At 66.9% G+C, this 54,474-nt stretch carries 51 protein-coding genes and 1 pseudogene; 16 read left to right on the top strand and 36 right to left on the bottom strand.

Translation table 11 applies throughout. The features are described from left to right. Window positions 1-57: 57 nt before the first annotated feature. The 3 genes from lipA to ACM0PK_RS18905 are packed head-to-tail and all read right to left on the bottom strand — an operon-like array spanning window position 58 to window position 2,063. Complete coding sequence (gene lipA, locus ACM0PK_RS18915; protein ID WP_072167187.1) at window positions 58-1,068, bottom strand: lipoyl synthase; 1,011 nt, start codon at window positions 1,066-1,068, stop codon at window positions 58-60. An 18-nt stretch (window positions 1,069-1,086) separates the two neighbouring features. Next, window positions 1,087-1,797, bottom strand: coding sequence for a lipoyl(octanoyl) transferase LipB (gene lipB, locus ACM0PK_RS18910; protein ID WP_072167188.1), 711 nt, complete (start codon window positions 1,795-1,797; stop codon window positions 1,087-1,089). Next, window positions 1,785-2,063 (bottom strand): YbeD family protein, encoded by a 279-nt coding sequence (locus ACM0PK_RS18905; protein WP_065196483.1) that lies wholly within the window; start codon window positions 2,061-2,063, stop codon window positions 1,785-1,787. Before ACM0PK_RS18905 ends, lipB begins: the two co-directional genes overlap by 13 nt. Before the next feature lie 351 nt (window positions 2,064-2,414). Here ACM0PK_RS18905 and ACM0PK_RS18900 point away from each other — a divergent pair, with 351 nt between their 5' ends. Next, window positions 2,415-3,473 (top strand): lipid A deacylase LpxR family protein, encoded by a 1,059-nt coding sequence (locus ACM0PK_RS18900; protein WP_080376906.1) that lies wholly within the window; start codon window positions 2,415-2,417, stop codon window positions 3,471-3,473. A gap of 244 nt (window positions 3,474-3,717) precedes the next feature. Here the strand turns inward: ACM0PK_RS18900 and ACM0PK_RS18895 are convergent, their stop codons facing one another. The 9 genes from ACM0PK_RS18895 to ACM0PK_RS18855 all read right to left on the bottom strand — a co-directional run bounded on the left by ACM0PK_RS18895 (window position 3,718) and on the right by ACM0PK_RS18855 (window position 15,637). After that, window positions 3,718-4,938, bottom strand: a complete 1,221-nt coding sequence (locus ACM0PK_RS18895) for a D-alanyl-D-alanine carboxypeptidase family protein (protein ID WP_061479685.1) — start codon at window positions 4,936-4,938, stop codon at window positions 3,718-3,720. Window positions 4,939-5,038: 100 nt separating this feature from the next. Next, window positions 5,039-6,310, bottom strand: a complete 1,272-nt coding sequence (locus ACM0PK_RS18890; protein ID WP_053498246.1) for a septal ring lytic transglycosylase RlpA family protein — start codon at window positions 6,308-6,310, stop codon at window positions 5,039-5,041. Continuing rightward, entirely contained in the window at window positions 6,307-7,452 is a 1,146-nt protein-coding gene (mltB, locus tag ACM0PK_RS18885) for a lytic murein transglycosylase B (RefSeq protein ID WP_414607750.1), read from the bottom strand. The genes ACM0PK_RS18890 and mltB overlap by 4 nt, the downstream gene beginning before the upstream one ends. A gap of 1,091 nt (window positions 7,453-8,543) precedes the next feature. Further along, window positions 8,544-9,638, bottom strand: a complete 1,095-nt coding sequence (gene rodA, locus ACM0PK_RS18880) for a rod shape-determining protein RodA (RefSeq protein ID WP_414607749.1) — start codon at window positions 9,636-9,638, stop codon at window positions 8,544-8,546. A gap of 69 nt (window positions 9,639-9,707) precedes the next feature. Continuing rightward, window positions 9,708-10,820, bottom strand: a complete 1,113-nt coding sequence (gene rodA, locus ACM0PK_RS18875) for a rod shape-determining protein RodA (RefSeq protein WP_005419392.1) — start codon at window positions 10,818-10,820, stop codon at window positions 9,708-9,710. Further along, the gene (gene mrdA, locus ACM0PK_RS18870; RefSeq protein ID WP_414607748.1) at window positions 10,817-12,889 is read right to left on the bottom strand and encodes a penicillin-binding protein 2; all 2,073 of its coding nucleotides are present in this window, start codon (window positions 12,887-12,889) and stop codon (window positions 10,817-10,819) included. The genes rodA (ACM0PK_RS18875) and mrdA overlap by 4 nt, the downstream gene beginning before the upstream one ends. A gap of 3 nt (window positions 12,890-12,892) precedes the next feature. Beyond that, complete coding sequence (gene mreD, locus ACM0PK_RS18865; RefSeq protein ID WP_005419400.1) at window positions 12,893-13,378, bottom strand: rod shape-determining protein MreD; 486 nt, start codon at window positions 13,376-13,378, stop codon at window positions 12,893-12,895. After that, window positions 13,375-14,469, bottom strand: coding sequence for a rod shape-determining protein MreC (gene mreC, locus ACM0PK_RS18860; protein WP_414607747.1), 1,095 nt, complete (start codon window positions 14,467-14,469; stop codon window positions 13,375-13,377). Before mreC ends, mreD begins: the two co-directional genes overlap by 4 nt. A gap of 121 nt (window positions 14,470-14,590) precedes the next feature. Beyond that, the gene (locus ACM0PK_RS18855) at window positions 14,591-15,637 is read right to left on the bottom strand and encodes a rod shape-determining protein (RefSeq protein ID WP_005419402.1); all 1,047 of its coding nucleotides are present in this window, start codon (window positions 15,635-15,637) and stop codon (window positions 14,591-14,593) included. A 283-nt stretch (window positions 15,638-15,920) separates the two neighbouring features. Here ACM0PK_RS18855 and ACM0PK_RS18850 point away from each other — a divergent pair, with 283 nt between their 5' ends. Continuing rightward, window positions 15,921-16,859, top strand: coding sequence for a carbohydrate kinase family protein (locus ACM0PK_RS18850; protein ID WP_005419403.1), 939 nt, complete (start codon window positions 15,921-15,923; stop codon window positions 16,857-16,859). Between the two features lie 216 nt (window positions 16,860-17,075). On the opposite strand, the gene ACM0PK_RS18845 is transcribed toward ACM0PK_RS18850, so the two are convergent. The 4 genes from ACM0PK_RS18845 to ubiE all read right to left on the bottom strand — a co-directional run bounded on the left by ACM0PK_RS18845 (window position 17,076) and on the right by ubiE (window position 21,428). Then, window positions 17,076-17,708 carry an HAD family hydrolase gene (locus ACM0PK_RS18845; protein WP_414607746.1) on the bottom strand — a complete coding sequence of 211 codons (633 nt, stop codon included), beginning with the start codon at window positions 17,706-17,708 and terminating at the stop codon, window positions 17,076-17,078. Continuing rightward, a complete protein-coding gene (locus ACM0PK_RS18840; RefSeq protein WP_088496534.1) occupies window positions 17,696-18,427 on the bottom strand; it encodes a hypothetical protein in 732 nt (243 codons plus the stop codon). Before ACM0PK_RS18840 ends, ACM0PK_RS18845 begins: the two co-directional genes overlap by 13 nt. A 127-nt stretch (window positions 18,428-18,554) precedes the next feature. After that, on the bottom strand, window positions 18,555-20,483 hold the full coding sequence (locus ACM0PK_RS18835) for a M1 family metallopeptidase (RefSeq protein WP_414607745.1): 1,929 nt from the start codon (window positions 20,481-20,483) through the stop codon (window positions 18,555-18,557). A gap of 183 nt (window positions 20,484-20,666) precedes the next feature. Next, window positions 20,667-21,428 (bottom strand): bifunctional demethylmenaquinone methyltransferase/2-methoxy-6-polyprenyl-1,4-benzoquinol methylase UbiE, encoded by a 762-nt coding sequence (gene ubiE, locus ACM0PK_RS18830; protein WP_005419407.1) that lies wholly within the window; start codon window positions 21,426-21,428, stop codon window positions 20,667-20,669. A gap of 81 nt (window positions 21,429-21,509) precedes the next feature. Between ubiE and ACM0PK_RS18825 the strand changes: the two genes are divergently transcribed. From ACM0PK_RS18825 to ACM0PK_RS18810, 4 genes are all read left to right on the top strand, one after another. Then, window positions 21,510-21,962: a nucleoside deaminase gene (locus ACM0PK_RS18825; RefSeq protein ID WP_049399252.1), complete on the top strand. Its 453-nt coding sequence runs from the start codon at window positions 21,510-21,512 to the stop codon at window positions 21,960-21,962. 198 nt (window positions 21,963-22,160) lie between these two features. Further along, window positions 22,161-22,421, top strand: coding sequence for a hypothetical protein (locus ACM0PK_RS18820; RefSeq protein ID WP_414607744.1), 261 nt, complete (start codon window positions 22,161-22,163; stop codon window positions 22,419-22,421). A 75-nt stretch (window positions 22,422-22,496) separates the two neighbouring features. Next, the gene (locus ACM0PK_RS18815; RefSeq protein ID WP_005411085.1) at window positions 22,497-22,832 is read left to right on the top strand and encodes a hypothetical protein; all 336 of its coding nucleotides are present in this window, start codon (window positions 22,497-22,499) and stop codon (window positions 22,830-22,832) included. Window positions 22,833-22,902: 70 nt separating this feature from the next. Further along, complete coding sequence (locus tag ACM0PK_RS18810; RefSeq protein ID WP_065186225.1) at window positions 22,903-23,325, top strand: low affinity iron permease family protein; 423 nt, start codon at window positions 22,903-22,905, stop codon at window positions 23,323-23,325. An 83-nt stretch (window positions 23,326-23,408) separates the two neighbouring features. On the opposite strand, the gene smeF is transcribed toward ACM0PK_RS18810, so the two are convergent. The 3 genes from smeF to smeD are packed head-to-tail and all read right to left on the bottom strand — an operon-like array spanning window position 23,409 to window position 29,186. Continuing rightward, entirely contained in the window at window positions 23,409-24,809 is a 1,401-nt protein-coding gene (gene smeF, locus ACM0PK_RS18805) for a multidrug efflux RND transporter outer membrane subunit SmeF (RefSeq protein WP_414607743.1), read from the bottom strand. Window positions 24,810-24,866: 57 nt separating this feature from the next. Then, window positions 24,867-27,989, bottom strand: coding sequence for a multidrug efflux RND transporter permease subunit SmeE (gene smeE, locus ACM0PK_RS18800; protein ID WP_414607742.1), 3,123 nt, complete (start codon window positions 27,987-27,989; stop codon window positions 24,867-24,869). 12 nt (window positions 27,990-28,001) lie between these two features. Continuing rightward, window positions 28,002-29,186: a multidrug efflux RND transporter periplasmic adaptor subunit SmeD gene (gene smeD, locus ACM0PK_RS18795; protein WP_134968362.1), complete on the bottom strand. Its 1,185-nt coding sequence runs from the start codon at window positions 29,184-29,186 to the stop codon at window positions 28,002-28,004. 207 nt (window positions 29,187-29,393) lie between these two features. On the opposite strand from smeD, the gene smeT reads away from it, so the two are divergent. Beyond that, the gene (smeT, locus tag ACM0PK_RS18790) at window positions 29,394-30,053 is read left to right on the top strand and encodes an efflux transporter SmeDEF transcriptional repressor SmeT (protein WP_414607741.1); all 660 of its coding nucleotides are present in this window, start codon (window positions 29,394-29,396) and stop codon (window positions 30,051-30,053) included. 45 nt (window positions 30,054-30,098) lie between these two features. After that, on the top strand, window positions 30,099-31,091 hold the full coding sequence (locus tag ACM0PK_RS18785; protein WP_414607740.1) for a Gfo/Idh/MocA family protein: 993 nt from the start codon (window positions 30,099-30,101) through the stop codon (window positions 31,089-31,091). A 96-nt stretch (window positions 31,092-31,187) separates the two neighbouring features. On the opposite strand, the gene hslU is transcribed toward ACM0PK_RS18785, so the two are convergent. The 8 genes from hslU to ACM0PK_RS18745 form a co-directional block, all read right to left on the bottom strand. Further along, complete coding sequence (gene hslU, locus ACM0PK_RS18780; protein ID WP_026347094.1) at window positions 31,188-32,561, bottom strand: ATP-dependent protease ATPase subunit HslU; 1,374 nt, start codon at window positions 32,559-32,561, stop codon at window positions 31,188-31,190. Window positions 32,562-32,663: 102 nt separating this feature from the next. Next, window positions 32,664-33,215 (bottom strand): ATP-dependent protease subunit HslV, encoded by a 552-nt coding sequence (hslV, locus tag ACM0PK_RS18775; protein ID WP_414607739.1) that lies wholly within the window; start codon window positions 33,213-33,215, stop codon window positions 32,664-32,666. A gap of 85 nt (window positions 33,216-33,300) precedes the next feature. Further along, on the bottom strand, window positions 33,301-34,197 hold the full coding sequence (gene xerC / locus ACM0PK_RS18770) for a tyrosine recombinase XerC (protein WP_414607738.1): 897 nt from the start codon (window positions 34,195-34,197) through the stop codon (window positions 33,301-33,303). A 16-nt stretch (window positions 34,198-34,213) separates the two neighbouring features. Continuing rightward, complete coding sequence (locus tag ACM0PK_RS18765) at window positions 34,214-34,888, bottom strand: DUF484 family protein (protein WP_005419445.1); 675 nt, start codon at window positions 34,886-34,888, stop codon at window positions 34,214-34,216. Beyond that, window positions 34,885-35,736 (bottom strand): diaminopimelate epimerase, encoded by an 852-nt coding sequence (dapF, locus tag ACM0PK_RS18760; protein ID WP_414607737.1) that lies wholly within the window; start codon window positions 35,734-35,736, stop codon window positions 34,885-34,887. Before dapF ends, ACM0PK_RS18765 begins: the two co-directional genes overlap by 4 nt. Then, window positions 35,729-36,001 carry an LPS translocon maturation chaperone LptM gene (gene lptM, locus ACM0PK_RS18755; RefSeq protein ID WP_414607736.1) on the bottom strand — a complete coding sequence of 91 codons (273 nt, stop codon included), beginning with the start codon at window positions 35,999-36,001 and terminating at the stop codon, window positions 35,729-35,731. Before lptM ends, dapF begins: the two co-directional genes overlap by 8 nt. A gap of 82 nt (window positions 36,002-36,083) precedes the next feature. Next, window positions 36,084-36,509: a YbaN family protein gene (locus tag ACM0PK_RS18750; protein ID WP_414607735.1), complete on the bottom strand. Its 426-nt coding sequence runs from the start codon at window positions 36,507-36,509 to the stop codon at window positions 36,084-36,086. A gap of 54 nt (window positions 36,510-36,563) precedes the next feature. After that, on the bottom strand, window positions 36,564-38,675 hold the full coding sequence (locus ACM0PK_RS18745) for a S9 family peptidase (protein ID WP_414607734.1): 2,112 nt from the start codon (window positions 38,673-38,675) through the stop codon (window positions 36,564-36,566). Between the two features lie 143 nt (window positions 38,676-38,818). Between ACM0PK_RS18745 and ACM0PK_RS18740 the strand changes: the two genes are divergently transcribed. Next, entirely contained in the window at window positions 38,819-40,012 is a 1,194-nt protein-coding gene (locus tag ACM0PK_RS18740) for a pyridoxal phosphate-dependent aminotransferase (protein WP_414607733.1), read from the top strand. A 119-nt stretch (window positions 40,013-40,131) separates the two neighbouring features. On the opposite strand, the gene ACM0PK_RS18735 is transcribed toward ACM0PK_RS18740, so the two are convergent. Both ACM0PK_RS18735 and ACM0PK_RS18730 read right to left on the bottom strand, forming a co-directional pair. Then, on the bottom strand, window positions 40,132-42,228 hold the full coding sequence (locus ACM0PK_RS18735) for a prolyl oligopeptidase family serine peptidase (protein WP_414607732.1): 2,097 nt from the start codon (window positions 42,226-42,228) through the stop codon (window positions 40,132-40,134). A gap of 69 nt (window positions 42,229-42,297) precedes the next feature. Continuing rightward, entirely contained in the window at window positions 42,298-42,597 is a 300-nt protein-coding gene (locus ACM0PK_RS18730; RefSeq protein ID WP_180885248.1) for a hypothetical protein, read from the bottom strand. A 128-nt stretch (window positions 42,598-42,725) separates the two neighbouring features. Between ACM0PK_RS18730 and ACM0PK_RS18725 the strand changes: the two genes are divergently transcribed. Then, a complete protein-coding gene (locus ACM0PK_RS18725; RefSeq protein ID WP_049438993.1) occupies window positions 42,726-43,325 on the top strand; it encodes a lipocalin family protein in 600 nt (199 codons plus the stop codon). A gap of 93 nt (window positions 43,326-43,418) precedes the next feature. Here ACM0PK_RS18725 and ACM0PK_RS18720 read toward each other — a convergent pair whose 3' ends face one another. The 3 genes from ACM0PK_RS18720 to ACM0PK_RS18710 form a co-directional block, all read right to left on the bottom strand. Beyond that, window positions 43,419-44,108 (bottom strand): methionine ABC transporter permease, encoded by a 690-nt coding sequence (locus tag ACM0PK_RS18720; RefSeq protein WP_065196496.1) that lies wholly within the window; start codon window positions 44,106-44,108, stop codon window positions 43,419-43,421. Beyond that, window positions 44,105-45,112, bottom strand: a complete 1,008-nt coding sequence (locus ACM0PK_RS18715) for a methionine ABC transporter ATP-binding protein (protein ID WP_005419464.1) — start codon at window positions 45,110-45,112, stop codon at window positions 44,105-44,107. The genes ACM0PK_RS18720 and ACM0PK_RS18715 overlap by 4 nt, the downstream gene beginning before the upstream one ends. A 192-nt stretch (window positions 45,113-45,304) precedes the next feature. Next, window positions 45,305-46,201 carry a DMT family transporter gene (locus ACM0PK_RS18710; protein ID WP_134972096.1) on the bottom strand — a complete coding sequence of 299 codons (897 nt, stop codon included), beginning with the start codon at window positions 46,199-46,201 and terminating at the stop codon, window positions 45,305-45,307. 151 nt (window positions 46,202-46,352) lie between these two features. Here ACM0PK_RS18710 and ACM0PK_RS18705 point away from each other — a divergent pair, with 151 nt between their 5' ends. From ACM0PK_RS18705 to ACM0PK_RS18695, 3 genes are all read left to right on the top strand, one after another. Then, window positions 46,353-46,835 (top strand): YajQ family cyclic di-GMP-binding protein, encoded by a 483-nt coding sequence (locus ACM0PK_RS18705; protein ID WP_005419468.1) that lies wholly within the window; start codon window positions 46,353-46,355, stop codon window positions 46,833-46,835. A 99-nt stretch (window positions 46,836-46,934) separates the two neighbouring features. After that, complete coding sequence (locus tag ACM0PK_RS18700) at window positions 46,935-47,501, top strand: DUF1415 domain-containing protein (protein ID WP_414607731.1); 567 nt, start codon at window positions 46,935-46,937, stop codon at window positions 47,499-47,501. Beyond that, window positions 47,498-48,301: an SDR family oxidoreductase gene (locus ACM0PK_RS18695; protein WP_180885246.1), complete on the top strand. Its 804-nt coding sequence runs from the start codon at window positions 47,498-47,500 to the stop codon at window positions 48,299-48,301. Before ACM0PK_RS18700 ends, ACM0PK_RS18695 begins: the two co-directional genes overlap by 4 nt. A 102-nt stretch (window positions 48,302-48,403) precedes the next feature. Here ACM0PK_RS18695 and ACM0PK_RS18690 read toward each other — a convergent pair whose 3' ends face one another. After that, window positions 48,404-50,434, bottom strand: coding sequence for a M3 family metallopeptidase (locus ACM0PK_RS18690; protein ID WP_414607730.1), 2,031 nt, complete (start codon window positions 50,432-50,434; stop codon window positions 48,404-48,406). A gap of 165 nt (window positions 50,435-50,599) precedes the next feature. Here ACM0PK_RS18690 and ACM0PK_RS18685 point away from each other — a divergent pair, with 165 nt between their 5' ends. After that, window positions 50,600-51,004: a hypothetical protein gene (locus tag ACM0PK_RS18685; protein WP_134972094.1), complete on the top strand. Its 405-nt coding sequence runs from the start codon at window positions 50,600-50,602 to the stop codon at window positions 51,002-51,004. Between the two features lie 47 nt (window positions 51,005-51,051). On the opposite strand, the gene ACM0PK_RS18680 is transcribed toward ACM0PK_RS18685, so the two are convergent. Then, window positions 51,052-52,164 carry a PLP-dependent cysteine synthase family protein gene (locus ACM0PK_RS18680; protein ID WP_065178017.1) on the bottom strand — a complete coding sequence of 371 codons (1,113 nt, stop codon included), beginning with the start codon at window positions 52,162-52,164 and terminating at the stop codon, window positions 51,052-51,054. Window positions 52,165-52,290: 126 nt separating this feature from the next. Between ACM0PK_RS18680 and gloA the strand changes: the two genes are divergently transcribed. Then, window positions 52,291-52,809 (top strand): lactoylglutathione lyase, encoded by a 519-nt coding sequence (gloA, locus tag ACM0PK_RS18675; protein WP_019660718.1) that lies wholly within the window; start codon window positions 52,291-52,293, stop codon window positions 52,807-52,809. Between the two features lie 95 nt (window positions 52,810-52,904). Further along, on the top strand, window positions 52,905-53,333 hold the full coding sequence (locus tag ACM0PK_RS18670; RefSeq protein ID WP_019660719.1) for a VOC family protein: 429 nt from the start codon (window positions 52,905-52,907) through the stop codon (window positions 53,331-53,333). Window positions 53,334-53,400: 67 nt separating this feature from the next. Here ACM0PK_RS18670 and ACM0PK_RS18665 read toward each other — a convergent pair whose 3' ends face one another. Both ACM0PK_RS18665 and ACM0PK_RS18660 read right to left on the bottom strand, forming a co-directional pair. Continuing rightward, on the bottom strand, window positions 53,401-53,832 hold the full coding sequence (locus tag ACM0PK_RS18665; RefSeq protein WP_005411115.1) for a CBS domain-containing protein: 432 nt from the start codon (window positions 53,830-53,832) through the stop codon (window positions 53,401-53,403). A 447-nt stretch (window positions 53,833-54,279) separates the two neighbouring features. Beyond that, window positions 54,280-54,474, bottom strand: a pseudogene (locus ACM0PK_RS18660) (glutamine--fructose-6-phosphate transaminase (isomerizing)); the annotation flags it as partial.

Genomic DNA, 54,474 nt, shown 5'->3' with positions numbered 1-54,474 from the left:
GTGCGGACCAACGGTCCGCACCCACAGGAGAAGCAGCTCCCACCCACCGGGAGGGTGTCAGGAAACCCCTGCGCCCTTGGCCTGCACGTCGGCGTGGTACGAGGAGCGCACCATCGGGCCGGACGCCACATGGCTGAAGCCCAGCTCGTAACCGTAGTCTTCCAGCGCCTTGTAGTCCTCGGGGGTCCAGTACTTCAGCACCGGGTGGTGGTGCGCGGTCGGCTGCAGGTACTGGCCGATGGTGATCATGTCCACGTCGTGCGCGCGCAGGTCACGCATCGTGGCCTTGATCTGTTCGAAGTCCTCGCCCAGGCCCAGCATGATGCCGCTCTTGGTCGGCACGTCCGGGTGCTGCGCCTTGAAGTTCTTCAGCAGGTTCAGCGACCACTGGTAGTCCGCACCCGGGCGCACGTTGCGGTACAGGTCCGGCACGGTCTCGATGTTGTGGTTGAACACATCCGGCGGGTTCTGCGCCAGGATCTCCAGCGCACGTTCCATGCGGCCCTTGCCGCGGAAGTCCGGGGTCAGCACCTCGATGCGGGTACCCGGCGACTTCTCGCGGATGGCGGTGATGCAGTCAACGAAGTGCTGGGCACCCCCGTCGCGCAGGTCATCGCGGTCGACGCTGGTCACCACCACGTACTTCAGGCCCATGTCGGCCACGGTCTGGCCGAGGCTGGCCGGCTCGTTGGCATCCGGCGGCTTCGGGCGACCATGGGCCACGTCGCAGAACGAGCAGCGCCGGGTGCAGACCTCACCGAGGATCATGAAGGTGGCGGTGCCATGACCGAAGCACTCGTGGATGTTCGGGCAGCTGGCTTCCTCGCATACCGTCACCAGGCGGTTCTCGCGCAGCTTGGCCTTCAGGTTCTGCACGGCATTGCCCGAAGGAATGCGCACGCGGATCCAGGACGGCTTGCGCAGTACCGGCGCGTCGGCGAACTGCACCGGCGAACGGTTGATCTTGTCACCGCCCAGCTGCTTGACCCCGGCCTGCAACGGCGCGGTGGACGGAGAATCGCCCTGCACGATCTGCAGGGGAATGGAACGGGCGGTGGTTTCAGTCATGGCAGTTCCGGGGGGCGGTCAGGCGGCCGCAGAAAGATCGGGCCGTTCGGGCGTGTGCTGCAGCAGCAGGCCAAACTGGCGGGCCAGGTGGTCCAGCAGCACTGGCTTGACGGCGTCCATCCCGGAGGGGCCGCCCAAGTCCAGCACCGAGGTCACCTGCAACCCCTGATAGCCACAGGGATTGATGCGGTGGAAGGGTTCCAGGTCCATGGCCACGTTGAAGGCCAGCCCATGGAAGGTGCAGCCGCGGCGCACGCGGATGCCGAGTGCGGCAATCTTGGCACCACCGACGTAGACGCCCGGGGCGCCCTCGCGGCGTTCGGCGCCGATGTTCCACTCGGCCAGGGTATCGATGAGCGCCTGCTCGATGCGGCACACGTAATCGCGTACACCGATGCCCAGCCGTGGCAGGCGCAGCAACGGATAGATCACGATCTGGCCGGGACCGTGATAGGTCACCTGGCCGCCGCGGTCCACGTGCAGCACGGGGATGTCGCCCGGCGCCAGCACATGCTCGTCCTTGCCGGCCTGGCCCAGGGTGAACACCGGATCGTGCTCGACCACCCACAGCTCGTCGGCATCGGCGTCGCTTCGCTGGTCGGTGAAGCGCTGCATGGCGCGCCACACCGGTTCATACGGCTGGCGGCCGAGGTCACGGACCAGCGCCGGACGCGGCGCACGGTCCTCCGGGGCGGCTTCGGCCGGGCAGGAGTCGGCTACAGCGTCCACTTCACTTCCGGGTGGTCACGCAGCGCCTGGTGCGCCAGGTCGTACTGTTCGCGGCTCCCGGCCTTGAACACGATGCGGACGGACACGTACTTGCCGTTGGAGGAGTGCTTCCAGCTGATGCGTTCGTTCACCACATCGATGCCGGCGGCCAGCAACAGGCGGGGAAGCTCATGCTCCAGGCCGCGGTTGGCCGGGCCCATGGCGCTGAGCTCGAACTGGCCGGGGAACTGGAAGCCGTGGTCGGGGTTGTCGGACTTGATTTCCATGGCCCCATTATCGGGCCGCAGGGCGACAAACCCAAGAGTATTCATCAACGCCAGGACCGCACCGGCGGTCTGCTGCGTTGCAGGCGGCCCAAAGGGACGGGCCTGAGGCCCAACGGCAGCTGACTGCAATCTCCTGACCGTCACCAGCGCGAACATCGTACGGGCGGCCCGCGACCGCCTTCACGCCAGGCCCGCGGCGCGTGCGCGGGTAACAAATTGTGCCCGCCGGACAATGTTGTTTTCGGAACAGACAAGTGATCCGGACGTGCTCGTTCCGACGCGCGGGCACGAGTACCGTAGCGTTGCAGAAAACGACTGAAAACCGCCCCCTTCCCCATGAGCATTCCATCCATGCGTAGTGTCGCAGCTCTCGGGCTCGCCGGCCTGCTGGCCTCTGCCCTCCCCCTTGCCGCCCAGGCGGCCGAACAATGTGGCCCGGACGCCATGCGCGACCACCCGCCGCAGGTCAATTTCCGCGTCGACAACGACCTGTTCGGCGGCCGCCACCAGGACCAGGGCTATACCAACGGTGCGCTGTTGACCCTGGTCTCCCCCAATCTGGTCGATTACACCGACGACCCCTGCCTGCCGCGCATGGCGCGCTGGGTGAACCGGTACCTGGAAGGGCTGCATCCGGGCAAGTTCGAACAGCAGAACATGATCTTCAGCATCGGCCAGGGGATCTTCACCCCGACCGATTTCACTCGCAGGGACCTGATCGAGGACGACCGCCCTTACGCCGGCGTGCTGATCGCGAACTTCGGTTTCAATGCGCGCAGCGGCGACCGCCTGCAGACCACCCAGCTGACACTGGGCGTGGTCGGTCCGTGGGCACAGGGCAAGCAGGTGCAGAATGCCGTGCACGACGTGCTGGGCGACGAAAAATTCAAGGGTTGGGACAACCAGCTGCACAACGAACCACTGTTCATGCTGACCCATGAGCGCATGCGCCGCTGGCCGGGCGATGCCAGCGTCAATGCCGACGGTTGGGGTTGGGACGCGATCAGCCACTACGGCGGGTCGATCGGCAACCTGGAAACCAAGGCCAATTTCGGCGGTGAAGTGCGCTTTGGCTGGAAGCTGCCAGACGACTTCGGCAGCACGCCGCTGCGCCCGGCCGGCGAGAACACCGCGCCGACCCGCCGCGGCCGCCCCAGTGGGTGGTCCTGGCACCTGTTCGCGACCTCGGACGCTGCCTGGGTGATCCGCGATATCACCCTCGATGGCAACACCTTCCGCAACAGTCACAGCGTGGACAAGCGCCATGTGGTGGCCTACGGCGGGTACGGCGTGGCGGTGATGTACGGCCGCTGGAAGTTCGCCGCCGCGCGCTACCACAGCACGCGCGAGTTCAACGGCCAGCGCGAGGCGCCGGTGTTCGGCAGCTTCACCATCAGCCGGTCGCTGTAGGCGAGGGGCTGATGGTGAAGCGGGTAGGTGCCGACCGTTGGTCGGCACACCGGTTACTGCATCGCTCGCTGTAAGCGAGCGGCTGAGGGTAGTGCCGGCCGCTGGCCGGCTGTTGGCATATCCGGATGGGTTCAAGCGGAGCCGGCCAGCGGCCGGCACTACCCGCATCCGCACGCAACCGGCATCCCGAAACAGAAAAGGCCGGCATTCGCCGGCCTTTTCGTTCACCACGCCGGGGCGTGGATCATTCCGATTCCCACCACATCCAGAAGCTGTCCCACAGGCGCTTGAAGAAGCCGGCCTGCTCGACGGCGGCCACGGCCACCAGCGGCGCTTCGGCGACGACCTTGCCATCCAGGGTGACCTTCACGGTGCCGATCTGCTGGCCGGCGGTGAACGGTGCTTCCAGGGTCTTGGGCACATCGATGCTCGGCTTCAGGTCGTTGTAGCGGCCGCGCGGCACGCTCACCAGCATCGGCTGGGCCACGCCCAGCTGCACCTTGTCGGTGGTGCCCTTCCAGACCTTGTGCTCGGCAACGGCCTTGCCCGGCTCGTACAGGCGGTGGGTCTCGAAGAAGCGGAAGCCCCAGTTCAGCAGGGCCAGGCTGTCATCGGCGCGCTGCTTTTCCGACGCACCGCCCAATACCACGGCGATCAGGCGCTGGTCGCCACGCTGCGCCGAACTCATCAGGCAGTAACCGGCTTCGGAGGTGTGGCCGGTCTTGATACCGTCCACGCTGCCGTCGCGCCACAACAACAGGTTGCGGTTCGGCTGCTTGATGTTGCCGACCTGGAATTCCTTGATCTTGTTGTACGCGTAGGTTTCCGGGTAATCACGCACCATCGCGCGGCCCAGCAGCGCCAGGTCGTAGGCGGTGCTGTGGTGGCCTTCGGCAGTCAGGCCGTGGGCGTTGACGAAGTGCGAGTTCTTCATGCCGATCTTGGCGGCGTAGCTGTTCATCAGCGACGCAAAGGCTTCTTCGCTGCCGGCCACGTGCTCGGCCAGGGCGATCGCGGCGTCATTGCCGGACTGGATCGCCATGCCCTTTTCCATGTCTTCCAGGCGTGCGGTCTGGTTGACCGGGAAGCCGCTGTAGCTGCCATCGGTGCCGGCGCCGCCTTCGCGCCAGGCGCGCTCGCTCATCATCACCTGGTCATCCGCACGGACCTTGCCGTTCTTGACCTCGGCGGCAACCACGTAGGACGTCATCACCTTGGTGATGCTGGCCGGCGCGAGCTGCTCGTGGATGTTCTCGCCGGCCAGCACCTGGCCGGTGGCGTAGTCCATCAGCACCCAGGCCTTGGATACGCTCGGCACCGGCGCCGGCGGGGTGGCAACGGTGGCCGGGGCGGCAGCGGCGGCGGCGGGCGCCGGCGTGGCCGGGGTCGGCAGCGGGGTCTGGGCGGAAGCCAGGCCCACCACCAGGGTGGCGGCCAGGGCGGTGGCGGCGGAACGGAAATTCATTGGACAGCAGGCTCCAGGGGACGGCCAGGAATGGAGGGTGGAACGTAGTGGCCATTGTAAGGCCGGGGCAGCATGGGCCGGCAGCACCGGCCCGGGCGGGTCAATCCTTGACGATCTGCGGCGAACCCAGGCCCAGACCGGCAATGCGGCCGACAAGTTCCGCGGCACTGGCATGGTCGCTGGCGGGAACGCGCAGGCGGAACAGGGTGCGGCCACCGGCGGCGATGTCGCTGATGGTCGCGCCAACGATGCCGGCGGCGTTGAGCTGGCCCATTGCGCGGTTGGCATTGTCGCGGCTGGAGAAGCTGGCGACCTGCACCATCACCGCGCCTACCACCTGCTGCGACAGGCTGGGGGCCGTCGGTGTGGCCGGCGTCGTACGCGCCGGCGCCGGCGTGACCGCGCGCGGCGCCGCGCTGGCGACGGCAACCGGTGCCACAGGGGCGCTGCGCGCCGGCGGTGCGCTCGGCGGCAGGCTGCTGACCGCCACGTCCGGCACGGCGCTGGCCACGCCCTGGGTGGTGGCCGGCTGGCCACGCGCAGGCATGGCGTCGGCCGGCAGGCGCTTGACCAGGCGATCAATGTCGCTGTCGGCGGTGGCACGCGCAGCCGTTACCGGGCGCGTACTGGCCGCCGCGACAGCCGTTTCGGCGGCACGGCGCTCGCGGCGCGACGGCTTTTGGGCCAGCAGGTTGCTCTCGCCCGGTTGCAGCGCACGCACTTCCACGTTGCCGGTACCGCGCTGGGTGATGCCCAGTCGAACCGCGGCGGCATAACTGAGATCGACCACGCGACCGTCATGGAACGGGCCACGGTCGTTGACGCGCACGATCACCGATTCGCCGTTGTCCAGGTTAGTGACGCGGGCGAAGCTGGGCAGCGGCAGCGTCTTGTGCGCGGCGGTGAACTGGTACATGTCGTAGACCTCGCGGTTGGAGGTCAGGCGGCCGTGGAACTTGGCGCCGTAGTACGAGGCCGTACCGCGCTCGACATAGTTGCGGGTGTCGTCGAGCACCTTGTACGACTTGCCCAGCACCACGTACGGCGACTTGTTGCCGATGGCCGAACGCTCTTCGGCGGTCACTTCCGGCTCGGGAATGCAGGCGACGTTGGGAATGTAGTCCGGGGTGCTGTCACGCACGCCGGGCTTGTACAGCCCCCCGGCGGTGTAGTTGCCGCGCGTGTTCGGGTCTTCCTTGGCCGCGGCATAGGGCGAGCCCTCCGGGCAATGCGCCGGGCGCGAGCCGCGACCCTGCACCACCGTGCCGCTGGGCTTGCCACCGTGGCCGGCCGTGGCCGGCTTCTTCGGCGCACTGCTGCAGGCAGCCAGCGCGAGGACGATCAAGCTCGGGACCAGCCATCTGATGTTCATGCCGGGGGCAGCTCCTGTCCGGCGATGGCCTGCGACAACTGGAACACGGCCATCGCGTACATCTTCGAGAGGTTGTAGCGGGTGATCGCGTAGTAATTCTGGAAGCCCAGCCAGTACTGCTTGCCGGTGCTGCCCTCAAGTGTGATCGGCGTTGCGGTGGCGCCCGGCTGCACCGCAGCGCTGGGCTGGTAGCCGCGCTGCGCCAGGTCGGCCAGCGACCAGGTCGGCATCCATTCGGTCGGGTAGAACTCCTCGCGCCCCGGCGCCAGCGTGGCCGGTACGGCCACCTGGCCACCACGGACCCAGCCGCCCTTCTTCACGAAATAATTGGCGATGGACGAGAACACATCGTCGTAGCTGGTGAACAGGTCGCGACGGCCATCGCCATTACCGTCCACGGCGTAATCGAGATAGCTGGACGGCATGAACTGGCCCATGCCCATCGCACCGGCATAGCTGCCCTTGAGCGTGGTGATGTCCAGCTTTTCCTCACGGCCCAACTCGAACAGCTTGGCCAGCTCATCGCGGAAGAACAGCTCGCGGCGCACTTCGCGTTCCAGCTTGGCCGGGTCGCCACTGCGCGGGTAGTAGAACGCCAGCGTGTACAGCGCATCGAGCACGCGGTGGTTGCCGGCATTTTTCCCGTAACTGGTCTCCACGCCGATGATCGCCACGATCACTTCGGCCGGCACGCCGGTGCGCTGCTGCACGCGATCCAGTTCGGCACGATGCTGGGCCAGGAACGCGCGGCCGCCATCGATGCGTGCCTTGCTGATGAACATCGGCCGGTATTCGTTCCACGGTTTGACCCGTTCGGCCGGGCGCGACATGGCGGCGATGATCGGCTGGCGCACCTGCGCCTGATCGAGCACGCTGCTGATCTGCTCCGGCTTCAGCCCATAGCGCTTGGCCGTATCGGCAACAAAGCGGGCCCGTGCGACCTCGAACGGCACCGGAGTGAGATCGACCGGCGGCGCTGTAGCAGCGGCCGCTTCGGGCGCGGCTTCGGCCGGGCCGTGGGCCTTGGTGGCGGGCTGGCGCGGCGTACTGCTGGCCTGGGGCGAAGACGGTGGGGACTTCGGCTGGGTCGCGCAGGCGACCAGGCCGAGGGTGAGCATGCAGGCCAGAGTGCGTCGAATCATCGTCGCAGGTTAGCAGGTCATGGATGAATTAAAACCCCTAACACCATGAATCACAACGATTTGCCCACGTTCAGCGGGAAATGTGAAGACGTCGTGATCGAGCTTCCCCATTCAGATAGAGGTGGCCGGTTGCGTCCCCATCCCCGCAGACGCAACCGGCGACCGGATCCGGTCGGTACCTGCGCGGCTGCCGCTCCCCAGTGGCAGTTCCCCGCGCTCCCTGTACCCGTTGGATCAGTACTGCTCCCGCCCGACGCCCCCTCGCGCTGCATCGATTGACGGCGCGCCGTGCCGAACGGGCCGCCATTGTGCAGGCCGATTACGACAAGTCAATTGATCAAGATCAACGCGGTGTAAAAATGTGAACCAGATAACGTTTTTTGCGGGCTTTCGTCGGGGAGCGTGTTGCGTCGCATTGTTGTGAGAACGCTTCCACAACGGGCAATGCGCAGCGCCAGGAAGTCTTCGGCCAACGGCGCAGCCCCTCGTGGGTCGCCGCGAAGGGCAGTTCACGGGTGAGGCCAGGTAGATGGGCTGCGCAGGGGCCGCTGCAAGTACGTCCATGTAAGCTCGGTCGCCGCATCCATGCGGCTCACGCCCCTGCGCAGCCCACCTACCCGGCCACGGACAGGTTCCGGGCGCGTCCACCCACGGAGAAGAAGAGAAGAACAAAATCAAAAGCAGCCTGGCTGGCCTCTTTCTGTAGAGCCGAGCCCGCGCTCGGCTGCTTTCCGGCCTGTCCGCGAAGCCGAGCATGGGCTCGGCTCTACGCGAGCAAGCGCAGCGCTGCGATCCGCTGTTGACCTTCTTTTTCTTCTCCGTGGGTGGACGCGCCCGAAAACTGTAAGGGGGCGGGCGCGGTGGGTTCGCGGGACCGTTGGCGCCATGGATGGCGCCATCGAGCCCCCAGGGGTGAGGGCGCTTTGCTTGCGAAGCACTGCTTCGCAAGCGCCCGAACGCACAGCCGCCAGCGGCTGGGCCGGACCTCGGAGGGGGGTTTACGGCGTGTCCCGCGAACCCACCGCGCCCGCCCCACACATGAGCCGCGTTACACGACCACCCACGAGGGACGGCGCCGTTGGCTGGAAACCCTATCCCCCGTGCACGGGCCGGTGCCCGCGTACCGCCATCACCAACCCGACGCCGGACAGCAACGAGACAGCGGATGTCCCGCCATAACTGATCAGCGGCATCGGAATGCCCACCACCGGCAGCAGGCCGGAAATCATTCCGCCGTTCACCAGCACGTAGACGAAGAACGCCAGCCCCAGGCTACCGGCCAGCAATCGCGCGTGCGTGTCGCGCGCGTGCACGGCAATCCACAGGCAACGCCCCACCACGAACAGGTACAGCGCGAACATCGTCGCCACGCCGATCCAGCCAAACTCTTCGGCCAGCACCGAGAACGCAAAGTCGGTGGTGTACTCGGGCAGGAAATCCAGCGTGGCCTGCGTGCCCTGCCCCCAGCCACGTCCTTGCCAGCCCCCGGAACCGATCGCGATACGCGATTGCAGGATGTTCCAGCCGGTACCAAGCGGGTCGGCCGCCGGGTCGAGGAAGGTCAACACGCGATCCTTCTGGTATTGCCGCAGCAAGCCGAACCACGCCAGGGGTGCAGCCACTGCCAGCCCTGCTGCCCCGGCCGCCAACCAGCCCCAGTGCAGGCCCGCCAGCAACAACGCGAACACGCCACTGGCAGTGACCAGCGTGGCGGTGCCGAGGTTGGGCTGCATGAGGATCAGTACCGCCGGCACGCCGATCAGCAGCGCGGCAGTCAATACCGTGCGCGGCGAGGGCGGCAGTGGTTGCCGATGCAGGTACCACGCCATCATCAACGGCAGGCTGAGCTTGAGCAGCTCGGACGGCTGCAGGTAGAACACGCCGAGGTTCAGCCAGCGCTGCCCGTACTTGCCGGTGCCGATGACGTACACCGCCATCAGCGGCAGCATCGACAGCGCGTAGATCGCAGGGGTCCACGCACGCAATCCCGGCAGCGAAACACGCGACAGCAGCCACATCGCCAACAGCCCACCGGCAAAGCGTGCCGCCTGCCCGGCCACCGGGCCGGACACGCTGTGCAGCACCGCCAGGCCGGCGCCCATCAGGATCAACAACGCGCCCAGCAACGGCAGATCGATCGTGCGCAGCGCCTCACGGCAGCCGCCAAGCAGTCGTTTCCATTTCACGCGGGCACGGTAGCAACGGGTGCTTGCGTGAAGCTGTCATTGTGGTCCTGCGTTTGCGCGCAGCCGATGTTACCCGTACCCCCCGTGCACCGGGTTGTGGCTGCGCACCGCCATTACCAGGCCGAAACCGGCCAGCAGCGACACCGCCGAAGTACCACCGTAGCTGATCAGCGGCATCGGCACGCCTACTACCGGCAGCAGGCCGGAAATCATCCCGCCATTCACCAGCACGTAGACGAAGAACGCCAGACCGGTGGCACCCGCCAGCAGGCGCGAATAGGAATCGCGTGACTGGCTGGCGATCCACAGGCAGCGCCCGATCACCACCAGGTACAAAGCCAGCACGGTGGCCACGCCGATCCAGCCGAATTCCTCGCTCAGCACCGAGAACGCGAAGTCGGTGGTCTGCTCGGGAATGAAGTTCAGGTGCGACTGCGAGCCTTCGCCCCAGCCCTTGCCATCGAAGCCGCCGGAACCGATCGCGATCTTCGACTGGATGATGTTCCAGCCGGCGCCCAGCGCGTCCATCTCCGGGTCCAGGAACATCATGATGCGGTCCTTCTGGTACGGCCGCAGCAACCAGAACCAGGCCACCGGCGCAACCGCAGCCACGCCGCCCACGCCCAGCCCAACCCACCACCACGGCAGGCCCGCCAGCAGCAGCACGAACACGCCGCTGGCGGCGATCAGCACGCCGGTACCGAAGTCCGGCTGCAACATCACCAGGCCGGTGGGTACACCGATGATGATCAAGGCCACGAGCACGGTATTGAAGCGCGGCGGCAGCGGCATCTTGTGCAGGTACCACGCCACCATCATCGGCAGGCTCACCTTCAGCAGTTCGGCCGGCTGCAGGTAGAAGAACTTCAGGTCCAGCCACTGCCGGCCATATTTACCGGTGCCCAGCACGAACACCGCCAGCAGCGGGATCATCGAGATCGCGTAGATCATCGGCGTGGCCGAGCGGATGCGCAGGATCGGCACCCGCGAGATGCCCCACAGTGCGGCCATGCCCACCGCGAAACGCGCGCCCTGCGCCATCACCAGGCTGTCGCCACCAGCGCTCTTCAGGGTCGCCAGGCCAATCACCATCAGCGCGCCCAGGGCCAGGCACAGCACCCAGTCCAGCGTGCTGAAAAAGCGGCGCAGCATGTCGCCGGCCCAGCGCAGGAACACCCTCATCGTGCAGGCTCCGCAGGGGCCGGGCGCGGCGTGGCTGGCAGCGCGGCGGCCGGCGCACCCGGCTGCGGCGCAGGCGCCGGCTCGGGGGCGGGTGCACCGATCAGCACCGGATGCTCTCCCACCTGTGCAGCGGCGAGGTCACCGGCCTGGCGTGCGCCCGCGTCTTCGTTGTCGAACGCGGTGGCGCCGATGGCGGTGGTGCCGCGCTCGCTGTCCAGCGGCTGCATGCCTTCGGGCATCTTGCCCAACAGGTAAGCGTCGAACACCTTGCGCGCGATCGGCGCCGCGGCCGAACCACCATAGCCACCACCTTCCACTGCCACCGCAATCGCGATGACCGGGTTTTCGACCGGCGCGAAGCCAACGAACAGCGCGCGGTGGCGCAGGTGCATCGGCAGGCTCTTCGGGTTCACTGCAGCAGTGCCCTTGCGGCTGATGACCTGTGCGGTACCGGTCTTGCCGGCCATCACGTACGGCGCACCGACCGCTACGCGCCAGCCGCTGCCGCCGGGCCGCATGGTCGCCATCATGCCCTCACGCACGGCCTGCACGTTGTTGGGGTTGGGGCTGATCGGCTTGCTTTCGCCGGCCGGCATTGCCGTCCAGTCGCTGTCGAAGCCGTCGCGCTGCTGGATCACCAGGTGCGGGGTGCGCAGCTGGCCGTCGGCCAGGCCGCTGACGCCGCGCGCCAGCTGCAGCGGGGTGACCTTCCAGTCACCCTGGCCGATGCTGATGTTGACCGTATCGCCGGGATACCAGGCTTCCTTGCGGGTCTTCCGTTTGTAGGCCGGCGAAGGCAGGATGCCGCCGATCTCGCCGGTGAGGTCGATGCCGGTCGGCTGGCCGAAGCCGTAGTACTCCATGTAATGGTCGAAGCGCTCGATGCCCAGGTCCAGCGCCAGCTTGTAGTAATAGGTGTTGACCGATTCGGCGATGGACTTGCGCAGATCCGTCCAGCCGTGGCCGCCACGGTGGGCGTCACCCCAGCCGCGCGAGGTGCCCGGCAGGTAGAACATGCCGGTGGACAGCACCTTGTCTTCCGGGCGGCGCACGCCGGAGTCCAGTCCCGCCAGGCCGATCAGCGGCTTCAGCGTGGAACCGGGAGCGACGCCACCGAGTACCAGGCGATTGAACTGTGGCCGCGACGGGTTTTCGTTCAAGGCCTTGAAGTCGGCATGGGAAATGCCGTTGACGAACAGGTTGGGGTCGTAGGACGGCAGGCTGACCATCGCCAGCACTTCGCCAGTGCGCGGATCCATCGCCACCGCCGAACCTTCCTGGTCGCCGAACGCGGCCACCATCGCGCGCTGCAGGTCGGCGTCGATCGACAGCCGCAGGTCGGCGCCGGACTGCGCGGCGACGCGGCCGATGGTGCGGATCGCGCGGCCCTGCACGTTGGTCTCGACCTGCTCGTAGCCGACCTTGCCGCGCAGCTGCTGCTCGTAATAGCGCTCCAGGCCGGACTTGCCGATGTGGGTCAGCGCGGCATTGCCTTCGCCGAGGATCTCCAGGTCCTTGTCATCAACGCGGCCGACGTAGCCGATGATGTGCGCGAACAGGTCGCCGTACGGGTAGCGCCGGGTCAGGTAGGGTTCGAGCTCGACGCCGGGGAAGCGCCAGCGGTCAACGGCAAAACGCGCCATCTCCTCGTCGCTCATGCGCAGCTTCAGCGTGACCGGCAGGAACTTGCGGCGCGCCTTGCGCGACCTGTTGAATGCTTCCAGCTCTCCCGGGCTGATGTTGATGATCTTCGCCAGCCCTTCCAGGGTGGCATCCATGTCCTTGACCTTGTCCGGGGTCACGTCCAGGCGGAAGGCCGGCACGTTTTCGGCCAGCAGGCGACCGTTGCGGTCGTAGATCATGCCGCGCCCCGGCACCACCGGCCGCGGCTTGATGCGGTTGGCTTCCGAGCGCGTGGCGTAGACGTCGTGGTCCAGCACCTGCAGCTTGAAGTACCAGCCGCCCAGGCCCAGCAGGCAGACCAGCACGCCCAGGAAACCCAGCGCCGCACGGCGGCGGAACTGTTCGGCTTCGGCGTGCGGGTTCTTGACCTGGCGGCGCGGGATCATGGCTCAGCGCCCGCGCTTGCCGAAGCGCACCGCGTCCAGCAGCACGAACACCAGCGGCCACAGGCCCATGCCCAGCAGAGGCGCCCACCAGTACGACCAGGGCAGCGTTGGCTCATCCACCACGATGTGGACCAGCGCGCTGACGATGCGATCGTTGAACAGCAGGCCGCCGATGGCCAGCATCTGCTGGGACATCGGGAAGAAGCGGATGCGGGCACGGAAGCGCTGCAGGATGAAGGCCAGCATCACCAGCCGCAGTGCCTGTTCGCCCAGCACGCCGCCGTACAGCAGGTCGGCCACCACGCCGCTGGCGAAGGCGATGCCCAGGCCGACGCGTTCGGGAGCTTCGATCACCCAGTACGCCAGCACCAGCGCCAGCCAGTATGGGCGCAGCGGCTGCAGCAGCGCCGGCAGCGGCAGCAGGCCCAGCAGCAGCGCCACCACCAGGCTGGCCGGCAGCACCCACGGGTTGTCGCGCAGGCGGCTCATCGCTGGCCCTCCGGCGTGATCGGTTGCCGGCCAGCGGCCGGCACTACCGGGGACCCGGCGGGTGGAGAGCTCCCCTCTTGTTGAGGGGGGCGCGCCGAAGGCGGGGGGGTAAGGGAAGATGCGCGGGCCGGTTGCGCCGAAGGTGCAGTCGGCTGAGGGGGGCGCGCCAACGGCGCGGGGGTAAGGGAGGATGCGCGGGCCGGTTGCGCCGAAGGTGCAGTCGGCTGCGGTTCGCTGGCCGCAGGCAAGCGGATCGCCGCGCCCGGGCGCAGCAGCAGCACGTCGCGGCCGCGGTCGAGCTGGGCCGCCGGCTTCAGTTCGCCGACCAGGAAGGCGTGGGTGTCGTCCGGGCGCAGGCCGGTGATGGTGCCGACCGGGAAACCGGCCGGGAAGCGCCCGCCGAGGCCGGAGGTGACGATCTCATCGCCCACTTCCACGCCAGCGCTGAGCGGGATGTCGCGCAGTTCCAGCGTGTCGCCGCGGCCATAGACGATCAGGCGCACGCCGTTGCGGGCCACGGTGACCGGCACCGCGTGGTCGGGATCGGTCAGCAGCAGCACGGTGGAGGTGCCACCGGTGACGCTGATCACCTGCCCCATCAGGCCGCCGGCGTCGATCACCGCCTGGCCGACGTGCACGCCCTCGCGGCTGCCTGCGTCGAGCACCAGGCGTTGCTTCACCGGGTCCAGGTCGATGTCCAGGATCGGTGCCAGCTGCACGTCCAGGCCACTGCGCTCGGCCACGTTCAGCAGTTCGCGCAGCTGGGCGTTGTCCAGCGCGGCGGTCTGCAGGCGAGTCAGGCGCGCGTTGGCCAGCAGCAGCTGGTTGCGCAGTTCACGGTTTTCGGCGACCAGCTGGGTATGGCTGGCGGCGGAATCCTTGACCTGGTTGCCGAGCTTGCCGGGCAGGCCAGCCAGTGCCCATACCGGCTGTACCAGGCTGTTGGCCTGCTCGCGCAGGCGTGCCAGCCAGCCGGCCTGGTCATCAAGCACGATCAGGGTGATGGCCAACGCGAGATAGGCCAGCAACCGCAGGGGGCTGGCGGCATCACCGGATCGGGAGGCGACGGGAGGACCGGCGTAGGGCGGCACGGCAACGATTCAACTGGCAGAAGGCGGAAGGGAAACACGCGGGCGCCCCGCCGGTGCCGGCCCGCCATCACGGCGGGCCGCACCCCGGAAGGGCGCGGCGGGCAGGAACGGCCGGGACGGCTTATTCCGGCGCAAAGAACTCGTTGCCGTGCATGTCCACCAGCTCCAGCGCACGGCCGCCACCGCGCGCCACGCAGGTCAGCGGATCGTCGGCCACCTGCACGTGCAGGCCGGTCTCCTCGGAGATCAGGCGGTCCAGGTCGCGCAGCAGGGCGCCACCACCGGTCAGCACGATGCCGCGCTCGGCGACGTCGGCGCACAGTTCCGGCGGGGTCTGCTCCAGCGCCAGCTTGACCGCGCTGACGATGCCCGACAGCGGCTCGTGCAGGGCCTCGAGCACCTCGTTGGAGCTGATCTTGATCATCTTCGGCACGCCCTCGGCGAGGTTGCGGCCGGAGATCTCCATCTCGATCACTTCCGCCTGCGGGTAGGCGCAGCCCAGCTCGACCTTGATGCGCTCGGCGGTGGCTTCACCGATCAGCATGCCGTGGTTGCGGCGCACGTAGTTGGTGATGGACTCGTCGAAGCGGTCGCCGCCGATGCGGACCGAGGCCGAATAGACGATGCCGTTGAGCGAGATGACCGCCACTTCGGTGGTGCCACCGCCGATGTCGATGACCATCGAGCCACGGGCTTCGGTGACCGGCATGCCGGCGCCGATCGCGGCGGCCATCGGTTCTTCGATCAGGAACACGTCACGGGCACCGGCTTCCTCGGCCGATTCCTTGATCGCGCGGCGCTCGACCTGGGTCGAGCCGGCCGGCACGCAGACCAGCACGCGCGGGCTCGGGCGCAGCACGCGCGACTTGTGCACCTTCTTGATGAAGTGCTTGAGCATCGCCTCGGTATAGGTGAAGTCGGCGATGACGCCATCCTTCATCGGGCGGATGGTGGTGATGTGGCCCGGGGTACGGCCCAGCATCTGCTTGGCTTCGGCGCCGACGGCTGCCACCGAGCGGGTGCCACCGATGGCACGGTCCTGGCGCACGGCCACGACCGACGGCTCGTTCAGCACGATCCCCTGCCCGCGCACGTAGATGAGGGTGTTGGCCGTGCCCAGGTCGATGGACAGGTCGTTGGAGAACATGCCACGGAGTTTCTTGAACATCTGAGGAAGGAGTCCTGAGGGGTGTCGTGCCCGCCGCGGGATGGCGAAAAAATGGGCAGAAATCGAGGCCGACAAGCCTAGCAACCCGCCTGCCGCCGAGCAAGGAAAAAACTAGCTGAACCCGCGTCTTCACAGGCTTTCGGCCTGATCGGGTCTCACCCGGTTCTGGCCCTGAGCGGCACCAGCGGGTAACCTTTGCGCCGTCGGGCGCCCAAGGGCGCCGTTTGCTTGCCCGATGAACCGGGCCGGCCCACCCCAAAATTCACCGCATAGGCTTACATCGATGTCCGCTCTGATCTGTGGTTCTCTTGCCTTCGACACCATCATGGTGTTCCCGGACCAGTTCAAGAATCACATCCTGCCGGACAAGGTGCACATCCTGAACGTGTCCTTCCTGGTGCCGCGCATGCGCCGCGAGTTCGGCGGCTGCGCAGGCAACATCGCCTACAACCTGCACCTGCTGGGCGGCCAGCCGATCCCGATGGGCACCGTGGGTTCGGACTTCGGCCCGTACCGCGAATACTTCGAAGGCCTGGGCATCGACCTGTCGCGCGTGCGCGTGATCGATGAGCTGTTCACCCCGCAGGCGTTCATCACCACCGACCACGACAACAACCAGATCACCGCCTTCCACCCGGGCGCGATGATGCGTTCCTACGAGAACCACGTGCGTGGGGTGCCGGGCGTGACCCTGGGCCTGGTCGGCCCGGACGGCCGCGAAGGCATGATCCAGAACGCGCAGGAATTCCACGAAGACGGCATCCCGTTCATCTTCGACCCGGGCCAGGCCATGCCGCTGTTCAACGGCCCGGAACTGCGCGCCTTCATCGAGCAGGCCGACTACGTGGTGGTCAACGACTACGAGTCGAACCTGCTGCAGGAGCGCACCGGCTGGGACGAAAAGGAGATCGTCAGCCGGGTCAAGGCCTACATCACCACCCGTGGCCCGAAAGGCGCGGTCATCCACACCCCGGAAAAGAGCTATGACATCCCGCCGGCGCACGAGCGCCGCGTGGTCGACCCGACCGGCTGTGGCGACGCCTTCCGCGCCGGCCTGATCTACGGCATCCAGAAAGGCTACGACTGGCTGACCATCGGCCGCATGGGCAACCTGATGGGCGCGCTGAAGGTCGAGCATCCGGGCACGCAGAACCAGCGTTTCACCTTCGATGAGTTCAACGAGCAGTTCAAGCAGCAATTTGGCTACGCGCTTGGCGCGTAACCAAATTGCTCGCGCATTCCACCTTATCCCCGCGCCTTCAGCGCGCCCCCTTGAACAACAAGGGGGCTTTCCACCCGATGCACTACTGGCAATGCTGTTGGTAGGTGTCGACCTTGGTCGACACTGCCGGCCAGCGGCCGGCACTACCGGAACTTCCGACCGACACGTTGCCTGCTCTCTGTAGAGCCGAGCCCATGCTCGGCTTGCGCGCGCCGGTCATGCGGCCTGCCAGGCAGCCAACAGCGCGCGGCAATCGGCGAAATGCCAGTCGGCGCGGCCCGGCCATGGGTTTTCCGGCAGGTTGACCAGTACGGTATGGGCGCCCGCGGCGCGCCCGCACTCCAGGTCGTAGGCGTGGTCACCCACCATCACCGCCTGCGCAGGCCCGATGCCCCATCGCCGCAGATGCTGCTGCAGGCCCTCCGGCGAGGGCTTGGGCACCGCTTCATCGCGACCAATGATGTCGGCATCGTCGAACAACGCCCCGACCCCGATCGCGTCCAACGTCAGCTTCGCCAGCGCATGATCATTGCGGGTCAGGATGCCGAGCCGGCAGCCTGCCGCCGACAACGCGCGCAGCAGCTTCACCGCACCCGGTGCCGGCAGTGCGTCCTCGGCCAGCGCGCGCTCATGATCCAGCAGCCACTCGCGCTTGGCCTGCCCCGGTGCGTCCGGCAACGCCGCAATATGGTCAAGGATGTCTTCCTCGGCCGCGATCTCCAGCGCGCGGCGGATCGCGGCGAAATCATGCACGGCAACGGTCAGCGTGCCATCCATGTCGAACACCCAGTGCCGGATCGCGGACAACGCGTGCACTGCGCTGCCCGCCGCCCCCGTCACTGCCACCACTGCGGCATGCGGCTGGCGTCGACGCCACCCGTTTCGAACACCGCCGTGCGGGTGCCGCCGGCCTTGACCGGGAACTCGATGCTGATCGACCTGCCCTTGCGCGCCAGCTTCCACAGCGCCTTCTGGTCGGTGATGAACAGGGCGATGGCTTCATCGGTCTTCGGGCGCCACGCCGCCATCGACACCGGCTTGCCGTCGTCCACGGTCACTTTCACCGTGCACTGCGGGCAACGGAAATCGCCGGCCTGCAGCACCAGGTAGGCATGCCGCTTCCACTCCGGATGATCGCGGAACACCAGCTGCACCGTCTTCGCGCCGCTGCCATCCACGTCCACCCGTTCCTTGCTGTAGATCTGCGCCGAAACCTGGTTGCCCTTGTTGCCCACCGGGATCTGGTTGTACTGCCACAGCGCCTGCATGCGGCGCAGGTCGCGCGCGGCATCGCCCTTGGCCTTGACCTCGTCGAAGCCTGCAGCGATGCGCTCGGCGGCGGCGGTGTCCTTGTACTGGTCCAGCAGCGAGGCGCCGTGCAGGCGCGCGCGCTCCCAGTCCTGCGCGGCCACGGCCATGTCGTACTGCTTGGCCAGGTCTTCGGCCTTGGCCTCCTTCTGCGCCTGCACGGCGGCCGCGGCGGCTTCCTGCGCCTTGCGTTCTTCCTCGGGGTTGCTGCAGGCGGCCAGCGCCAGCGTGCAGGCGGTGAGCAGGATCAGTCGTTTCATGGCGGAGGTCCTTTGCGAGTGCATCCCGATTCTATCGGCAGCGAAAAGCGGATACACCAACGGCGGGTTTCCCCGCCGTTGGTGGTGAAGCAGTGACCGGTTGCCGGCCAGCGGCCGGCACTACCGCTTACTTGGCTTCAGCCTTGGCCAGCATGTCCTGGACCGAGGCGGTGGTGATCGGGTGGTAGCCCGGCTTGGCCTTTTCGAAGGCCTGCTTGGCCAGCTCCAGACCCTTCGGGGTCTTCACCAGTTCGGCGTAGATCGGCAGGATCAGCTTGCGACGGCCGACGCGCTCGATGAATGCCGCCGCGCCTTCATTGGCCTGCTCGTAGCCGCTGCGGATCGCCAGCGGGTACCAGCGCATGGCGATCTCGCCATTCGGGGTGCCGGTGAAGTGGAAGGCCTTGTCCAGCGTGGCCAGCTTGTCCAGCGGCTGGGTCGCGCCCAGGCCATCGATGAAGCGCACCCATTCCTGCGTGCTCCAGTCGGCGATGACCTGGCTGCTCGGCACGGTGCCGGCGCTGGCGAAGGCGATGCGCGCGGTATCGACGCTGCTGAAGTTGCGCGACTGCGCCTTGGCCGCGAACGCCGGGATACCCGGCTCGTCCAGCCATGCCTTCAGTTCGGCCTCGGTCACTGCCGACGGATTCTTCGGCAGCAGGTTCTTCTTCATGTAGTCGACGAACTGGTCGGTGTTCGCGCTCTGGAAAGCGTGGTCATCGAACCAGCCACGCAGGAACGGATCGAAGGTCTCGCGGCCGAAGCGCTGCTCCAGGAATTCCAGGAACCACGCACCCTTGACGTAGGCCACCTGGCTGAGGGCTTCGTCGGGATCACGCTCGTTCAGCGGCGGCAGCGCCAGCGCCTGGTCGGCCGGGCTCATGTCCTTCACTTCGGCCAGCAGGTCGGTCTGGTCGATCTGCTTCTCCATCTCGGCCATTTCCTTGCCGTACAGAGCTTCGGTGATGCGGCCCTGGACGTAGGTGGTGAAGCCTTCATTGAGCCAGATGTCCTTCCAGCTGGCGTTGGTCACCAGGTTGCCCGACCAGCTGTGCGCCAGTTCGTGGGCGACCAGTGAGACCAGCGACTTGTCGCCGACGATCACGGTCGGGGTGGCGAAGGTCAGGCGCGGGTTCTCCATGCCACCGAACGGGAACGACGGCGGCAGCACCAGCATGTCGTAGCGGCCCCAGCGGTATTCGCCGTACAGCTTCTCGGCGGCACCGATCATCTTCTCGGTGTCCTCGAATTCCTTGGCGGCCTTGTTGACCATGGTCGGCTCGGCCCAGACGCCGGAGCGGCCGGAGATCGGCTCAAACACCAGGTCGCCGGCGGCGATGGCCAGCAGATAGGACGGAATCGGCTGCGGCATCTTGAAGGTGTAGTCACCATCACGCGCGGCCTTCGGATCGTTGTCGGCGCTCATCAGCACCATCACGTCCGGGCGCGAGACCACGTGCGCGCTGTAGGTGAAGCGCACGCTCGGGGTGTCCTGCAGCGGCACCCAGGAACGGGCATGGATGGCCTGCGACTGGCTGAACATGAAGGGCAGCTTCTTGCCCTCGGTCATCGACGGCGCCAGCCACTGCAGGCCCGAGGCGGTCGGTGCGGTGTGGTAGGTCACTTCCACCTTGGCCGGCTGTTCCGCAGCCTCGATGGTCAGCTTGCTGCCGAACACCTTGTCGGCCGGGGCCAGTTCGAACTTCAGCGGGCTGCGCGCGCCGTCGGCGGCAACGGCCTCGACCTTGGACACGGTCAGCTCGCGGGTGTCGAGCACCAGCTGCCTGGCGTCCTTCTGTTTCCATTCCAGGGTGTAGGTGGCGGTACCGCCGATCTGCTTCTGGTCGAAGTCCAGCTTCAGATCCAGCGCGATGTCCTTGATGACGACCTTGTCCGGCTCGGCGTACGAGCTCTCGTCGTGGCTGCGGTTCTCGGCGTTCACGGGGGCGGCAGGGGCCTTTGCGGCATTCGGGGCGGCGGCGGGCGCGGCCGCCTCCTGGGAGCAGCCGGCGGCCAGGGCCACGGCCAGCGGAAGGAGCATCAGCGGATTACGCATGAATCGGGACCGTTACGGGGATCAAACCCCAATGGTACCTCCCTCCGGCCCGGCAGGCGTTGCGCGGTGCGGGGTAATGGCAGGCACAGCGCCGGTAGTGCCGGCCGCTGGCCGGCAACCCCGTCGCCCGGTGGTTGCCCGCGCAGGTGCCGGCCAGCGGCCGGCACTACCGGAACACCGGGCTTACAGCTTGTAGCCGGAGTGGATCGAGACGATGCCGCCGGTCAGGTTCTTGTAGTGGCAGCGCTCGAAGCCGGCCTGCCCCATCATCGCCTTCAGTTCGTCCTGCGGCGGATGCTTGCGGATGCTCTCGGCCAGGTACTGGTAGCTGTCCGAATCGTTGGCGAACAACTTGCCCAGCCTGGGCAGGATCTTGAACGAGTGGAAGTCGTAGATCGGCTTGAACCAGTCGGCAGTGACTTCGGAGAACTCCAGCACGCGGGCCTGGCCGCCCACCTTCAGCACGCGGTACATCTCGCGCAGGCCGGCGTCCTTGTCGGTCACGTTGCGCAGGCCGAAGGCAATGGTGACCAGGTCGAAGCTGTTGTCCGGGAACGGCAGGGCTTCGGCGTTGCACTGCACGTAGTCCAGGCCGAGCACCAGGCCGCGGTTGGTCAGGCGGTCCCGGCCGACCGACAGCATGCCGGCGTTGATGTCGCCCAGCACCACCGAGCCCTCGGCGCCGACGCGTTCCTTCAGCAGGGCGGCGATGTCGCCGGTGCCACCGGCCAGATCGAGCACGCGGTCGCCCGGCTTCACCTGCGCGGTCGCCACGTAGTAGCGCTTCCACGCCCGGTGCACGCCCAGGCTCATCAGGTCGTTCATCAGGTCGTAGTTGCGCGCGACCGAGGTGAACACCTGGCCGACCAGCTTCTGCTTGTCCTTGGCGGCGACGTCGCGGAACCCGAAATGGGTGGTACCGGCTTTGTAGGGGGATTCGCTCATGGCCCCGATTATCGCACCGCCGGGGGCCAGCGGCACCCCCTGCCCGTATGATGGCGGGCCACGACTGACCGGAGCCCCCGCATGATCACCACGCCCGACTACCAGGCCCTGCTGCAGACCGCCATCGCCGAAGCCCGCCAGGGCCTGGCCGAGGGCGGCGTGCCGATCGGCGCGGCGCTGTACCACAACGACGGCCGCCTGCTCGGCTGCGGCCACAACCGCCGCGTGCAGGAAGGCGACCCATCGGTGCACGGCGAAACCGACGCCTTCCGCAAGGCCGGCCGCCAGCGCCGCTACCAGGACACCATCATGGTCACCACCCTGGCGCCGTGCTGGTACTGCTCGGGTCTGGTGCGCCAGTTCAACATCGGCACCGTGGTGGTGGGCGAATCGCGCACGTTCCAGGGCGGCATCGACTGGCTGCGCGAGAACGGCGTCAACGTGATCGACCTCGACAACCAGGAATGCGTTGACCTGCTGGGTGGCTTCATTGCGCAGCATCCGGAGATCTGGAACGAAGACATCGGTGAATGAGCACCGTGCAACGTGTCGTTGAACCCGTTTAATGAACGCTTCAGCGCGGGCACGTTCTAGTGCCCGCAGCGTTTGCGGCCGATGCCGTGAACCCGTGCACAGTCAGCTGCGCTGCGTGCATACACTGCGGTAACACCCCACCCGGCCGAGGCGCCTAGGGTGGGGTTACCGGGGTCCCTTTCCCCGGCGGAGCCAGCCATGTGCGCGCACGCCGTACGTCCCCCGCCCGACCCGATCCTCGATGCCATCCGCGAGCGCCTGCAGCAGCAATATGCACTGCACCGGCGCGGCGCGCTGTTCTGGACTGCCTATCAGCACATGCAACTGGACCTGGTCCGCCGCCACCCGCTCGACCAGGAGCGCCTGTGCAATGCGATGGCCGACATGGCCGAGGACCTCGGTGCGGTCGAGCATGCGCAATTGATCGGCAATCGCCACGCCGGCTCCACATCCCGCTGACGCGGCATGCACCGCCACATACGCCACACTCCGATGAACCCCCACTCCCTTTCCACTCAACCGAACTGGATTGTCATGCACGCTGAAGTCCCCACCATTCCTCCGGTCATCAACGTAGACGCCGAGCTTGACCACTGGCGCCGCCAGCATGCCGAAGGCGCACTGCCGCACAACTCGTTCGGCTCGTACGTGCCGTGGATCAAGTTCGCCTGCGATTCGCTGATCACCCAGCCGCGCGCCAGCGAGGCCGAACGTGACGAGATGTTCCAGACCCAGTACGCCCTGCAGATCATGCCGCGGCTGAGCGAAGCCCAGGCCCGTGAGTTCGTCGACCGTTGCTGGCAGCACGTCTACCAGAGCAGCCCGGTGCGCAGCCTGCAGGCGCCACGACTGCAGCGCATGCGCGCCTGACCGGCGCTGCACGGCACCTGCACGGGTCACTGCCGATCATCCTCGTCACCTGAGTGGGCACACGACGACGATGAAAGCACGCAACCTGTTCAATACGATCGCCAAGAAGGCCGCGACAGCCACCGGCTCACCATGGACCTTCCTGGCTGCAGTAGCGATCGTGGTGATCTGGGGCATCACCGGCCCGGTGTTCGGTTTCAACGACACCTGGCAGCTGGTGATCAATACCGGCACCACCATCATCACCTTCCTGATGGTGTTCCTGATCCAGCACACGCAGAACGCCGACACTGCCGCGATGCAGATCAAGCTGGACGAGCTGATCCGGGCGACGGCCGAAGCCAACAATGAACTGCTGGATCTGGAAGAACTGGACGAAGCGCGCCTGGAAGAGATCCGTGCCGAGTACGAGCAGATGGCCCGCGAAGCAGGCGATGCGCTGGCGCGCGTCCGTGCCTGCCATGCGGCGCGGCGCGACGATGAAGCGGTGTAGCAGGCCCCGGAATGACAATGCCGGCCAGCGGCCGGCACTGCCATCGATCATCCAGGTAGAGCCGGCCGCCGGCCGGCCTTCCCTCAGCCGCGCTCGTGCCAGCCGCCGCCCAGTACCTTGTACAGGGTGATGCGGTTGGCCTGCTGGGCCAACTGCGCCTGCAACTGGGTCTGCTGCGCGTTGTAGGCAGTACGTCGTGCGTCCAGCAGGGTCACGAAGCTGTCCAGGCCGGCGTCGTAACGTGCCTGCGACAGGCGGTTGGCCTGTTCGGCCGCTTCCACCAGGCGCTGCTGTGAACTCACCTGTTCATCCAGGCTGACATTCAACGCCAGCGCATCGGCGGTTTCGCGGAAGCCCACCTGGATCGACTTCTCGTACTGCGCCAGTGCGATATCACGATCAGCGTTGGCGACGGCCAGATTGGCGCGCAGCTTGCCGCCCTGGAAGATCGGCAGGGTGATCTTCGGCAGGAAACTCCATACGCGAGTGCCGCTGTCGAACAGGCTGGACAATTCGCTGGAGCCACTGCCAATGCTGCCGGTCAGCGAGATGCTCGGGAAGAACGCAGCACGTGCCGCGCCGATGTTGGCATTGGCAGCCAGCAGCTGGTGTTCGGCGGCCATGATGTCCGGGCGCTGCAGCAGCACATCGCTGGGCAGACCGGCCGGCGGAGGCGCCAGTGCCAGCAACTGCGGTTCGATGCCGTCCGGCAGCAGCGCCGGATCCAACTGGCCACCGGCCAGCAGCGCCAGCGCGTTGCGGTCCTGGGCCAGCTGGCCGCGCAGGCGCGCGGCGTCGGTACGCGCGGTTTCCACCAGCGTGCGGGTCTGGGTCAGCTCCAGCGCCGAGCTGCCACCACGCTCGTGGCGGGCCTCGGCCAGGCGCAACGAATCCTCGTAGGTCTTCAGCGTGGCATCAGCGATCTTCAGACGCTGGGCATCGGCACCGTAGGTCAGCCACGCCGTCGCTGTCTCGGCCACCAGGCTCAGCTGCGCGTTGCGACGATTGGCAGCTACGGCAAAGTACTGCTGCAGTGCCGCTTCGCTGAGGTTGCGCACGCGGCCGAACAGGTCCAGCTCGAACTCGGCCACGCCGACACCGGCGGTGAACTGCTCGGTGACGCCAGCGTCGGTGCCCTGGCGCTGCATCTGGCCGGTGACGGCCACGCCGGGCACGCGGTCGGCACGCTGTACGCGGTACTGGCCGCGCGCGCGTTCAACGTTGAGCACGGCCACGCGCAGGTCGCGGTTGTTCTGCAGCGACTGCTCGATCACCTGCTGCAGGCGCGCATCGGTGAAGAAATCGCGCCAGCCGACGGCGGCGACATCGACCACCTGGCCCTGTACAGCCTCGGCCGGCCACTGCGCCGGAATTGCCGGAGCGACGGCGGTGTTCTTCGGCACCAGAGTGGAGCAGCCGGCCAGCGCGAGCGCGGCGGCAATGGAAAGGAACAGGGATGCACTTTTCATGGGAATGACTTCCATCGGTACTGCCGGATGGCAGGAGGCAGTGCCAGCCGGCGGCCGGCACTGCCGTTTCGATCACGTCGTGGATTTGCGCTTGAACACGCGCTGCACCACCACGAAGAACAGCGGTACGAAGAACACGCCGAGCGCGGTGCCGACGATCATGCCGCCGAGCACGCCGGTGCCGATCGCCTGCTTGGCGCCGGAGCCGGCCCCGGTGGAGATCGCCAGCGGTACCACGCCCATGCCGAAGGCCAGCGAGGTCATCACGATCGGGCGCAGGCGGTCGCGCACGGCATGCATGATCGCCTCGATCAGGCCCGCGCCCTTCTCCAGGTTTTCCTTGGCGAACTCGACGATCAGGATCGCGTTCTTGCTGGTCAGGCCTACCGTGGTCAGCATCGCCACCTGGAAATAGATGTCGCGCTCCAGGCCCTTGAAGGTATTGGCCAGCACTGCGCCGAGGATACCCAGCGGGGCCGCCAGCAGCACCGCCGTCGGCACGCTCCAGCTTTCGTACATCGCGGCCAGGCACAGGAACACGATCATCAGCGACAGCGTGTACAGCAACGGCGTCTGCGAGCCCGCCTGGCGTTCCTGGTAGGACATCGCCGTCCACTCGATGCCGAAGCCCGCGGGCAGCTGCTTGGCCAGTTGCTCGATCTCGGCCATGGCATCGCCGGAGGCAACACCCGGGGCCGGTTCGCCCTGGATCTCCATCGCCGACACACCGTTGTAGCGCTCCAGGCGCGGCGAACCGTAATCCCAGTGCTTGGTGGCGAACGCGCTGAACGGCACCATCTCGCCCTTGTCGTTCTTCACGGACCAGAGGTCGAAGTCCTCCGGGACCATGCGGAACGGCTGGTCGGCCTGCACGAACACGCGCTTGACGCGGCCACGATCGACGAAGTCGTCGATGTACGAGCTGCCCCACGCAGCGGCCAGCGTGCCGTTGATCTGGTCGATCGACAGCCCCAGCGAGGTCGCCTTGGCCGCATCGATGTCGATACGGAACTGCGGCGTGTCCTCCTGGCCGTTCGGGCGCACGTTGGCCAGCTTCTTGCTGCCGGCGGCCAGACCGAGCAGCTGGTTGCGTGCGGCCACCAGTGCCTCGTGGCCCTGGCCGCTGTTGTCCTTCAGGAAGAAGGTGTAACCCGAAGCGGTACCCAGCTCTGGAATGGCCGGCGGCGGGAAGGCGAAGATGAAAGCATCCTTGATCTGGCCCAGTGCCGCCATCGCGCGGCCGGTGATCGGCATCACACCGTTGTTGGCGTCACGCTCGCTCCAGTCCTTCAGCTTGACGAACGCCATGCCCGCGTTCTGGCCCATGCCGGCGAAGCTGAAGCCCTGCACGGAGAACACCGAATCCACCGCATCCTTCTCGTTCTGCAGGAAGTGGTTTTCCAGTGCCGCGATCGATTCCAGCGTGCGCTCCTGGGTGGCGCCGACCGGGGCCTGCACCAGCGCCATCAGCACGCCCTGGTCTTCGTTGGGCAGGAACGAGCTGGGCAGGCGCACGAACAGCACGCCCATCAGCACGAACAGCGCCGCAACGATGCCCATGAAGCGCCACGGACGGTGGATGATGCCGCGCACGCCACGCTGGTAGCTTTCGCTGGTGCGGTCGAAGCCGCGGTTGAAACCGTTGAAGAAGCGACCGGCCAGGCCGCGGTGGGCAACATGATGCTCGCCCTTCTTCAACGGCTTGAGCATGGTCGCGCACAGTGCCGGGGTCAGCACGATCGCCACCAGTACCGACAACGCCATTGCAGAGACAATGGTGGCCGAGAACTGCCGGTAGATCACGCCGGTGGATCCGCTCATGAAGGCCATCGGCACGAACACCGCCGACAGCACCAGGCCGATACCCACCAGCGCACCGGTGATCTGGCCCATCGACTTGCGGGTCGCTTCAAGCGGCGACAGTCCTTCCTCGGACATGATGCGCTCGACGTTCTCCACCACCACGATGGCGTCGTCCACCAGCAGGCCGATCGCCAGCACCATCGCGAACATGGTCAGCATGTTCACCGAAAAGCCCAACATCGCCAGCACGCCGAAGGTACCCAGCAGCACCACCGGCACGGCGATGGTCGGGATCAGGGTGGCGCGGAAGTTCTGCAGGAACAGGTACATCACCACGAACACCAGCACGATCGCTTCGAGCAGGGTCTGCACCACGCCCTTGATCGACACGCGCACGAAGGGGGTGGTGTCGTACGGGATCTCGGCCTTCAATCCGGCAGGGAAAAAGCTCTTCATGTCGTCCAGCGCAGCATCCACGCCGGCAGCGGTATCCAGCGCATTGGCGCCGGTGGCCAGGGTGACCGCCAGGCCGCTGGCCGGCTGGCCGTTGTAGCGGGTGACGAAGTCGTAGGACTCGGCACCCAGTTCGACGCGGGCGACATCACCCAGGCGCAGCTCGGCACCGTCCTGCGCGCCGCGCACGATGATGTTGCGGAACTGTTCCGGGGTCTGCAGGCGCGACTGCGCGTTGATGGTGGCGTTGAGCTGCTGGCCCTTCACCGACGGCGCACCGCCGAGCTGGCCGATCGCCACCTGGGCATTCTGCGCCTTGATCGCCGCAGTCACTTCCGCGACGGACAGGCCATAGGTATGCAGCTTGTTCGGGTCCAGCCAGATGCGCATGGCGTACTTGCCACCGAATACCTGGATGTTGCCCACGCCCGGCACGCGGCTGAGGCGGTCGACGACATTGGAACCGACGTAGTCGGCGATGTCGTTGGCGTCCATGCTGCCGTTCTCGGACACGAACGCGATGACGTTCAGGAAGCCCGAGCTGGACTTGGCCACGTTGATGCCCTGCCGCTGCACTTCCTGCGGCAGCAGCGGCATGGCCAGCTGCAGCTTGTTCTGCACCTGCACCTGGGCGATGTCCGGGTTGGTGCCGCTCTCGAAGGTCAGGGTGATGGTGGCCTGGCCGTTGGACGAGCTGTTGGAGGAGAAGTAGATCAGGCCATCAAGGCCCTTCATGTTCTGCTCGATGATCTGCGTCACCGAGTCTTCGACCACCTTGGCCGATGCACCCGGGTAGGTGGCGCTGATTTCCACCGCCGGCGGCGCGACGTTGGGGTACATCGAGACCGGCAGCTTGAACAGGGCCAGGCCGCCGGCGAGCATGATGATGATGGCGATCACCCACGCGAAGATGGGTCGATCGATGAAAAAGCGTGCCATGGGGTTCTCCGCTTACTTCGCGTCGCCGGCCGGGGCGGCAGGCTGGGCGGCGGCCGCCGGCTTGGCCGGTACGTCGCCCTTTTCGGTGGCCTTGACCGGCATGCCGGGGCCGATCTTCTGCAGGCCTTCGACGATGACCTTGTCACCGGCCTTCAGGCCGTCCTCGACCAGCCACTTGTCGCCAACCGTGCGGCTGACCTTGACCGGGCGTACTTCGACCTTGTTGTCCTTGCCGACCACCATCGCCGTGGTATCGCCCTTCGGATCGCGGGCGATGCCCTGCATCGGCACCAGCACTGCATCACTGCGCACGCCGCCGCCGATCACCGCACGCACGTACATGCCCGGCATCAGCAGGCCGTCCGGGTTGTCCACCTTCACGCGCAGGCCGAAGCTGCCGGTGGTCGGATCGACGCTGACTTCGGAGAACTCCAGCGTGCCCTTGTGCTCGAAGGTGCTGCCGTCTTCCATCAGGATGCTGACCGGCAGGGTCTGGTTGTCCTGCAGGCGGCCGGCAGCCAGTTCGCGGCGCAGCTGCAGCAGCTCGGCCGAGGACTGGGTCAGGTCGACGTAGATCGGATCCAGCTGCTGCACCGTAGCCAGTGCATTGGCCTGGCCGGCGCTGACCAGCGCACCCTGGGTGACGCTGGACTTGCCGATGCGGCCGCTGATCGGCGCGGTGATGCGGGCGTAGCCCAGGGTGACGTTGGCTGCGTCCAGCGATGCCTTCGCGGCACCGACATCCGCCTCGGCCTGCTTCTGCGCGGCCACGGCATTTTCCAGGTCCTGCTGGCTGACCGCATCGACCTTGGCCAGCTCGGTGATGCGCTTGGCGCTCAGCCGGGCGGCGTTGGCGGTGGCCTCGGCGCGGGCCAGCTGGGCGCGGGCACTGTTGGCCTGGGCGCGGTAGCTGGCGTCCTCGATCTGGTACAGCGGCTCGCCGGCCTTGACCATGCCACCTTCGGTGAACAGGCGCTTGGCGACGATGCCATTGACCTGCGGCCGCACTTCGGCGACCAGGAAGGCGTTGGTACGGCCCGGCAGTTCGCGGGTCAGGCCCACGGTCTCGGACTTCAGCGTGACCACAGTGACGTCACCCGGGCCCTGCTCGGGGGCCTGGGGTTGGCCGCCGCAGGCAGCCACGGTCGCGGCGATCGCCAGCGACAGCGCAAAGGGTCGGATTCTGCTCAGCAACATGACGGAAAGGCTCTTAGGGGAAGGAATCTCAAATCGCGCTGATACAGGCCGAAAGCGCCAGCAGGCAACGCTCACCAGCGGGGAGTGGAAGCCGGACCGGCCTGCCACGCACACGATGGGAATGATGGGAGCGAAATATACATACATGATTGTTTGTTTGTAAACCGGTACAATTCAGCCACGTTTCACCCGCACTCGTACCCATCCATGGCCCGCAAGACCAAAGAGGACACCCAGGCAACCCGGGAAGGCATCCTTGACGCCGCCGAAGCCTGCTTCCATGAACACGGCTTGGCCCGTACCACGCTGGAGATGATCGGTGCCCGCGCCGGCTATACCCGCGGTGCGGTCTACTGGCACTTCAAGAACAAGAGCGAGGTGCTGGCCGCGATCGTCGAGCGCGTGCATCTGCCTTTCATGCAGGAGCTGGAGCGCACCTCGACCGACCAGCGCGACACGCCGGTGCACGACCTGCGCGCAGTGATGATCCACTCGTTCATCGAACTGTCCGAGGACGAGCGCCTGCGCAAGACCATGGAGATCATGCTGCGCAGCGATGCGTCGGCTGATACCCGGGTGCTGACCGAACTGCAGCAGGCCGGTTTCCGCGATGGACTGGACCGGATGGAACGTGCCCTGCGCCGGGCAAAGGACCTGGGCCAGCTGCGCGAGGGTGCAGACCCGAAGATCGCCGCACGCATGCTGCATGCCACCGTACTGGGCGTACTGCACGGTGCGATGGTCGAACCGGAACTGATGGACCTCAAGCGCGATGGCATGCTCGCACTGGACATGACCCTGGCCGCCTACGTGAAGGACGGCGTGTTCGTTCCCGGCACCGTGCCCGAGCCGCTGCCCGAGGCATGAGCGGGGTCGCTGCCGCCACCGCAGCCCCACTGTGAGGACAGACCCATGATCCTGGACAACGTGGTGTGGGGCTTCATCGGCTGCGGCAGCGTCACCGAGAAGAAGAGCGGCCCCGCCCTGGCCAGCACACCCGGCTCACGGGTGGCGGCGGTCATGCGCCGCAATGCCGCATTGGCCGAAGACTATGCGCGGCGCCACGCGGTGCCACGCTGGTACACGGATGCCGACGCGCTGATCGGCGATCCGGACGTGAACGCTGTGTACGTTGCAACACCGCCCTCCACGCACATGCAGTACGCATTGCAGGCGATTGCGGCGGGCAAGCCGGTCTATATCGAGAAACCCATGGCCCTGGACCTCGCCGAATGCGAGCGCATCCTGGAAGCCAGTGCACGCCGTGGCGTGCCCGTGTTCGTCGCCTACTACCGCCGCGCCCTGCCCCGATTCGCGCAGGTGAAGCAGCTGCTGGACAGCGGCGCGATCGGTACACCGCGCAGCGTTCGCGCCACCCTCCATCGGCCGCATTCGGTGAATGCCGCATCGCCGGACTTCTGGCGGACCAATCCCGCGATCTCCGGCGGCGGGCTGTTCGTCGATCTGGGCTCGCACACCTTGGACCTGCTCGATCATCTACTGGGTCCGCTGAGCGATGTGCGCGGCCTGGCCAGTTCATTGGCCGGCGCTTACGCCGCCGAGGACAGCGTCTCCATGTGCTTCCGCATCGGGCCAGGCGTGCATGGCATCGCGCAATGGAGCTTCTGCGCGTTCCGCCGCCAGGATGAGGTCGAGATCACCGGCGACCGCGGCCAGCTGCGCTTTGCCACCTTCGAGGATGCACCGGTGGTGCTGGAGACCGAAGCCGGTGTGCAGACGTTCGACATTCCCAACCCGTCGTCGATCCAGCAACCGTTGATCGCGCATCTGGTGGACGAGTTGCGCGGCAGCGGCCGTTCGCCCTCGACCGGCGTAAGTGCTGCCCGCACCAGCGCGGTGATCGACCAGGTACTGCAGGACTACCGCGCCCGGCAATCGTGCTGAGCGCCAACGCAAAAGGCCGCCCTGCGGCGGCCTTTTCTGTTGCAGTGGATGGAGTCAGGGCCCTCGCCGTGACGAGGGATCCGGCCGGATCGGGCGTTACAGGATGTAGCGGCTCAGGTCCGGGTCCTGCACCAGCTCACCCAGGTGTGCATCGACGTAGGCGCTGTCGATGGCCAGGGTTTCGCCATCGCGGTCCGGTGCCTCGTAGCTGAGCGAATCCAGCAGGCGCTCCAGCACCGTATGCAGGCGGCGCGCGCCGATGTTTTCCTGGCGCTCGTTCACCTGGAAGGCGATCTCGGCCAGACGCTCGATGGCATCGGCGGTGAAACTGACCTTGACGCCCTCGGTGGCCAGCAACGCTTCGTACTGCTTGGTCAGCGCAGCCTTCGGCTCGGTCAGGATACGCACGAAATCACCCTTGCTCAGCGCACCCAGTTCGACGCGGATCGGGAAGCGGCCCTGCAGCTCCGGAATGAGGTCGCTGGGCTTGGCCAGGTGGAACGCGCCCGACGCGATGAACAGGATGTGGTCCGTCTTGATCGTGCCGTACTTGGTGGACACGTTGGAGCCTTCCACCAGCGGCAGCAGGTCGCGCTGCACGCCTTCGCGGGACACGTCGCCACCGCCCACGTTGTCACCACGCTTGGCGACCTTGTCGATCTCATCGATGAAGACGATGCCGTGCTGCTCGCAGGCCTCGATGGCCGCGGTGCGGATATCGTCTTCGTTGACCAGCTTGCCGGCTTCTTCCTCGATCAGCAGCGGGCGCGCAGCCTTGATGGTCAGCGTGCGCTTGTGCGCCTTCGCGCCGCCGCCGAGATTGGCGAACATCGACTTCAGCTGCTGGCCCATTTCCTCCATGCCCGGCGGGGTCATGATGTCCATGCTGACGTTGGCGGCCAGGTCGAGCTCGATCTCGCGCTCGTCCAGCTCGCCGTTGCGCAGCATCTTGCGGAACTTGATGCGGGTCTCGTTGTCCTGCGCTGACGGTTCGTTGCGGGCGACTTCAGGATCGAAACCGATGCCGCCGCTACGACGCGGCAGCAGCGCATCGAGGATACGGTCTTCGGCGCGTTCCTCGGCCTGGGTACGCACGCGCACCTTGGCCTGTTCGCGATAGAGCTTGACCGCGGTGTCGGCCAGGTCACGGATGATCTGCTCGACGTCCTTGCCGACGTAGCCCACTTCGGTGAAGCGCGTGGCTTCGACCTTCACGAACGGTGCGTTGGCCAGCGTGGCCAGGCGGCGCGCGATCTCGGTCTTGCCGACACCGGTCGGGCCGATCATCAGGATGTTCTTCGGCATCACTTCATTGCGAAGCTCCGGCGCCAGCTGCATGCGGCGCCAGCGGTTGCGCAGGGCGATGGCCACGGCTCGCTTGGCGTCGTGCTGGCCCACAATATGCCGGTCCAGTTCCTGCACGATCTCGCGCGGGGTCATGGTGGCGGAGGAAACTTCGATCTTCGACATGGATGTGCTCACGGATTCATTGTCGGTAGTGCCGGCCGCTGGCCGGCAACCAGACACGCGTGCGGGGGACATGAGGTTGCCGGCCAGCAGCCGGCACGACCCTCACAGCTCCTCAACCACCACGTTGCGGTTGGTGTAGATGCAGATGTCGCCGGCGATGTCGATCGCCTCGCTGGCGATGGTGCGTGCATCCAGTTCGGTGTGCGCCATCAACGCGCGCGCGGCCGATAGTGCATAGGAACCACCGGAGCCGATGGCGATGATGCCGTCCTCCGGTTCGATCACATCGCCGGTGCCGCTGATGATCAGCGAGGTTTCCTTGTCAGCCACTGCCAGCAGAGCTTCGAGCTTGCCCAGGCGGCGCTCGGTGCGCCAATCCTTGGCCAGCTCGACCGCGGCGCGCTGCAGCTGGCCGTGCTTTTCCAGCTTGGCCTCGAACAGCTCGAACAGCGTGAAGGCATCGGCGGCGGCACCGGCGAAACCGGCCAGCACCTGGCCGTCGCGGCCAAGGCGGCGCACCTTGCGCGCGTTGCCCTTCATCACGGTGTGGCCCAGCGTGACCTGGCCGTCGCCGGCAATGGCCACGTGCTCGCCGCGACGGACGCAGACGATGGTGGTGGCGTGGAAAACGTTGGGGTTCTGACTGGGGTCCATGATGCCTCCGGGGTGACAGAACCAGAGGTGGGGACTGCGCTGCGCCCTTCAAGCCACCCGCGACCGGCTGACGCAGGGGCAACGTTCAGCTTTCTCCGCTGCCCTCGTTGCTGCGTCGACGCTTGGCGCGCGGATGCGCGGCGTCGTAGACCTTGGCCAGGTGCTGGAAATCGAGGTGGGTATAGATCTGCGTGGTGGCGATGTCGGCATGGCCCAGCAGCTCCTGCACACCACGCAGGTCGCCGGACGATTCCAGGATGTGGCTGGCGAAACTGTGCCGCAGCATGTGCGGGTGCACCTGCTTGAACAGGCCCTGGCGCTGCGCCAGCTGGCGGATGCGGATCTGCACCGCACGCTGGCTGATTGGCCCGTTGCGACCGGGGAACACCGGCGATGCCGGACCACCGCCACTTTCCGCGCGCCACGCCTGCAGCGCTTCGCGTGCCGGCCGCCCGAACGGCACCCGGCGCTGGCGGTTGCCCTTGCCCAGCACGTTGACCAGCCCGCTGTCGAAATCCAGGTCGCGCCAGGTCAGCGCGCAGACTTCGCTCAGACGCAGGCCGGAGGAATAGAACAGTTCCAGCAGCGCGCGGTCACGGCGGCCGAGCTCACCTTCCGGCTCCAGTTCGACCAGCTGCACCGCCTCATCGGCGTCAAGGACCTGCGGCAACCGGCGCGGCGCGCGCGGTGCCTTCAGCGTCGCTGCCGGACTGACCTCGATGCGCCCGTGCTTGAGCAGCCAGGCATAGAAGCTGCGGCAGGCCGACAGGCGGCGTTGCAGGCTCTTGGCCGACAGGCCGCGGCGATGCTCGTCGGCGACGAACTGGCGCAACACATCGGCATCGAGCGCCTCCACCGCTACGCCACGCGGTTGGGCCCAGACCGCTAGCGCGTCCAGGTCGCGGCGGTAGGCGTCAAGCGTATGCGCCGACATCCGCCGCTCCACCTGCAGGTGCTGCAGGAAGGCCTGTACCGCGCTCATCGTCGTCCGGTCCTGCTCAGTCGTGGAATCGCTTCAGGCCAGTGGCCAGGGCGTCGCCCATCATGCGCAGGAACAGCGTGCCCATGCCCGGGTAGAAGCGGTTCGGGTCGTGGCTGCCGACTGCGATCAGGCCGACGCCCGGCAACGGCAGCAGCGCGGTGGTCTGCACTTCCTCGCTGCGCACGCCGTACAGGACGGCATTCTTTTCCGGCTGCAGGCGGCCGCAGATCGGCTCGCCGTCGTTCAGGCAATCGCGGAACGGGCCCAGTTGCGGATCATCGGCAGCAATCACCTGCAGCCAGTCGGCCTGTTCCAGCCCGGCCACCGGCGCATGCACCACCAGCCGCACCAGGTCGCCGGCGAAGTCTTCCTGCAGCGATGCGGCCATCGCGCGCAGGGTATCGGCCGCGTTGTCCTGCTTCATCAGTGCCAGGGTCAGCTGGTGCGTGCGCACTGCCAGGCGTTCATTGACCTGGGCGGTGGCGCCCAGGTCGGCCAACCGTCGTGCCAGCTCGCGGTTCTTCTCGCGCAGCACTTCCAGCTGGTAGCTGGCCAGCGATGCGGTCGGGCCGTCATCGCGCGGCACCACCAGGGTCAGGGCCAGGTCCGGGAACTGCTTGAGGAAGCCGGGATGTCGCCGCAACCAGGCAGCGACTTCATGGGCCCCGAGCTTGTCGACGGTTTCGGTCATGCCATCCACTCCCCTTCGAATACGAATGCGGTCGGGCCCGCCATCACCACCGGCTGGCCATCGCCCGGCCACTGGATGCGCAGGTCACCTCCGGGCAGGCTGATGCGCGCATCGCGCTGCAGGCGGCCGCGCTGCATCAGGGTCACGGCGGCGGCGCAGGCACCACTGCCGCAGGCGAGGGTCTCGCCGACACCGCGCTCGAACACGCGCAGGCGGGCGTGCGCCGGGCCAATCACCTGGGCGAAGCCCACGTTCACCGAGCGCGGGAACGACGCGTGCTGCTGCAGTAGCGAACCCACGCGTTCAACCGGAGCGGCATCGATCAGGCCCACTTCGATCACCGCATGCGGGTTGCCCATCGACACCGCAGCAAAGCGGACGCTCTCCCCCTGCAGCGGCAGCAGGTACTCCTCGCGCGGATGGGCGAAGCCCATCAGCGGCACGTTGGCCGGCTCGAACGCGGGCACGCCCATGGTTACCGCGAATTGCCCATCACCGAGCACCTTCACTTCATGGCTGGCCAGCGGGCTGTCGATGACGAACGCATCGCCCTGCGCACTGCCCTCGCGCACCAGCCAGGCCGCGATGCAGCGCGCGCCATTGCCGCACTGCTCGGAATTGGAACCGTCGGCGTTCCAGATGCGGTACGAGGCCACCGAGCCTTCCGCACGCGGCGCCTCGATGGTCAGGATCTGATCGCAGCCGACGCCGGTGTGGCGGTCGGCCAGGCGCGCGGCCAGTTCAGGCGTGGGCGGCGCAGTGCCGTCACGCAGGTCGATCACTACGAAGTCATTGCCCGCGCCATGCATCTTGCTGAAGCGCAGCGCCGTGGAACTGGCCTTACTCATTCCCGCTGCCCGCCTTCTTCGCTGGCGCGGTTGCCGGCTGGGTGGTCGTTGCAGCCGGGTCGACGGTCGTGGCCGGGGCAACGGCGCCCTGGCCCTCGGCCGGGGTCGCCTCGGTGGCGGGCTCGGCGGCCGGTTCGACGGTTTCTTCCACCGGCACCGGCTTCTGCGGCAGTACCAGCGGGCCCTTGTTGCCGCAGGCGGCGAGGAGCAGCAGCGAGGCCGCTGCCAGCGGAATCAGGATGGCGTTTCGATGGGGGATCTTCATGCCCCGAGTATAGCCATTGGCGGCTGAGCGGTTCGTGCAGGGGATCGGGTTGCCGGCCAGCGGCCGGCACTACCGCAGACGCTCAATCCGTGGGCGGTGGCAACGGCCGCGTCCACAGCCAGATCGCCACCACGGTCATGCTGCCGATCGAGAACCACTTCACCCAGGCGACCGGCACGCACCACAGCATGATGCAGGCGCACACCGCCATGGTGATCGTGGCCATCCACTTGCCATAGCGGCTGACCGCACCATGTGCCTGCCAGTTGGCGATGGCCGGGCCGAAGCGCGGGTGCTGCAACAGCCAGGTGTGCAGGCGTTCGGACCCACGTGATGCAGCCCACGCCGAGATCAGGATGAATACGGTGGTCGGGAGGCCTGGCACGAAGATGCCGACGATGCCGGTGCCCAGGCTGACGTAGGCCAGCAGCCACCACGCCCAGCGGAAACGCACCACGCGCGGTGGCGTGGCGGTATCGCGGGATGCGGAGGGCTCGGGCAGGCTCATGGCCGCAAGGATAACGGTTCGGGGTGCCCGGCAACGCCCGGCACCCCTTCGCCGTTACGGCTGGGCGATGCCCAGCTGCTGCAGCACGAACGCGTACGACTCGGACAGCTCGCGGTAGCGCTGGAAGCGCCCCGACTTGCCGCCGTGGCCGGCTTCCATGTTGGTGCGGAACAGGATCGGGTAGGGGCCGGTGTTGTGATCACGCAGCTTGGCCACCCACTTGGCCGGCTCCCAGTACTGCACCTGCGAATCCCACAGGCCGGTCCCCACGAACAGCGCCGGGTACGCCTGCTGCTTCACGTTGTCGTAGGGCGAGTAGGACAGCATGTAGTCGTAGTACGGCTTCTGCTCCGGGTTGCCCCACTCATCGTATTCGTTGGTGGTCAGCGGAATGGTCGGGTCGAGCATGGTGGTGACCACGTCGACGAACGGGACCTGCGCCACCATCACCCGGTAATCCTGTGGGGCCTGGTTGGCCACCGCGCCCATCAGCAGGCCACCGGCGCTGCCGCCGGACGCAGCGACGCGATCCTTCGCCGCCCAGCCCTGTGCGACCAGGCCGCGGGTGACATCGATGAAGTCGTTGAAGGTGTTCTGCTTGTGCAGCAGCTTGCCGTTCTCGTACCAGTCGCGGCCCATTTCCTGGCCACCGCGGATATGGGCAATGGCATACACCACGCCGCGGTCGAGCAGGCTCACCGCGGTCTGGTTGAAGTACGGGTCCATCGACATCCCGTAGCTGCCATAGGCGTACTGGAACAGCGCGCCCTTGCCATCCTTCTGGTAGCCCTTGCGGTAGACCAGCGACACCGGCACCTTCACGCCATCGCGCGCGGTGATCCAGACGCGGTCGGTTTCGTACTTCGACGCGTCATAGCCGATCACCGGCTGCACCTTCAGCTGGCGGCGCTCGCCGGTGGCGGTGTTCAGTTCGAACACGGTGGTCGGGGTGGTCATCGAGGTGTAGACGTAGCGCAGCCACGGCGTATCGGCCTCGGTGTTGTCGCCCAGGCCCATCGAGTACGCCGGCTCATCAGCCTTCACGTAGTCGCTGCGGCCATCCTTGAACAGCAGGCGGATGCGCTCCAGGCCCTCGGAACGTTCGGCGATGGCGGTGTAGCTGTCGAACAGCTCGAAGCCTTCGATGAACACGGCATCGTCATGCGCGATCCAGTCCTTCCACTGCGCACGCGAGGTGGCATCGGTCGGTGCGGTGACCAGCTTGAAGTTCTTCGCACCGTCGTTGGTGCGGATCACCCAGCGGCCGTCGTAGTGGTCGGCGTCGTACTCGACGTCACGCTGGCGCGGGGCCAGCACGGTGAAGGTGGTCGGATCGCTGGCCGGTGCGTAGCGCTCTTCCGAGGACACGGTGCTGTGTACGCCGATGGTGATGAAGCGATCATCGCGGGTGCGGCCGATGCCCATGTAGAAGCTGTCGTCCTTCTCTTCGTAGACGACGGTGTCGGCGCTGGCTGGAGTGCCCAGCACGTGCTTCTTCACGCGCACGGTGAGCAGCGTTTCCGGATCGTTCTCGACATACAGCACGGTGCGGTTGTCGTCGGCCCAGACCAGGTCGCCAGAGCTGCCGGTGATCACATCGGGCAGCACCTTGCCGGTGGCCAGATCCTTGAAGCGGATCGTGTACTGGCGGCGGCCGACATCATCATCGGCCCAGGCCAGCAACTGGTTGTCCTGGCTGACCTCCATCGAGCCGACGCTGAAGTAGCCCTTGCCGGCAGCCATCGTACTGACGTCCAGCAGGATTTCCTCGGCGGCCTCCATGCTGCCCTTGCGGCGCGCGTGGATGGGGTAGTCCTGGCCGGTCTCGAAACGGCTGTAGTACCAGTAGCCGCGCTCGCGCGCCGGCACGCTGGAATCGTCCTGCTTGATGCGGCCGACGATCTCCTTGTACAGGGTGTCTTCCAGTGGCTTCAGCGGTGCCAGCAGCTGATCGGCGTAGGCATTCTCGGCCTGCAGGTAGGCCAGCATGTCCTTGTCCGCGCGCTTGTCATCGCGCAGCCAGTAATAGTCATCGTTGCGGGTCGCGCCGAACGGCGCCTTGACCACGTGCGGATGCCTGGCGGCGTCCGGCGGAACGGGCGGAGTGGCGGCGGTAGCAGTCGTGGTCATCAGGCTGGCGAGCAATAGGCAGAGGGTGGACTTCATGAAGTAGGGTTCCTGGCGCATCAATGCAATGGTCTTCGGCGGGGTCAGATCCCTTTTCCCGAAAGGGGATCTGACCCCAATCGCAGCCAAGCGGCAACCCTGCGGATCGTCATGGGCCATGCCGACCGGCGTACCATGGATCCATGAGCACCCTGCCCCACACGCCGGGCTACAGCCGGCGCAGCCATGAAATCGCTCCCTTCCACGTGATGTCCCTGCTGGCCCGCGCGCAGGCGCTGGAACAGGCCGGCCACGATGTGATCCACCTGGAAATCGGCGAACCGGACTTCACTACCGCCGAACCGGTCGTGCGTGCCGGCCAGGCTGCACTGGCCGCCGGCCACACCCGCTACACCGCCGCGCGTGGCCTGCCGGCGCTGCGCCAGGCGATCAGCGGTTTCTATCGCGGCCACTACGGTCTGGACATCGATCCTGAACGCATTCTGGTCACCCCGGGTGGGTCCGGTGCGCTGCTGCTGGCCAGCAGCCTGCTGGTCGATCCCGGCCGCCACTGGCTGCTGGCCGACCCCGGCTACCCGTGCAACCGCCACTTCCTGCGCCTCGTCGAAGGCGGCGCACAGCTGGTGCCGGTCGGCCCGGACACTGCGTACCAGCTCACGCCGTCCCTGGTGGAACAGCATTGGAATGCCGACAGCGTCGGCGCGCTGGTTGCCTCACCGGCCAACCCGACCGGCACGGTGCTCTCCGCCGACGAACTGGCTGCACTGTCGCAGACCCTGCACGCGCGGGGCGGCCACCTGGTGGTGGACGAGATCTATCACGGCCTGACCTACGGCCTGGACGCGCCCAGTGTGCTGCAGGTGGACGACAACGCATTCGTACTGAACAGTTTTTCCAAGTACTTCGGCATGACCGGGTGGCGGCTGGGCTGGCTGGTGGCGCCGCCGTCCGCAGTACCAGATCTGGAGAAGCTGGCGCAGAACCTGTACATCAGCGCCTCGAGCATCGCCCAGCACGCCGCGCTCGCCTGCTTCAGCGAGGAATCCATGGCGATCTTCGAGCAGCGCCGCGACGCGTTCCGCCAGCGTCGCGACTTCCTGCTGCCCGCACTGCGTGAGCTGGGCTTCCGTATCGAAGTCGAGCCACAGGGCGCGTTCTACCTGTACGCCGACGTCAGTGCATTCACCGACGACGCGCAGGCATTCTGCGCGCATTTCCTGGAAACCGAGCACGTGGCGTTCACCCCGGGCCTGGATTTCGGCTTCCATCGTGCCAACCAGCACGTGCGCCTGGCCTATACCCAGGAGGTACCGCGATTGCAGGAGGCGGTGGCGCGGATTGCGCGCGGATTGAAGCGTTGGCAGGGATCACGTTGACGGTAGTGCCGGCCGCTGGCCGGCAACGGCATCATCCACGCATTCCCGGTTTGCCGGCCAGCGGCCGGCACCACCGGATAAAGAAAAACGCCGCCCTGGGGCGGCGTTTTCCGTTCTGCTTACTTGCCGCCCAACCGCTCCCACAGGAAGCTGTAGGCCAGCGCCGACATGTGCGCGGCCTGCGCGTTGTTGGCGGCGCCGCCGTGCCCTCCTTCAATGTTCTCGTAGTAGGTCACGTCCTTGCCGGCGTCGATCATCTTCGCCGCCATCTTGCGGGCATGCCCCGGGTGCACGCGGTCGTCGCGGGTCGAGGTCGTGAACAGCACCGGCGGGTAGTTCTTCTTCGCGTTGAACAGGTGGTACGGCGAGAAGGTCTTGATGAACTCCCAGTCACTGGTATCCGGGTTGCCGTACTCGGCCATCCATGAGGCACCCGCCAACAGGTGGCTGTAGCGCTTCATGTCCAGCAACGGCACCTGCACCACCACCGCACCGAACAGCTCCGGGTACTGGGTCAGCATGTTGCCGGTCAGCAGGCCACCGTTGCTGCCGCCCTGCACGCCCAGGTGCTTGGCGCTGGTGATCTTCCGCTTGACCAGGTCCCGCGCCACTGCGGCCATGTCTTCGTAGGCCTTGTGGCGGTTCTGCTTCAGCGCCGCCTGGTGCCAGCGCGGGCCGTACTCGCCGCCACCACGGATGTTGGCCACCACGTACACGCCGCCCTTCTCCAGCCAGGCGCGGCCCATGCCACCGGAATAGCCCGGGGTCAGCGAGATCTCGAAGCCACCGTAGCCGTACAGCAACGTCGGATTGGAGCCATCGAGCTTCATCGCCCTGTCGTGCACCACGAAGTACGGCACGCGGGTGCCGTCCTTGCTGGTGGCGAAGTGCTGCTCGATCACCTTGCCCTTGGCGTCGAAGAAGGCCGGCATGGTCTTCAGTGTTTCCGGGGCCTGGCCGATCTCGGCCAGCGCCAGCGTGGTCGGGGTCAGGTAGTCGGTGGCGGTCAGCCACACCGCGTCGCTGTCATTGCTGTCCACTGCAGCCACGCCCAGCGTGCCGAAGGCCGGGGCGCCGACGAAGCGGCTGGTCTGCCAGCCATTGGCGCCCGGGGTCAGCACCGACAGGCGGTTCTTGACGTCGTCCAGCACGTTCAGCACCAGGTGGCTTTTGGTCCAGGTGGCGCTGGCCAGCGAGGTGGTCGCGGTCGGGGTGAACAGCACCTCGAAGTCGCGCTTGCCGGCCAGGAAGTCGTCCAGCTTGGTCGCCAGCAGCGAACCGGACGCATAGGTCTTGCCGCCCACGGTCCACGGGTCGCGCAGCTCCAGGGTCAGCCACTGCTTGTGCAGGCCCTTCTCGGCCGAATTCGGCGCGTCGATCTTGGTCAGCGTGCCGTCGTCGCCACGCAGGTAGAGTTCGTTGTTGTAGAACGCCAGCGTACGGCTGACCAGGTTGCGCTCGAAACCCGGGGTGTCATCGTGCATCGCCGCGATGTACATGTCTTCCGGCTTGCCTTCGTACACCACGGTGGCCGAGGTCATCGGCGTGCCGCGCTTCCACAGCTTGGCCACGCGCGGATAGCCGGACGTGGTCATCGTGCCGGCACCGAAGTCGGTGTAGACGAACACGGTGTCGCGGTCGACCCAGTTGAGGCCCCCCTTCGACTCCGGACGGAAGAAGCCGTCCTTGATCCAGGTCTTGTTGGCCAGGTCGAACTCGCGGGTGACGTCGGCGTCGGCGCCGCCGCGCGACAGCGCGATCAGGCAACGGCTGTAATCCGGGCGCAGGCAATCGGCGCCGTGCCAGACCCAGTTCTCACCCTCGGCCTTGTTCAGCGCATCCAGGTCGAGCACGGTCTCCCACTGCGGCGACGCCTTGCGGTACTCGGCCAGGGTGGTGCGCCGCCACAGGCCGCGCTCGTGCTGCTGGTCCTTCCAGAAGTTGTAGTAGTAGTCGCCGATCTTCTGCACGCCCGGAATCTTGGCATCGGAGTCGAGCACCTCGCGGATGCGGGTCTCCATCTGCTTGAAGGCCGGGGTCTGCGCCAGGCGCGCCTCGGACTTGGCATTCTGTTCCTTGACCCAGGACAGCGGCTTGTCGCCGGTGACGTCCTCCAGCCAGGCGTAGCGGTCGGTATCTTCAGCGGCCACGGCGGTCCCCACCGAGGCAGCGGTCATCATGCCGGCCAACAGGCAGGCGGAAGCGAGTCGTGACATTGCAGCTCCAGGCAGTCATAAGCCGTGGAACGCTAGCACGGAATGCCGCGGCCTCCCCCGTGTCGAAGGTCAGGCCGTGGCCGCCGGGCCGCACCGGCGACGCGCCTGTCCACCGGTACGCCGCACCTTCGGCAGCCGCGACAGGCGCGGCAGCGGGAAGCGCAACAGCGCCCACCAGGCCGCGAGCGGCATGCCGATCAGCCACATCGGCAGCCAGCCCAACCACGCGCTGCTGCCACGTGCCGCTGGCCAGACCAGTACCAGCGCCAGTCCGGCCAGCGCCAGTTGCCGCACGCCACGCAGCAGGCGCGGGTCGGCGCGTTCGATGATGCGTTCAGTTGCAGGGTGACGGACGGAACGTGTGTTCATGAGCCTTCTCCGGTAGACAATGCAACACAGCTTGGGCAAGCCCCTTCTCACAGATTGCGACACCATTGACGGATCGCGCACGCTCAGTCGACCATGCTCAGGCAAAGCCCTCCTGAGCCCGCTCCCGCATGACTTCGATCCGCCCGCTCTGCGCCGTGTTGCTGGCCCTGTCCCTGGCGGGCCCCGCCATGGCGGTCGGTGAGCCGCCATCACCCCGTGCCAGCGCCCCGCGCGCCGATCCGGATGCCCCGATCGACCTCAAGCGCTTCATGGGCACCTGGTACGTGATCGGCCGCGTGCCGAACTTCATCGAACGCGGGCACGTCGCCAGCGTCAACGAGTACGAGTTGCGCGACGAGCACAAGGTCGGCATCACCTACCGCTACCGCGACGGCTTCGGCGAACCCCTGCAGGAGATCCGCGCACGCGCCAGCGTCGACCCGGACAGCGGCAACCACGGCTGGCGCACCTGGTTCTACCGCGTGGTGCCGACCCACTCCCGGGTGCTGGACGTCGCCCCGGACTATTCGTGGGCACTGATCGGCTACCCGGGCCGCGAGATGGCGTGGATCTTCTCGCGCACGCCGGACATGGACAAAGCCTTGTACAAGGAGCTGGCCGAGCGCCTGCGTGACGAGTACGGCGTGAACACCGACAAGCTCAAGCGCGTGCCGCAGCACCCGGAGCAGGTCGGCAAGCTGGGCTACGAAGTACCGAACGCGCGTTGACCGCACGTGGAATTGCCGGCCAGCGGCCGGCACTACCGTTTCCAGGCAATGGGGTAGAGCTGGCCGCTGGCCGGCTACCGGCATGCGTAGCGGTTACTTGCGGCTGTAATGCGCGACCAGGCGGTCGCCGAGCATCTGCAGCAGCTGCACCAGGACCAGCAGCAGGACCACGGTGACCAGGGCCACGTCGGTGTGCGAACGCTGGTAGCCATCGCGGAACGCCAGGTCGCCGAGGCCGCCGGAACCGATCGCACCGCCCATCGCAGTGAAGCCGATCAGGGCCACGGTGGTGACGGTGGCACCGGCGATCAGGCCGGGGCGCGCTTCCGGCAGCAGCACGCGGGTCACCAGCTGCCAGGTGGTGGCGCCCATCGCCTGGGTCGCCTCGATGACGCCTCGATCCACTTCGCGCAGCGCGGTCTCGACCAGGCGCGCATAGAACGGCGCTGCGCCGATCACCAGCGGCACGATCGCGCCGCGCACGCCCAGCGAGGTTCCCATCAGGAACAACGTGACCGGAATCAGCACGATCATCAGGATGATGAAAGGCACCGAGCGCAGCAGGTTCACCACCAGTGCCAGCGCGCCATAGGCGAACGGCCTCCGCTTCATCTGTGGCGCGCCAAACAGGTACAGCAGCACGCCCAGCGGCAGGCCGATGGCCAGCGTCAGCGGCAGCGAACCGAGCAGCATCAGCAGCGTGTCGAGGGTGGCCTGGCCGATGTCGGCCCACTTGCCCGCATCCAGGTGACGGAAGAAGCCGCCAGCAGCAGCAATGATCATCGACGCAGCTCCTCGACGTGCACGCCGGCGGCCACGAAGGCAGCCTGCGCGGCGGACTGGTCGCCGCCCACCAGGGCGACCACCAGCTGGCCATACGGGGTGTCCTTGATCCGGTCGATACGGCCGGACAGGATGTTGTAGTCGACCCCGGTCTGCCGCGCGACGCTGCCGAGCAGGGGTTCGTAGGTGTCGCCACCGAGGAAGGTCAAGCGCACAATACGGCCGCCAACGGCATCGAAATCACGGTGCAGCGCCCCCTCGTCCACATGCTCCGACTCGCTGACGAACCGGCGCGTGGTCGGATGCTGGGGGTGCAGGAACACCCGGGTGACCGGACCGGTTTCGACCATCTGGCCGGCATCGAGCACCGCAACGCGGTCGCAGACACGGCGGATCACGTCCATCTCGTGGGTGATCAGCACGATGGTCAGTCCGAGCTCGCGATTGATCTTCGACAGCAGCGACAGCACCGAAGCGGTGGTCTGCGGGTCGAGCGCACTGGTGGCCTCGTCGCACAGCAGGATCTGCGGACGGGTCGCCAGCGCGCGGGCGATACCGACGCGCTGCTTCTGGCCACCGGACAGCTGCGCCGGATACTTCTGCGCATGCGCTTCCAGGCCCACGGTCTGCAGCAGCTCGGCCACGCGCGCGTCGATTTCCGCCTTCGGCGTGCCGGCCAGTTCCAGCGGGAAGGCGACATTGCCCGCCACCGTGCGCGACGACAGCAGATTGAAATGCTGGAAGATCATGCCGATGCGCCGGCGCAGCGCGCGCAGGCCGTCCGCGTCCAGCGCGGTGACATCCTCACCACCGATCAGCAGCCGGCCACCGCTGGGTTCTTCCAGGCGGTTGATCATGCGGATCAGGGTCGACTTGCCGGCGCCGGAATGGCCGATGATGCCGAAAACCTCACCGGCCTCGATGGTCAGGTCCAACGGTTGCAGCGCGCTGATCTCGCGGCCGGCAACGGCATAGGATTTGTGCAGGCGCTGGAACTCGATCACGGGCGTGGCTCACCGGCTGGGTGACGGAAGGGGGCGTGCAGCCTACCAGCGCAGGCGGTCGCGCGCCCGCGCCATGGGCCAGAATGTTATTCCTTTTGGTTCTAAGCCGCTGCCCACGGTAGTGCCGGCCGCTGGCCAGCACCTGCAGCAGTGCCTCCGGCGCAAGGGGTTGCCGGCCGGCCCTACCCCGGTTCAGGGATGATCCAGCGGCTTCGGCGGCTCCTGCCTGTTCACCCGCTCGCGGTGCAGCAGGTAAAGCCCCGAAGCCACGATGATTGCCGCGCCCACCCAGGTATAGCCATCGGGCAGCTGGCCCCAGAAGGTCAGGTCCCAACCGATCACCCAGACCAGCCCGCTGTACTCCAACGGCGCGATCATCGAGGCCTCGCCCAGCTGGAAGGCCCTGGTCAGGGCGATCTGGCCCAGCGCCCCGGCCAGGCCCATGCCACCGATCAGCGGCGCATGTGCCAGCTGCAGTGGCACCCAGCCGGGAAGGGCCAGCAGCCCGGCACCGATGGCCATGATCACCAGGAACCAGACCACCATCGACTGCGAGGTATCGGTGCGGGTCAGCAGGCTGACCGTGATCGCCGCAATGGCATAGGCGGTGGCCGCGGCCAGCACCATCAGCCCCGGCACCGAGATGAAGCCATCGACGCCCGGCCGCAGCACCACCAGCACACCGACCAGGCCAATCCCGATGGCGACCCAGCGCCGTGGCCCGACCCGCTCGCCCAGCAGCGGCACCGACAATGCGGCGATCAGCAGCGGGGCAACGAAATAGATGGTGTAGGCAGTGGACAGCGGCAGGTCGCGCAGGGCGAACACGAAGCAGCCGATCATCGCCATGCCCAGCGCACCACGCAGCAGGTGCAGCCCCCAGCGGCGCGGCACCAGTGAACGCGGCCCGGCGCTGGCCAGCACCCAGACCAGCACGAACGGCAACGAGGCCGCGCCGCGCAGGAAGGTTACTTCCAGGGTGGGGTAGCTGGCCGACAGCTGCTTCATGCCAGCATCCATCAGCGAGAAGCAGGCGACCGCAGCGACCATCCAGGCCACTGCGCGCGAGGGGGAGCGTTGCACGTTCATGGCCCATTATCGCCGACCGCACGGGATTGTAGAGTCGAGCCATGCTCGACTGCCTTGTGAAGAGCAGTCGAGCATGGCTCGACTCTACAAAGGGCGGGCATGGGGCCCTCGCGATAGAATGGCTGCCACTGAATCCTGCGGAGCATCGCCCATGCCTTCCTTCGACGTCGTGTCCGAAGTCGACACCCACGAACTGACCAACGCCATCGACCAGGCCAACCGCGAACTGGCCACCCGCTTCGATTTCAAGGGCGTGGATGCCAAGTTCGAACGCGATGGCGATGTGATCAACCAGTTCGCGCCGACCGAGTTCCAGCTCAAGCAGATGAACGACATCCTGCGTGCACGCCTGGCCGCGCGCGGCATCGACGTGCTCAGCCTGGAGTTCGGCGACATCGAGACCAACCTGGCCCAGGCCCGGCAGAAGATCACCGTCAAGCAGGGCATCGAGCAGAAGATCGCCAAGAAGATCGCCGCTGCGCTGAAGGAAGCCAAGCTGAAGGTTGAAAGCCAGATCAATGGCGACAAGCTGCGCGTGCAGGGCAAGAAGCGTGATGACCTGCAGGACGCCATCGCCGTGCTCAAGGCCGGCAAGTTCGAGCTGCCGCTGCAGTTCAACAATTTCCGCGATTGATCTGGCCGCCGGGCATGGCCCGGCGCCGGCACCTGCGGTAAGACGGCGCGTTGCAAGCGACGCGCCTACAATGTCCTCCCCCCAGCCGACGTGCCCGCCATGACCGACGCCCAACTGCCCACCGAGGACCCGATCGCCGCCACCCGCCTGTGGCTGGAACGCATCGTCATCGGCCTGAACCTGTGCCCGTTCGCCAAGGCGGTCTACGTGAAGGACCAGGTCCGCATCGTGCTCAGCGATGCGACCACGACGGAAGCTCTGGTTGAGCAGCTGGCCGAGGAACTGGTCCTGCTGCGCGATACGCCGGCCGAGCAGATCGATACCACGCTGATCGTGCATGCGCAGGTGCTGACCGATTTCCTCGACTACAACGACTTCCTCGACAACGCCGACGCGGCGATCGAGGCGCTGGACCTGCAGGGCATCCTGCAAGTGGCCAGCTTCCACCCCGACTACCAGTTCGACGGCGTGGCCGCGGACGACGCCAGCAACTACACCAATCGCGCGCCCTTCCCCACCCTGCACCTGCTGCGCGAAGACAGCGTGGCGCGCGCGGTGGACGTCTATCCGGATCCGGACGTGATCGTCGAGCGCAACATCCAGACCCTGGACCGCATCGGCGTGGACGGCTGGCATCGCCGCCTGCGTGGCGAAGACCTGTCGTGAGCACGGTGCCGCCGATTGCCGCTTGGCCGGCTGCGCCGCTGTCGGGCAAGGTGGTGCTGGTCACCGGCGGCGCCAACGGCATCGGCCGTGGCATCGCGCAGGCCGTGCTCGGCGCCGGTGGCCGCGTGCTGATCGGCGACCTCGACGTGGAGGCCGGCGAGGCGTGCCTGGCGGAATGGCAGCGTGGTGAGGATGCCGTGTTCCAGCGCCTGGACATCACCGACGAAGCCAGCGTGCGCGCCTTCATCGCCGTGGCCCTGCAGCGTTTCGGCCGCATCGACGGCCTGGTCAACAACGCGGGGATTGCCAGCCCGCACGGCACGCTGCTGCAGGACATGGACTGGGACGAGTGGCAGCGCCGGCTGTCTTCGCTGCACGGCGCGTTCCTGTGCAGCAAGCATGCGTTGCCGGCGCTGACCGCCAGCGCCGCCGGTGCGATCATCAACATCGCCTCGACCCGCGCCTGGCAATCCGAAGCACACAGCGAAGCCTATGCCGCAGCCAAGGGCGGACTGGTGGCGTTCACCCATGCGCTGGCGATCAGCGCCGGCCCGGCGGTGCGGGTGAACAGCATCAGCCCGGGCTGGATCGGCACCAGCGAGTGGCAGGCACCCTCACGCCGACACGCACAGGAGTATTCGGCCACCGACCATGCGCAACACCCGGTCGGCCGCGTCGGCCAGCCGGAGGACATCGGTGCGTTGGCCGTGTACCTGCTGTCATCACTGTCCGGTTTCAGCACCGGCCAGGATTTCATCGTCGACGGCGGCATGACCCGGAAGATGATCTACGCCGAATGACCTGCCACCGGTAGTGCCGGCCGCTGGCCGGCATTCCGGTAGATCCACGCCATGCGTGGATGGCGGTGAAGTGCCAACCAAGGTTGGCACCTACCCGACGCCTTACGCCATGCCCGAGTGGCGCAGCAGCGCATCGATCTGCGGAGCACGGCCGCGGAAGGCCTTGAAGTTGTCCGCCGCCGGGCGGCTGCCACCGCGCGACAGGATCTCATCACGGAAGCGTGCACCGGTTTCAGCCAGTGCCTGCGGCGCTTCCTCGAAGGCGGCATAGGCGTCGGCGCTGAGTACCTCGGCCCACTTGTAGCTGTAGTAACCCGCGGCGTAACCGCCCGCAAAGATGTGGCTGAACTGGTGCGGGAAGCGGTTCCAGGCCGGCGGGTGGTTCACCGCCACTTCCGCGCGCACGCGGTCGAGCAGCGCCAGCACGCTGTCCTGCGCTGGTTCGAACTGGCTGTGCAGCAGCATGTCGAACAGGCCGAACTCCAGCTGGCGGACGGTGGCCATGCCGCTGTGGAAGTTGCGCGCGGCCAGCATGCGCTCGTACAGCGCGCGCGGCAGCGGCTCGCCACTGTCCACGTGCGCGGTCATCGCCTGCAGGTGGTCCCATTCCCAGCAGAAGTTCTCCATGAACTGGCTGGGCAGCTCCACCGCATCCCATTCCACCCCGTTGATGCCAGCCACGCCCAGTTCGCCGATGCGGGTCAGCAGCTGGTGCAGGCCGTGGCCCATCTCATGGAACAGCGTGGTCACTTCGTTGTGGCTGAAGGTGGCCGGCTTGCCGTTGGCACCGCGGCCGAAGTTGCACACCAGGTAGACCAGCGGCGTCTGCACGCTGCCGTCGGTGCGCACGCGACGGTTGCGGCAATCATCCATCCACGCCCCGCCGCGCTTGCCCTCGCGGGCGTACAGGTCCAGGTAGAACTGGCCAACCAGCGCGCCCTGCGCATCGACCAACCGGAAGAAGCGCACATCCTCGTGCCACACCGGCGCGCTGTCCTCCTGCACGCGCAGGCCGTACAGCTGCTCGATCACCGAGAACAGGCCACCCAGTACCTTCGGCTCGGTGAAATACTGCTTCACCTCCTGCTCGGAATAGCTGTAACGCGCCTGCTTCAGGCGGTCGGCGGCGAAGGCCAGGTCCCAGGCCTGCAGGCTGTCGATGCCGAGCTGTTCGCGCGCGAACTGCTCCAGCTCGGCGCGGTCCCTGGCGGCGAACGGCTTGGCACGCGCGGCCAGGTCACGCAGGAAACCGAGCACTTCGGCCGGGTCCTGCGCCATCTTGGTCGCCACCGAGTAATGGCCGTACGAATCGAAGCCGAGCAACGCAGCCAGTTCGGCGCGCAGGGCAAGGATGCGGTCGATGTTGCCGCTGTTGTCCAGTGCGTCATCGCCGAATTCGGACGCACGCTGGGCGCTGGCGCGGTACAGGATCTCGCGAAGGTCGCGGTCCTCGCCCCAGGTCTGCATCGGCAGGTAGCACGGCATCTGCAGGGTCAGTTTCCAGCCGGCCTTGCCGTCCTTCTGTGCTGCGGCATGCGCGGCGGCCTTCACGTCTTCCGGCAGGCCCTTCAGCCGCGCTTCGTCTTCGATGATCAGCGACCAGGCATCGGTAGCGTCGAGCACGTTCTGCGAGAACTTCGCCGACAGCGCCGACAGTTCTTCCTTGATCGCAGCAAAACGCTGCTGCGCCTCGGGCGCCAGCTCGGCGCCGCCCAGGCGGAAGTCGCGCAGGGTGTTGTCCAGCACCTTGCGCTGGGCTTCATCGAAATGCGCCGCCTCCGCGCTGGCGGCCAGCGCCTGGTACTGGCGGTAAAGCGCCAGGTTCTGCCCCAGCGCACTGGCGAAGCGGGTCACCCGCGGCAGGTTGCTGTTGTAGGCCTCGCGCAGCTCCGGGGTGTTGACCACGCCCTGCAGGTGGCCGACCAGGCCCCAGGCGCGCCACAGGCGCTCGGTGGCATCGTCCAGCGGGGTCACGAAGGTCTGCCAGGTGACCGGCTGCACCTGCTCGGCTGCGCTGACGGCGGCTTCGGCCTCGGCCAGCAGCACATCCAGCGCCGGCGCCACGTGCTCGGGGCGGATCGCCTCGAAGCGCGGCAGGCCGGAAAAATCGAGCAGGGGGTTGGCAACGGTCACGGCAGGTCTCCAGGGTACGGGCCCGGCAGGCGGGCAGCCCGGTAGATATGGCGCTGCCAGGCATCGCTGACAAGGGGGCACGGCATTCACATCGGCCTTACGCGCGCCCGCCGAAGCTCTGGGTGCGGGGGAGTCCGCAGCGGCACGTACCGAACGAGGCCCTACATGGATGGTCTGGCTGCAGTTGCATCCGCCTCACCGGCGCGGTCGCTGGCACTGTCTGCCAGCGCGGCCGAACTGGCCTGGATCGCCGCGCTGTGCGATGCCGGCGACGACGCCCCGCGCCACCTGCAGCAGTTGCAGGCGGTGCTGCAGCAGGGCGGCACGTTCAATGAAAGCCAGGAGTGGTACCCGTTCGAAGTGATCGAGCGCGGCGCCAGCCAGCTGCAGCTGGGCCATGAACGCGAGTTCGTGATCTGCGTGCTGCTGTGGTTGCAGGCATTGGCCCAGGGCCGCGCCAGCATCCTGGATCCCACCCTGCACCTGGATGACCGTGCGATGGACATCGAGGCGTTGCCTGATGCGCTTCGCGACGCGGTGCTAGACGCCTTCACCGCAGCGGGGTACTGAGACACCGTCGCGGACGCCGGCATGGCCCGGCGCGAGCTTCGTCCGTGCTACAGCGCTTCCAGGCTGCACCATGGCAGCTCGGGCAACCCCTGCCCGGCGACCGCTGCGGCCAGCTGCGCATCGGCGCCGTCGACATCGATGCCCTGGCGCAGGTACCACGCCGGGTCGTAATAGCTCTGCGCATAGCGCTCGCCGCTGTCGCACAGGATGCTGACGATGCTGCCCTGGTGGCCCGCCTCACGCATCCATTGCGCCGCCTGCAGCACGCCGATGAAGTTGGTGCCGGTCGAGCCACCGACACGGCGGCCGAGCTGGCGGCTGACATGGCGCATCGCGGCCAGGCTCAGTGCGTCGGGTACCTTGACCATCGCATCGACGCTGGTCGGGATGAAGCTCGGCTCCACCCGTGGCCGGCCGATGCCTTCCACGCGCGAACCACCACTGCAGGTCAGGTCGCGCCAGTCCTGTTCACCGGCCACGGCGGCCCGGTAGCCGTCGAAGAACACCGACACTTCCGGGTCCGCGCACAGGATGCGGGTGTCGTGGCGGCGGTAGCTGACATAGCGGCCCAGGGTGGCGGCGGTACCGCCGGTGCCGGGGCTGCACACGATCCATTCCGGAACCGGGCTGGGCTCTTCGGCCATCTGCTTGAAGATGGACTCGGCGATGTTGTTGTTGGCACGCCAGTCGGTCGCGCGCTCAGCGTAGGTGAACTGGTCCATGAAGTGGCCACCGGTTTCACGGGCCAGCTTTTCCGAATCACAGTTGAGGTCGCAGGCGCGTTCGACCAGGTGGCAGCGGCCGCCTTGGAACTCGATCGCGGCGATCTTTTCAGGCGAGGTGGTGGCCGGGATCACTGCAATGAACGGCAGGCCGAGCAGGCGCGCGAAATAGGCTTCGGACACCGCCGTCGAGCCGCTGGACGCCTCGATCACCGGTCGCCCTTCGCGCAGCCAGCCATTGGCCAGCGCATACAGGAACAGCGAGCGCGCCAGCCGGTGCTTGAGGCTGCCGGTGGGATGGCTCGACTCATCCTTCAGGTACACATCGATGCCCTCGAACCCGGGCAGCGCCAGCGGGATCAGGTGGGTATCGGCGGAGCGGTTGAAATCGGCTTCAATCTTGCGGATGGCGGCGGCCACCCATTCACGCTGCGACATGGCGGGCAATCGTTGTCAGGACGGAACGGTGCGATCCGGCCATTGTACGTCGCGGTACCGTCAGGTGCTGGCCGGTAGAATGCCCCCATCCGGCCGGCAACGGCCCTGTCTGAAGGACCTCCCCCCATGACCATTCCCGCCCTGCGCGATGTCCCCGGCGTCGCCGCCCAGGCCCCGGCCGAAACCACCGGCTTCGTGTTCAACCACACCATGCTGCGGGTGAAGGACATCACCGCCTCGCTGGACTTCTACACCCGCGTGCTCGGCTACCAGCTGATCGACAAGCGCGACTTCCCGGAGGCCCAGTTCAGCCTGTACTTCCTGGCCTACCTCCCGGCCGGCGTGGTGGTACCGGAAGACGACAGCCAGCGCCGCCTGTGGATGGCCGGCCTGCCGGGCGTGCTGGAACTGACCCACAACCACGGCACCGAAACCCAGGACGGCGCGGTCTACCACGACGGCAACAGCGACCCGCGCGGCTTCGGCCACATCTGCGTGTCGGTGCCGGACATCGAGGCGGCCTGCCAGCGCTTCGAGGACCTCGGGGTAACCTTCCAGAAGCGCCTGACCGACGGCCGCATGAAGAACCTGGCCTTCATCAAGGACCCGGACGGCTACTGGGTCGAGATCATCGCCAACGTCTGACCCCGAAAAGGGGACGGAGGGGATTAAGCCGTTTCTGGCACTATTGTGCTGGAAGCGACTTAATCCCCTCCGTCCCCTTTTTCTGTGAGGTTCGTATGGAAACGATGGAACTGCACCGTGGCCGCCTGATCGACCACATCCAGCTGGTGGTGCGTGACCTGGCCGCCAGCCGCCGCTTCTACCAGGCAGTGTTCGATACGATCGGCATCCCACTGGGCGGCGAAGGGCCAGACTTCTTCTGGGCCGACGAGCTGTTCATTTCCAGCGCCAGCAGCCGTGCCGCCGCCGGCCAGTTGACCGGCCGCCACCATCTCGCCTTCCAGGCCCGCGACAGCGCAACTGTTGATGCCTTCCACACTGCCGCGATCGCCGCCGGCGGTACCGACAATGGCGCGCCAGGCGAACGCCCCTACCACCCGGGCTACTACGGCGCCTTCGTGCTCGACCCCGATGGCAACAACATCGAAGTGGTCTATCACGGGCCGGCGAACTACAGCGCCGATTCGGTGAAGGTCACTTTCTGATATCACCGGCGCCGTGAATGAAGAAGCCGGGCAATGCCCGGCTTCTCTGCTTCCAGCGCTGCGGCCCTCAGTGGGCGGCCATGTAGATGTCCTGCAGCACGGCCTTTTCCAGTTCCAGCTCGCCCAGCAGGTTCTTCACGATATCGCCCAGGCTGAGGATGCCGACCAGGCGGGTGCCTTCGGTGACCATCAGATGACGGCGCCGCGAGTACGTCATCAACGACATGGCCTGTTTCAGCGTGGCTTCCGGCGCAATGCCCTCCAGACCGGTGGACGGCAGGCTGGAAATCACCCGGCGGCCGGCCTGCGGGCCGTCGTCGGCCAGGGTGCGCACGATGTCCTTCTCGGAAATGATGCCGACCGGGGCATCGTCCTTCATCACCACCAGCGCAGCGATCCTGTTCGCGCTCATCTTGTGGGCGGCGGCACCGATCGTGTCTTCGGCATCGATGGTGATGACAGCTTCTTTCTTGGATTGCAGGAGTTCGCGGACGTTCATTCTTGTTTCCTGGTGCAGGTCACTGAAGTCAAAAAAGTGTGCTCTTCCGATACGCCCCCTCCCCGGGAACAGACCTTTCAGCGCACGTCTGGCGCACCCGGCTGCCGCTTGGAATGACTCGGCAGACGACGTGCTGCAACGCGAACGAGGTGGGTTCAATCGCTCAACCCGAACCTCGGCCAGATCGATTCTACGACTGCGACCCTCGGTCACTACCGGCATCGATGGGACAGTTCGTCGTGGGAACCAACTGACGATCCAGAGAATGGCACCGCGGCTGAAACCGCCGCTGAATACAGGCGGCTTCGCGCATTAAAGAATGATTGCCTGCTGCCGCCGACGGACAGAATGCCCGGCAGCTGTCCCACTTCGCACTGCGTCCGGCACAAACGAAAGGGGCCTCGCAGGCCCCTTTCGCATGCAGCATCCCACAGATCCGGGAATGCCTTACTCCACCGTCACGCTCTTGGCCAGGTTGCGCGGCTTGTCCACGTCGGTGCCGCGTGCCAGCGCGGTGTGGTAGGCCAGCAGCTGCACCGGGATGGTGTGCACGATCGGGCTGAGCACGCCCGCATGGCGCGGCGTGCGGATCACATGTACGCCTTCGGACGCGTTGAAGTTGCTGTCCTGGTCGGCGAACAC

It is taken from the genome of Stenotrophomonas sp. FR010, from assembly GCF_047520755.2.
Lineage (GTDB): Bacteria > Pseudomonadota > Gammaproteobacteria > Xanthomonadales > Xanthomonadaceae > Stenotrophomonas > Stenotrophomonas sepilia.
Note: the sequence above shows the minus strand (reverse complement) of the source record. Positions and strands in the feature narration are given on the sequence as shown.

What these genes read in the sequence shown, in the direction of transcription:
- lipA (WP_072167187.1), bottom strand. Translation starts at nt 1,068, where the DNA reads ATGACTGAAACCACCGCCCGTTCCATTCCCCTGCAGATCGTGCAGGGC.
- ACM0PK_RS18905 (WP_065196483.1), bottom strand. Translation starts at nt 2,063, where the DNA reads ATGGAAATCAAGTCCGACAACCCCGACCACGGCTTCCAGTTCCCCGGC.
- ACM0PK_RS18900 (WP_080376906.1), top strand. Translation starts at nt 2,415, where the DNA reads ATGCGTAGTGTCGCAGCTCTCGGGCTCGCCGGCCTGCTGGCCTCTGCC.
- ACM0PK_RS18895 (WP_061479685.1), bottom strand. Translation starts at nt 4,938, where the DNA reads ATGAATTTCCGTTCCGCCGCCACCGCCCTGGCCGCCACCCTGGTGGTG.
- ACM0PK_RS18890 (WP_053498246.1), bottom strand. Translation starts at nt 6,310, where the DNA reads ATGAACATCAGATGGCTGGTCCCGAGCTTGATCGTCCTCGCGCTGGCT.
- mltB (WP_414607750.1), bottom strand. Translation starts at nt 7,452, where the DNA reads ATGATTCGACGCACTCTGGCCTGCATGCTCACCCTCGGCCTGGTCGCC.
- rodA (WP_005419392.1), bottom strand. Translation starts at nt 10,820, where the DNA reads ATGAGGGTGTTCCTGCGCTGGGCCGGCGACATGCTGCGCCGCTTTTTC.
- mrdA (WP_414607748.1), bottom strand. Translation starts at nt 12,889, where the DNA reads ATGATCCCGCGCCGCCAGGTCAAGAACCCGCACGCCGAAGCCGAACAG.
- mreD (WP_005419400.1), bottom strand. Translation starts at nt 13,378, where the DNA reads ATGAGCCGCCTGCGCGACAACCCGTGGGTGCTGCCGGCCAGCCTGGTG.
- ACM0PK_RS18855 (WP_005419402.1), bottom strand. Translation starts at nt 15,637, where the DNA reads ATGTTCAAGAAACTCCGTGGCATGTTCTCCAACGACCTGTCCATCGAC.
- ACM0PK_RS18850 (WP_005419403.1), top strand. Translation starts at nt 15,921, where the DNA reads ATGTCCGCTCTGATCTGTGGTTCTCTTGCCTTCGACACCATCATGGTG.
- ACM0PK_RS18840 (WP_088496534.1), bottom strand. Translation starts at nt 18,427, where the DNA reads ATGAAACGACTGATCCTGCTCACCGCCTGCACGCTGGCGCTGGCCGCC.
- ACM0PK_RS18835 (WP_414607745.1), bottom strand. Translation starts at nt 20,483, where the DNA reads ATGCGTAATCCGCTGATGCTCCTTCCGCTGGCCGTGGCCCTGGCCGCC.
- ubiE (WP_005419407.1), bottom strand. Translation starts at nt 21,428, where the DNA reads ATGAGCGAATCCCCCTACAAAGCCGGTACCACCCATTTCGGGTTCCGC.
- ACM0PK_RS18825 (WP_049399252.1), top strand. Translation starts at nt 21,510, where the DNA reads ATGATCACCACGCCCGACTACCAGGCCCTGCTGCAGACCGCCATCGCC.
- ACM0PK_RS18820 (WP_414607744.1), top strand. Translation starts at nt 22,161, where the DNA reads ATGTGCGCGCACGCCGTACGTCCCCCGCCCGACCCGATCCTCGATGCC.
- ACM0PK_RS18815 (WP_005411085.1), top strand. Translation starts at nt 22,497, where the DNA reads ATGCACGCTGAAGTCCCCACCATTCCTCCGGTCATCAACGTAGACGCC.
- ACM0PK_RS18810 (WP_065186225.1), top strand. Translation starts at nt 22,903, where the DNA reads ATGAAAGCACGCAACCTGTTCAATACGATCGCCAAGAAGGCCGCGACA.
- smeF (WP_414607743.1), bottom strand. Translation starts at nt 24,809, where the DNA reads ATGGAAGTCATTCCCATGAAAAGTGCATCCCTGTTCCTTTCCATTGCC.
- smeE (WP_414607742.1), bottom strand. Translation starts at nt 27,989, where the DNA reads ATGGCACGCTTTTTCATCGATCGACCCATCTTCGCGTGGGTGATCGCC.
- smeD (WP_134968362.1), bottom strand. Translation starts at nt 29,186, where the DNA reads ATGTTGCTGAGCAGAATCCGACCCTTTGCGCTGTCGCTGGCGATCGCC.
- smeT (WP_414607741.1), top strand. Translation starts at nt 29,394, where the DNA reads ATGGCCCGCAAGACCAAAGAGGACACCCAGGCAACCCGGGAAGGCATC.
- ACM0PK_RS18785 (WP_414607740.1), top strand. Translation starts at nt 30,099, where the DNA reads ATGATCCTGGACAACGTGGTGTGGGGCTTCATCGGCTGCGGCAGCGTC.
- hslU (WP_026347094.1), bottom strand. Translation starts at nt 32,561, where the DNA reads ATGTCGAAGATCGAAGTTTCCTCCGCCACCATGACCCCGCGCGAGATC.
- hslV (WP_414607739.1), bottom strand. Translation starts at nt 33,215, where the DNA reads ATGGACCCCAGTCAGAACCCCAACGTTTTCCACGCCACCACCATCGTC.
- xerC (WP_414607738.1), bottom strand. Translation starts at nt 34,197, where the DNA reads ATGAGCGCGGTACAGGCCTTCCTGCAGCACCTGCAGGTGGAGCGGCGG.
- ACM0PK_RS18765 (WP_005419445.1), bottom strand. Translation starts at nt 34,888, where the DNA reads ATGACCGAAACCGTCGACAAGCTCGGGGCCCATGAAGTCGCTGCCTGG.
- dapF (WP_414607737.1), bottom strand. Translation starts at nt 35,736, where the DNA reads ATGAGTAAGGCCAGTTCCACGGCGCTGCGCTTCAGCAAGATGCATGGC.
- lptM (WP_414607736.1), bottom strand. Translation starts at nt 36,001, where the DNA reads ATGAAGATCCCCCATCGAAACGCCATCCTGATTCCGCTGGCAGCGGCC.
- ACM0PK_RS18750 (WP_414607735.1), bottom strand. Translation starts at nt 36,509, where the DNA reads ATGAGCCTGCCCGAGCCCTCCGCATCCCGCGATACCGCCACGCCACCG.
- ACM0PK_RS18745 (WP_414607734.1), bottom strand. Translation starts at nt 38,675, where the DNA reads ATGAAGTCCACCCTCTGCCTATTGCTCGCCAGCCTGATGACCACGACT.
- ACM0PK_RS18740 (WP_414607733.1), top strand. Translation starts at nt 38,819, where the DNA reads ATGAGCACCCTGCCCCACACGCCGGGCTACAGCCGGCGCAGCCATGAA.
- ACM0PK_RS18735 (WP_414607732.1), bottom strand. Translation starts at nt 42,228, where the DNA reads ATGTCACGACTCGCTTCCGCCTGCCTGTTGGCCGGCATGATGACCGCT.
- ACM0PK_RS18730 (WP_180885248.1), bottom strand. Translation starts at nt 42,597, where the DNA reads ATGAACACACGTTCCGTCCGTCACCCTGCAACTGAACGCATCATCGAA.
- ACM0PK_RS18725 (WP_049438993.1), top strand. Translation starts at nt 42,726, where the DNA reads ATGACTTCGATCCGCCCGCTCTGCGCCGTGTTGCTGGCCCTGTCCCTG.
- ACM0PK_RS18720 (WP_065196496.1), bottom strand. Translation starts at nt 44,108, where the DNA reads ATGATCATTGCTGCTGCTGGCGGCTTCTTCCGTCACCTGGATGCGGGC.
- ACM0PK_RS18710 (WP_134972096.1), bottom strand. Translation starts at nt 46,201, where the DNA reads ATGAACGTGCAACGCTCCCCCTCGCGCGCAGTGGCCTGGATGGTCGCT.
- ACM0PK_RS18705 (WP_005419468.1), top strand. Translation starts at nt 46,353, where the DNA reads ATGCCTTCCTTCGACGTCGTGTCCGAAGTCGACACCCACGAACTGACC.
- ACM0PK_RS18700 (WP_414607731.1), top strand. Translation starts at nt 46,935, where the DNA reads ATGACCGACGCCCAACTGCCCACCGAGGACCCGATCGCCGCCACCCGC.
- ACM0PK_RS18685 (WP_134972094.1), top strand. Translation starts at nt 50,600, where the DNA reads ATGGATGGTCTGGCTGCAGTTGCATCCGCCTCACCGGCGCGGTCGCTG.
- ACM0PK_RS18680 (WP_065178017.1), bottom strand. Translation starts at nt 52,164, where the DNA reads ATGTCGCAGCGTGAATGGGTGGCCGCCGCCATCCGCAAGATTGAAGCC.
- gloA (WP_019660718.1), top strand. Translation starts at nt 52,291, where the DNA reads ATGACCATTCCCGCCCTGCGCGATGTCCCCGGCGTCGCCGCCCAGGCC.
- ACM0PK_RS18670 (WP_019660719.1), top strand. Translation starts at nt 52,905, where the DNA reads ATGGAAACGATGGAACTGCACCGTGGCCGCCTGATCGACCACATCCAG.
- ACM0PK_RS18665 (WP_005411115.1), bottom strand. Translation starts at nt 53,832, where the DNA reads ATGAACGTCCGCGAACTCCTGCAATCCAAGAAAGAAGCTGTCATCACC.